63 protein-coding genes, 8 tRNA genes and 2 pseudogenes (1 of these 73 only partly in view) are annotated in these 56,478 nt (G+C 40.3%); 64 read left to right on the top strand and 9 right to left on the bottom strand.

Translation table 11 applies throughout. The annotated features are described in order from the left end of the window. The 4 genes from WD019_RS14680 to WD019_RS14665 all read left to right on the top strand — a co-directional run. Positions 1-596: the 3' portion of an ABC transporter permease gene (locus WD019_RS14680; RefSeq protein ID WP_026677464.1), read on the top strand. The gene continues 358 nt to the left of window position 1, outside the view; 596 of the gene's 954 nt are visible here — the last part of the coding sequence; the start codon falls outside the window, past its left edge; the stop codon is at positions 594-596. A 5-nt stretch (positions 597-601) separates the two neighbouring features. Beyond that, a complete protein-coding gene (locus tag WD019_RS14675) occupies positions 602-1,621 on the top strand; it encodes an ABC transporter ATP-binding protein (RefSeq protein WP_425711966.1) in 1,020 nt (339 codons plus the stop codon). Positions 1,622-1,644: 23 nt separating this feature from the next. Beyond that, positions 1,645-3,261, top strand: coding sequence for a peptide ABC transporter substrate-binding protein (locus tag WD019_RS14670; RefSeq protein ID WP_425711965.1), 1,617 nt, complete (start codon positions 1,645-1,647; stop codon positions 3,259-3,261). A 63-nt stretch (positions 3,262-3,324) separates the two neighbouring features. After that, entirely contained in the window at positions 3,325-4,242 is a 918-nt protein-coding gene (locus WD019_RS14665; RefSeq protein WP_425711964.1) for an NlpC/P60 family protein, read from the top strand. A gap of 347 nt (positions 4,243-4,589) precedes the next feature. Here WD019_RS14665 and WD019_RS14660 read toward each other — a convergent pair whose 3' ends face one another. After that, on the bottom strand, positions 4,590-4,904 hold the full coding sequence (locus tag WD019_RS14660) for a MerR family transcriptional regulator (protein WP_026677460.1): 315 nt from the start codon (positions 4,902-4,904) through the stop codon (positions 4,590-4,592). Positions 4,905-5,189: 285 nt separating this feature from the next. Here WD019_RS14660 and WD019_RS14655 point away from each other — a divergent pair, with 285 nt between their 5' ends. Then, on the top strand, positions 5,190-5,642 hold the full coding sequence (locus WD019_RS14655) for a MarR family winged helix-turn-helix transcriptional regulator (RefSeq protein ID WP_425711963.1): 453 nt from the start codon (positions 5,190-5,192) through the stop codon (positions 5,640-5,642). After that, positions 5,639-8,767 (top strand): MMPL family transporter, encoded by a 3,129-nt coding sequence (locus WD019_RS14650; protein ID WP_425711962.1) that lies wholly within the window; start codon positions 5,639-5,641, stop codon positions 8,765-8,767. The genes WD019_RS14655 and WD019_RS14650 overlap by 4 nt, the downstream gene beginning before the upstream one ends. A gap of 136 nt (positions 8,768-8,903) precedes the next feature. Here the strand turns inward: WD019_RS14650 and WD019_RS14645 are convergent, their stop codons facing one another. Further along, entirely contained in the window at positions 8,904-9,221 is a 318-nt protein-coding gene (locus tag WD019_RS14645) for a YjcZ family sporulation protein (RefSeq protein ID WP_051291414.1), read from the bottom strand. A gap of 302 nt (positions 9,222-9,523) precedes the next feature. Here WD019_RS14645 and WD019_RS14640 point away from each other — a divergent pair, with 302 nt between their 5' ends. Beyond that, on the top strand, positions 9,524-10,417 hold the full coding sequence (locus tag WD019_RS14640) for a GNAT family N-acetyltransferase (protein ID WP_425711961.1): 894 nt from the start codon (positions 9,524-9,526) through the stop codon (positions 10,415-10,417). Between the two features lie 78 nt (positions 10,418-10,495). Here WD019_RS14640 and WD019_RS14635 read toward each other — a convergent pair whose 3' ends face one another. Continuing rightward, positions 10,496-11,662 carry a YhgE/Pip domain-containing protein gene (locus tag WD019_RS14635; protein WP_425711971.1) on the bottom strand — a complete coding sequence of 389 codons (1,167 nt, stop codon included), beginning with the start codon at positions 11,660-11,662 and terminating at the stop codon, positions 10,496-10,498. A gap of 331 nt (positions 11,663-11,993) precedes the next feature. Between WD019_RS14635 and sigX the strand changes: the two genes are divergently transcribed. The 11 genes from sigX (at position 11,994) to WD019_RS14580 (ending at position 22,119) form a co-directional block, all read left to right on the top strand. Further along, the gene (gene sigX, locus WD019_RS14630; RefSeq protein WP_026677455.1) at positions 11,994-12,539 is read left to right on the top strand and encodes an RNA polymerase sigma factor SigX; all 546 of its coding nucleotides are present in this window, start codon (positions 11,994-11,996) and stop codon (positions 12,537-12,539) included. Continuing rightward, on the top strand, positions 12,526-13,731 hold the full coding sequence (locus WD019_RS14625) for a hypothetical protein (RefSeq protein WP_425711960.1): 1,206 nt from the start codon (positions 12,526-12,528) through the stop codon (positions 13,729-13,731). Before sigX ends, WD019_RS14625 begins: the two co-directional genes overlap by 14 nt. Positions 13,732-14,096: 365 nt before the next feature. Continuing rightward, positions 14,097-17,135, top strand: a complete 3,039-nt coding sequence (locus tag WD019_RS14620) for an efflux RND transporter permease subunit (protein ID WP_425711959.1) — start codon at positions 14,097-14,099, stop codon at positions 17,133-17,135. Between the two features lie 161 nt (positions 17,136-17,296). Beyond that, complete coding sequence (locus WD019_RS14615; protein WP_425711958.1) at positions 17,297-18,022, top strand: SDR family NAD(P)-dependent oxidoreductase; 726 nt, start codon at positions 17,297-17,299, stop codon at positions 18,020-18,022. Beyond that, positions 18,022-19,053 (top strand): S-adenosylmethionine:tRNA ribosyltransferase-isomerase, encoded by a 1,032-nt coding sequence (locus tag WD019_RS14610; RefSeq protein WP_425711957.1) that lies wholly within the window; start codon positions 18,022-18,024, stop codon positions 19,051-19,053. The genes WD019_RS14615 and WD019_RS14610 overlap by 1 nt, the downstream gene beginning before the upstream one ends. Before the next feature lie 12 nt (positions 19,054-19,065). Beyond that, positions 19,066-19,422 (top strand): VOC family protein, encoded by a 357-nt coding sequence (locus WD019_RS14605; protein WP_425711956.1) that lies wholly within the window; start codon positions 19,066-19,068, stop codon positions 19,420-19,422. A gap of 86 nt (positions 19,423-19,508) precedes the next feature. After that, entirely contained in the window at positions 19,509-20,033 is a 525-nt protein-coding gene (locus WD019_RS14600; protein WP_425711955.1) for a DUF6886 family protein, read from the top strand. 116 nt (positions 20,034-20,149) lie between these two features. After that, the gene (locus tag WD019_RS14595; protein WP_425711954.1) at positions 20,150-20,557 is read left to right on the top strand and encodes a VOC family protein; all 408 of its coding nucleotides are present in this window, start codon (positions 20,150-20,152) and stop codon (positions 20,555-20,557) included. A 20-nt stretch (positions 20,558-20,577) separates the two neighbouring features. Then, a complete protein-coding gene (gene lepB / locus WD019_RS14590; protein ID WP_026677447.1) occupies positions 20,578-21,123 on the top strand; it encodes a signal peptidase I in 546 nt (181 codons plus the stop codon). A 55-nt stretch (positions 21,124-21,178) separates the two neighbouring features. Continuing rightward, entirely contained in the window at positions 21,179-21,700 is a 522-nt protein-coding gene (locus WD019_RS14585) for a DNA-3-methyladenine glycosylase I (protein ID WP_425711953.1), read from the top strand. An 83-nt stretch (positions 21,701-21,783) separates the two neighbouring features. Beyond that, the gene (locus tag WD019_RS14580) at positions 21,784-22,119 is read left to right on the top strand and encodes a L,D-transpeptidase (protein ID WP_425711952.1); all 336 of its coding nucleotides are present in this window, start codon (positions 21,784-21,786) and stop codon (positions 22,117-22,119) included. A gap of 170 nt (positions 22,120-22,289) precedes the next feature. Here the strand turns inward: WD019_RS14580 and WD019_RS14575 are convergent, their stop codons facing one another. Beyond that, positions 22,290-23,537 (bottom strand): tetratricopeptide repeat protein, encoded by a 1,248-nt coding sequence (locus tag WD019_RS14575; protein WP_425711951.1) that lies wholly within the window; start codon positions 23,535-23,537, stop codon positions 22,290-22,292. A gap of 225 nt (positions 23,538-23,762) precedes the next feature. On the opposite strand from WD019_RS14575, the gene WD019_RS14570 reads away from it, so the two are divergent. The 15 genes and pseudogenes from WD019_RS14570 to WD019_RS14500 all read left to right on the top strand — a co-directional run bounded on the left by WD019_RS14570 (position 23,763) and on the right by WD019_RS14500 (position 33,761). Beyond that, positions 23,763-24,662 carry a hypothetical protein gene (locus WD019_RS14570; protein ID WP_425711950.1) on the top strand — a complete coding sequence of 300 codons (900 nt, stop codon included), beginning with the start codon at positions 23,763-23,765 and terminating at the stop codon, positions 24,660-24,662. A 224-nt stretch (positions 24,663-24,886) separates the two neighbouring features. Continuing rightward, positions 24,887-25,315, top strand: coding sequence for a YwqH-like family protein (locus tag WD019_RS14565; RefSeq protein WP_026677442.1), 429 nt, complete (start codon positions 24,887-24,889; stop codon positions 25,313-25,315). Continuing rightward, positions 25,315-25,578: a YwqI/YxiC family protein gene (locus WD019_RS14560; RefSeq protein WP_026677441.1), complete on the top strand. Its 264-nt coding sequence runs from the start codon at positions 25,315-25,317 to the stop codon at positions 25,576-25,578. Before WD019_RS14565 ends, WD019_RS14560 begins: the two co-directional genes overlap by 1 nt. A 23-nt stretch (positions 25,579-25,601) precedes the next feature. Next, a complete protein-coding gene (locus WD019_RS14555) occupies positions 25,602-27,458 on the top strand; it encodes a ribonuclease YeeF family protein (protein WP_425711949.1) in 1,857 nt (618 codons plus the stop codon). Then, entirely contained in the window at positions 27,455-28,054 is a 600-nt protein-coding gene (locus tag WD019_RS14550; RefSeq protein ID WP_425711948.1) for an immunity protein Imm33 domain-containing protein, read from the top strand. Before WD019_RS14555 ends, WD019_RS14550 begins: the two co-directional genes overlap by 4 nt. Before the next feature lie 33 nt (positions 28,055-28,087). Then, complete coding sequence (locus WD019_RS14545) at positions 28,088-28,624, top strand: Imm6 family immunity protein (RefSeq protein ID WP_425711947.1); 537 nt, start codon at positions 28,088-28,090, stop codon at positions 28,622-28,624. Between the two features lie 59 nt (positions 28,625-28,683). Continuing rightward, complete coding sequence (locus WD019_RS14540) at positions 28,684-29,160, top strand: immunity protein YezG family protein (RefSeq protein WP_425711946.1); 477 nt, start codon at positions 28,684-28,686, stop codon at positions 29,158-29,160. 235 nt (positions 29,161-29,395) lie between these two features. Further along, positions 29,396-30,094: an SMI1/KNR4 family protein gene (locus WD019_RS14535; RefSeq protein WP_425711945.1), complete on the top strand. Its 699-nt coding sequence runs from the start codon at positions 29,396-29,398 to the stop codon at positions 30,092-30,094. Between the two features lie 36 nt (positions 30,095-30,130). Continuing rightward, a complete protein-coding gene (locus tag WD019_RS14530) occupies positions 30,131-30,673 on the top strand; it encodes a T6SS immunity protein Tdi1 domain-containing protein (RefSeq protein ID WP_026677439.1) in 543 nt (180 codons plus the stop codon). Positions 30,674-30,810: 137 nt separating this feature from the next. Then, entirely contained in the window at positions 30,811-31,314 is a 504-nt protein-coding gene (locus tag WD019_RS14525) for an immunity protein YezG family protein (protein WP_425711944.1), read from the top strand. A gap of 10 nt (positions 31,315-31,324) precedes the next feature. Next, positions 31,325-31,857 (top strand): annotated as a pseudogene (locus WD019_RS14520) (antitoxin YezG family protein). Beyond that, positions 31,838-32,386, top strand: a complete 549-nt coding sequence (locus tag WD019_RS14515; protein WP_026677438.1) for a T6SS immunity protein Tdi1 domain-containing protein — start codon at positions 31,838-31,840, stop codon at positions 32,384-32,386. Before WD019_RS14520 ends, WD019_RS14515 begins: the two are co-directional and overlap by 20 nt. A gap of 62 nt (positions 32,387-32,448) precedes the next feature. Then, positions 32,449-32,841: a hypothetical protein gene (locus tag WD019_RS14510; RefSeq protein ID WP_026677437.1), complete on the top strand. Its 393-nt coding sequence runs from the start codon at positions 32,449-32,451 to the stop codon at positions 32,839-32,841. A 33-nt stretch (positions 32,842-32,874) separates the two neighbouring features. After that, positions 32,875-33,474: an immunity protein Imm33 domain-containing protein gene (locus WD019_RS14505; protein ID WP_425711943.1), complete on the top strand. Its 600-nt coding sequence runs from the start codon at positions 32,875-32,877 to the stop codon at positions 33,472-33,474. Between the two features lie 29 nt (positions 33,475-33,503). After that, positions 33,504-33,761: a hypothetical protein gene (locus WD019_RS14500; RefSeq protein ID WP_425711942.1), complete on the top strand. Its 258-nt coding sequence runs from the start codon at positions 33,504-33,506 to the stop codon at positions 33,759-33,761. A gap of 111 nt (positions 33,762-33,872) precedes the next feature. Here WD019_RS14500 and WD019_RS14495 read toward each other — a convergent pair whose 3' ends face one another. Next, complete coding sequence (locus tag WD019_RS14495; protein ID WP_425711941.1) at positions 33,873-34,790, bottom strand: class I SAM-dependent methyltransferase; 918 nt, start codon at positions 34,788-34,790, stop codon at positions 33,873-33,875. A 146-nt stretch (positions 34,791-34,936) separates the two neighbouring features. Beyond that, complete coding sequence (locus tag WD019_RS14490; RefSeq protein WP_154657942.1) at positions 34,937-35,089, bottom strand: hypothetical protein; 153 nt, start codon at positions 35,087-35,089, stop codon at positions 34,937-34,939. Positions 35,090-35,244: 155 nt separating this feature from the next. Here WD019_RS14490 and WD019_RS14485 point away from each other — a divergent pair. From WD019_RS14485 to WD019_RS14470, 4 genes and pseudogenes are all read left to right on the top strand, one after another. Continuing rightward, a pseudogene (locus WD019_RS14485) lies at positions 35,245-35,633 on the top strand (VOC family protein). A 166-nt stretch (positions 35,634-35,799) separates the two neighbouring features. Beyond that, on the top strand, positions 35,800-36,153 hold the full coding sequence (locus tag WD019_RS14480) for a GNAT family N-acetyltransferase (RefSeq protein ID WP_425711940.1): 354 nt from the start codon (positions 35,800-35,802) through the stop codon (positions 36,151-36,153). Positions 36,154-36,182: 29 nt separating this feature from the next. Then, positions 36,183-37,127 (top strand): magnesium transporter CorA family protein, encoded by a 945-nt coding sequence (locus WD019_RS14475; RefSeq protein WP_425711939.1) that lies wholly within the window; start codon positions 36,183-36,185, stop codon positions 37,125-37,127. A gap of 160 nt (positions 37,128-37,287) precedes the next feature. Beyond that, positions 37,288-37,713: a hypothetical protein gene (locus tag WD019_RS14470; RefSeq protein WP_425711938.1), complete on the top strand. Its 426-nt coding sequence runs from the start codon at positions 37,288-37,290 to the stop codon at positions 37,711-37,713. A gap of 68 nt (positions 37,714-37,781) precedes the next feature. Here WD019_RS14470 and WD019_RS14465 read toward each other — a convergent pair whose 3' ends face one another. After that, complete coding sequence (locus WD019_RS14465) at positions 37,782-38,663, bottom strand: LysR family transcriptional regulator (RefSeq protein ID WP_026677430.1); 882 nt, start codon at positions 38,661-38,663, stop codon at positions 37,782-37,784. 115 nt (positions 38,664-38,778) lie between these two features. On the opposite strand from WD019_RS14465, the gene WD019_RS14460 reads away from it, so the two are divergent. Further along, the gene (locus WD019_RS14460; protein ID WP_026677429.1) at positions 38,779-39,867 is read left to right on the top strand and encodes a citrate synthase/methylcitrate synthase; all 1,089 of its coding nucleotides are present in this window, start codon (positions 38,779-38,781) and stop codon (positions 39,865-39,867) included. A gap of 216 nt (positions 39,868-40,083) precedes the next feature. On the opposite strand, the gene WD019_RS14455 is transcribed toward WD019_RS14460, so the two are convergent. Continuing rightward, positions 40,084-40,650, bottom strand: coding sequence for a rhomboid family intramembrane serine protease (locus tag WD019_RS14455; RefSeq protein ID WP_425711937.1), 567 nt, complete (start codon positions 40,648-40,650; stop codon positions 40,084-40,086). Between the two features lie 145 nt (positions 40,651-40,795). Between WD019_RS14455 and WD019_RS14450 the strand changes: the two genes are divergently transcribed. The 17 genes from WD019_RS14450 to WD019_RS14370 all read left to right on the top strand — a co-directional run bounded on the left by WD019_RS14450 (position 40,796) and on the right by WD019_RS14370 (position 54,515). After that, positions 40,796-41,569, top strand: a complete 774-nt coding sequence (locus tag WD019_RS14450) for an ABC transporter ATP-binding protein (protein WP_425711936.1) — start codon at positions 40,796-40,798, stop codon at positions 41,567-41,569. Next, positions 41,559-42,584 carry an ABC transporter permease gene (locus tag WD019_RS14445; RefSeq protein ID WP_425711935.1) on the top strand — a complete coding sequence of 342 codons (1,026 nt, stop codon included), beginning with the start codon at positions 41,559-41,561 and terminating at the stop codon, positions 42,582-42,584. The genes WD019_RS14450 and WD019_RS14445 overlap by 11 nt, the downstream gene beginning before the upstream one ends. 30 nt (positions 42,585-42,614) lie before the next feature. Continuing rightward, complete coding sequence (locus WD019_RS14440) at positions 42,615-43,274, top strand: TetR/AcrR family transcriptional regulator (RefSeq protein WP_425711934.1); 660 nt, start codon at positions 42,615-42,617, stop codon at positions 43,272-43,274. A gap of 18 nt (positions 43,275-43,292) precedes the next feature. Further along, positions 43,293-43,655 carry a holo-ACP synthase gene (acpS, locus tag WD019_RS14435; protein ID WP_026677424.1) on the top strand — a complete coding sequence of 121 codons (363 nt, stop codon included), beginning with the start codon at positions 43,293-43,295 and terminating at the stop codon, positions 43,653-43,655. 228 nt (positions 43,656-43,883) lie between these two features. Beyond that, positions 43,884-44,894, top strand: coding sequence for a LolA family protein (locus tag WD019_RS14430; RefSeq protein ID WP_425711933.1), 1,011 nt, complete (start codon positions 43,884-43,886; stop codon positions 44,892-44,894). Positions 44,895-45,050: 156 nt separating this feature from the next. Further along, positions 45,051-46,184 carry an alanine racemase gene (gene alr / locus WD019_RS14425; protein ID WP_425711932.1) on the top strand — a complete coding sequence of 378 codons (1,134 nt, stop codon included), beginning with the start codon at positions 45,051-45,053 and terminating at the stop codon, positions 46,182-46,184. 205 nt (positions 46,185-46,389) lie between these two features. After that, entirely contained in the window at positions 46,390-46,659 is a 270-nt protein-coding gene (locus WD019_RS14420; RefSeq protein ID WP_211235563.1) for a CopG family ribbon-helix-helix protein, read from the top strand. 3 nt (positions 46,660-46,662) lie between these two features. Further along, the gene (gene ndoA, locus WD019_RS14415; RefSeq protein WP_026677421.1) at positions 46,663-47,013 is read left to right on the top strand and encodes a type II toxin-antitoxin system endoribonuclease NdoA; all 351 of its coding nucleotides are present in this window, start codon (positions 46,663-46,665) and stop codon (positions 47,011-47,013) included. Between the two features lie 234 nt (positions 47,014-47,247). Then, positions 47,248-48,066: an STAS domain-containing protein gene (locus tag WD019_RS14410; RefSeq protein WP_425711931.1), complete on the top strand. Its 819-nt coding sequence runs from the start codon at positions 47,248-47,250 to the stop codon at positions 48,064-48,066. 11 nt (positions 48,067-48,077) lie between these two features. Beyond that, positions 48,078-48,434 carry an STAS domain-containing protein gene (locus tag WD019_RS14405; protein WP_026677419.1) on the top strand — a complete coding sequence of 119 codons (357 nt, stop codon included), beginning with the start codon at positions 48,078-48,080 and terminating at the stop codon, positions 48,432-48,434. 2 nt (positions 48,435-48,436) lie between these two features. Further along, on the top strand, positions 48,437-48,838 hold the full coding sequence (locus WD019_RS14400; RefSeq protein ID WP_026677418.1) for an anti-sigma regulatory factor: 402 nt from the start codon (positions 48,437-48,439) through the stop codon (positions 48,836-48,838). Positions 48,839-48,849: 11 nt separating this feature from the next. Then, positions 48,850-49,872 carry a PP2C family protein-serine/threonine phosphatase gene (locus WD019_RS14395; RefSeq protein WP_425711930.1) on the top strand — a complete coding sequence of 341 codons (1,023 nt, stop codon included), beginning with the start codon at positions 48,850-48,852 and terminating at the stop codon, positions 49,870-49,872. Between the two features lie 64 nt (positions 49,873-49,936). Continuing rightward, positions 49,937-50,269: an STAS domain-containing protein gene (locus WD019_RS14390; protein WP_425711929.1), complete on the top strand. Its 333-nt coding sequence runs from the start codon at positions 49,937-49,939 to the stop codon at positions 50,267-50,269. Beyond that, complete coding sequence (gene rsbW / locus WD019_RS14385) at positions 50,266-50,748, top strand: anti-sigma B factor RsbW (protein ID WP_425711928.1); 483 nt, start codon at positions 50,266-50,268, stop codon at positions 50,746-50,748. Before WD019_RS14390 ends, rsbW begins: the two co-directional genes overlap by 4 nt. Next, on the top strand, positions 50,714-51,505 hold the full coding sequence (gene sigB / locus WD019_RS14380) for an RNA polymerase sigma factor SigB (protein ID WP_026677414.1): 792 nt from the start codon (positions 50,714-50,716) through the stop codon (positions 51,503-51,505). The genes rsbW and sigB overlap by 35 nt, the downstream gene beginning before the upstream one ends. Beyond that, on the top strand, positions 51,502-52,110 hold the full coding sequence (locus WD019_RS14375; RefSeq protein ID WP_425711927.1) for a protein phosphatase 2C domain-containing protein: 609 nt from the start codon (positions 51,502-51,504) through the stop codon (positions 52,108-52,110). The genes sigB and WD019_RS14375 overlap by 4 nt, the downstream gene beginning before the upstream one ends. Before the next feature lie 221 nt (positions 52,111-52,331). Then, positions 52,332-54,515 (top strand): Tex family protein, encoded by a 2,184-nt coding sequence (locus WD019_RS14370; RefSeq protein WP_425711926.1) that lies wholly within the window; start codon positions 52,332-52,334, stop codon positions 54,513-54,515. Between the two features lie 28 nt (positions 54,516-54,543). Here the strand turns inward: WD019_RS14370 and cmpA are convergent, their stop codons facing one another. Beyond that, the gene (gene cmpA / locus WD019_RS14365; protein WP_154657941.1) at positions 54,544-54,657 is read right to left on the bottom strand and encodes a cortex morphogenetic protein CmpA; all 114 of its coding nucleotides are present in this window, start codon (positions 54,655-54,657) and stop codon (positions 54,544-54,546) included. A 91-nt stretch (positions 54,658-54,748) separates the two neighbouring features. Between cmpA and WD019_RS14360 the strand changes: the two genes are divergently transcribed. The 9 genes from WD019_RS14360 to WD019_RS14320 all read left to right on the top strand — a co-directional run bounded on the left by WD019_RS14360 (position 54,749) and on the right by WD019_RS14320 (position 56,434). Further along, the gene (locus WD019_RS14360; protein WP_425711970.1) at positions 54,749-55,219 is read left to right on the top strand and encodes a SprT family protein; all 471 of its coding nucleotides are present in this window, start codon (positions 54,749-54,751) and stop codon (positions 55,217-55,219) included. Between the two features lie 283 nt (positions 55,220-55,502). Beyond that, positions 55,503-55,577 (top strand) — tRNA-Asn (locus WD019_RS14355). A gap of 7 nt (positions 55,578-55,584) precedes the next feature. Continuing rightward, positions 55,585-55,675, top strand: a tRNA-Ser gene (locus WD019_RS14350). A gap of 4 nt (positions 55,676-55,679) precedes the next feature. After that, positions 55,680-55,754, top strand: a tRNA-Glu gene (locus tag WD019_RS14345). Between the two features lie 30 nt (positions 55,755-55,784). Next, positions 55,785-55,860 (top strand) — tRNA-Asp (locus tag WD019_RS14340). Positions 55,861-55,866: 6 nt separating this feature from the next. Beyond that, a tRNA-Gln gene (locus WD019_RS14335) sits at positions 55,867-55,941 on the top strand. 174 nt (positions 55,942-56,115) lie between these two features. After that, positions 56,116-56,191, top strand: a tRNA-Lys gene (locus WD019_RS14330). Positions 56,192-56,246: 55 nt separating this feature from the next. Next, positions 56,247-56,330 (top strand) — tRNA-Leu (locus WD019_RS14325). Positions 56,331-56,348: 18 nt separating this feature from the next. Next, positions 56,349-56,434, top strand: a tRNA-Leu gene (locus WD019_RS14320). Positions 56,435-56,478 lie beyond the last annotated feature (44 nt).

Here is a 56,478-nt window from a genome sequence, read left to right as displayed (position 1 = left end):
TCGGGGTTATGGCGGCATTGGTCGACTTTGTGATCGGCGTCATTTACGGAGGGATCTCGGGATACAAAGGCGGCAGGACCGATCATTATATGATGCGGATCGTTGAAATTTTATACGGTCTCCCTTATTTATTAATGGTCATCCTTCTTATGGTCGTCATGGGCCCGGGGCTTTTGACAATCATTGTTGCACTCAGCATTACCGGTTGGACAGGAATGGCGCGAATTGTTCGTGGACAAGTGCTGCAATTAAAACATTACGAGTTCGTCCTCGCTTCAAAAACGTTTGGTGGTAAAACGAGACGGATTATTCGAAAACACCTGCTTCCAAACACGATGGGTCCGATCATTGTCCAAATGACGTTAACAGTTCCAACCGCGATATTCGCTGAAGCGTTTCTCAGCTTCATCGGGTTGGGCGTTCAGGCGCCGTATGCAAGTTGGGGTGTCATGGCGAGTGATGCATTGTCGACGATTTTAACCGGCCAGTGGTGGCGGCTTTTCTTCCCGGCTTTTTTTATTTCATTAACGATGTTTGCGTTCAACGTGTTAGGTGATGGATTGCAGGATGCACTCGATCCAAAATTACGGAGGTGATCCGCATGAATACGATCCTTGATGTGAAAGATTTACACGTTTCATTTAAAACTTACGGCGGGGAAGTCCAGGCCGTTCGGGGAGTCAGTTTTACCGTTAAAAAAGGGGAGACCGTTGCGATTGTTGGGGAATCCGGATGCGGCAAAAGTGTGACTGCCCAGAGCATCATGAAGCTCATTCCGAATCCTCCCGGGAAAATTACATCCGGCAGCATTCTCTTTAAAGGCAGCGACCTTACAAAGATTTCCGAAAAAGAGATGAGGAAAATCCGTGGTTCAGACATTTCAATGATTTTTCAGGATCCAATGACCTCGCTCAATCCAACGTTAACAATCGGCGACCAGATTACGGAGGCGATTTTGCAACATGAACCAGTCGTGACGAAAAAAGAAGCCCAATTTCGGGCATGTGAAATGCTCGGGGAAGTCGGCATCGCCAATCCGAAAGAACGATTAAAACAATTTCCCCACCAGTTCAGCGGCGGGATGAGGCAGCGCATCATGATCGCGATGGCGCTCGTCTGTAATCCGTCCATTTTAATCGCGGACGAACCGACGACAGCTTTAGATGTGACCATTCAAGCGCAAATTATCGACCTTTTTAAAAAAATCCAGCGAAATACGGGGGTCGCAATCATTATGATTACCCACGATTTAGGGGTCGTTGCAAAGCTCGCCGATCGGATCAACGTCATGTATGCCGGTAAGGTTGTCGAGTCAGGAACGACCAGCGAAATTTTTTATAACCCTCAGCACCCTTACACGAAAGGATTGCTAAATTGCGTGCCGCGATTGGATTTGGAGCGTGGCCAGCCTTTAATTCCGATTCCCGGGTCGCCGCCAGATTTATTCGCACCGCCTATCGGTTGCGCTTATAGCTCAAGATGTGAGTTTGCCATGGAAGTATGCGATGCCTATCAGCCCGGTAGAACTCTTGTGGCAGAAGGGCATGAAGTAAATTGCTGGCTACAGGACCAAAGGGCGAAACAGGTCAAGTTTCATTTGCGTGAAAAGACGTATAGCTAAAAATTTCAAGGAGGTACTTTCCGATGAAAAAATGGTCAGTCATGCTTGTCGCTTTTGTGATGATCGCAATGGTAGCAGGATGTACAACAGGGGCAAACCCGCCAGGCAAAGAGGGAGATAAAAGCGGGAAGGAGAAAATCGTATCGCTAAATAATGGAAATGAACCGACTTCACTTGATCCGCCTATCGGATTTGATGCCATTTCATATAACCCTTTAAACAACTTGATGGAAGGGTTGACCCGACTCGGGAAAAATAACGAGCCGGAAGCAGCCACAGCTGAAAAATGGGAAGTTTCAAGCGATGGGAAAACGTATACGTTTAAAATCCGCGAGGACGCCAAATGGTCGGACGGAAAACCGGTGACAGCGCAAGATTTTGAATATGCATGGAAGCGTGTCGCAGACCCGAAAACAGCTTCTCCTGCGGCTTTCTTATCCTACTTTATTCAAGGGGCTGAGGAATTTAACACCGGTAAAGGAAGCGCACAAGATATGAAAGTGAAAGCGAAAGATGATAAGACGCTCGAAGTGACGTTGAACAGTCCGCAAAAATATTTTCTAAGCGTCATTTCCAACCCGGTATTCTTTCCAGTGCCGAAAGAAACGGTGGAAAAAAACAAAGACTGGGCAAAAGAAGCCAATACATTTGTTGGAAACGGCCCATTCAAATTGGCGGAGTGGAAGCATAAAGACCAGATGAAAATGGTCAAGAACAATAACTATTGGGATGCAAAAAGCGTGAAATTAGATGGCGTCGTCTGGAAAATGATCGGTGACAGCAACACAGAATACCAAATGTTCCAAACAGGGGAACTGTCAACATCAGGAATTCCCGCTGACTTAAGCGAAAAGTTATTTAAGGAAGGGAAAGCGAAGGTTGAAGATCAATCCGGGACTTACTTCTTCCGGGTTAATGTAAAAATGAAGCCGTTCCAAAACAAAAATATCCGGAAAGCGTTCAGCCTTGCCGTTAATCAAGAAGACATCGTTAACTATGTAACGAAAAATAAGGAAAAGCCGGCCCATGGGTTTGTCGCCTACGGATTTAATGACCCGGCGGGAGGGGATTTCCGCGAGGTTGGCGGCGATTTGATCAAGCCGGATAAGGAAAAAGCAAAAGAGCTTCTACAAAAGGGGATGAAAGAAGAAGGGTATGATAAACTTCCGCCAGTCACTTTAACCTATAGCACGGGGGATGATACACATAAGAAAATCGCTGAAGCCCTTCAGGAAATGTTCAAGGAAAACCTTGGCGTCAATGTTAAGCTGGCAAGCCTTGAGGCCAATGTCTTTTCAACGGATCAAAAAGCGTTGAAACTGCAATTCTCCCGCTCTTCCTTTTTAGCGGACTATGCGGACCCGATCAACTTTTTAGAAAGCTTTGTGACTGACAGCCCGATGAACCGGACAGGATGGGGCAATAAAGAATATGACAAGCTTATTGCAAGTGCGAAAAAAGAAGGCGATGAGAAGAAGCGGTTTGAAGACATGCATAAAGCGGAAAAGATTTTAATCGATGAAGCGCCAATTTTCCCGCTCTACTTCTATAATCAAGTGTACTTGCAAAATGAAAATGTAACCGGCATCGTCAGACATCCGGTTGGCTATTTGGAATTAAAGTGGGCGGACGTAAAATAGACGATAGAATGGGTGTTCTAAAGGATGAACACCCATTTTAACAGAAAGATCGGAGGGCTTAGTTTGGAAAACGAATGGATCGTCAATGTATCCGTTGCGACGTTATGGACATCACCTGAATCTCCACGGGAGAAAGATCAGCTGCTGCTTTCTAATCCTGTACAAATAAAAAAGTGGATTTCATCGAACAGCTATGACGATAAGCTGGAGCTCCATGCCAAAAATATGATCCAGTCACAGCTACTCTATGGCCAAAAGGTGATTGTGACAGAAGAAAATGGAGAGTGGTTATCGGTTCTTGTTCCCGACCAGCCTTCTGGGAAAAACGAGTCCGGGTATCCGGGATGGATTCCGAAGCAGCAGCTCACCCCGGCTTCGTCATTTGAAGGCGGCTCCTATGATTCTTTTGCGGTTATCTCCTCTCCTACTGCTTTTTTATATCGTTTAGAAGAAAAGAAGGAAATAGAAATAAGTTTTAATACCCGGCTCGCCATTCAACAAATAGGGGAAGAATGGGTTGAGGTAGGGACGATAGATGGAACGAAAAAAGTAAGAAGAAATGATGTTGAAATCTACTCTGTCCACGACGGCATCCCTAAAGGAACCGGGCAAGATATTGTCAGGGCAGCGGAGAAATTCCTTAACCTGGAGTATTTATGGGGCGGTATGTCGGGGTTTGGTTACGACTGCTCCGGTTTTGCTTATACGATGCACCATTTTAATGGAATCACGATCCCAAGAGACGCGTCTGACCAACATAAACGCGGGAAAAAAGTGACGAGAGACGAATTAGAACCGGGAGACCTTGTTTTTTTTGCCTACGACGAAGGCAAAGGTTTCGTTCATCATGTCGGAATCTATTACGGGAATGATCAAATGATCCACTCGCCGAAAACAGGAAAAACAGTTGAAATCATAGCCTTAACAAATTCTCCTTATGAGATTGAATTTTGCGGAGGCAGGAGATTTGGCAAGGAATAGAATCATAGCGCACGAAACCCTTCTTTCTAACAGAAAAGAAGGGTTTTTTAATGAAAAAACAATGTCAGCTTTCCTTACATCATTGAAGCGAACAAAAGGCTTCCATGATACGCTTTTGCAATAAAGATAAGGTTCCGATATGTAAATCAACCATTTAAAGGAAGAGGGATGAAATGAAAAAGAAAAAATGGTGTTCGTAGGAAATGGTTAGACCCCATTTGCAAAATGCCGGGTTTTAAAGTTTGTGCGGTAAGGGTAAGGCCGGTCATCGATTTAACAGTAAATTAGCTAGAGCGCTCCCGGACATTTGCCTGAGGGAGCGTTTTCGCTTAAAGAATAAAAGTCGCTCATTCCCTTATTTTGAAATGGGCATTCAATTGCCCTCGAATCATTTTTTTAACTTCCTTTCGATCAAGCTGCTTTTCTCTCCGCATCATTTCTTTTCTAATTTCATAAGTTTGCACCCCGTCTTCAATTTGATTTGCGATTTCCATGAGCCGTTCAATATCTGAAAAAGAATATTTCCGATTGCCGTGCTTCGACCGTTCGGGAAAGATTAAATTCCGTTCTTCATAATAGCGAATTTGCCGGTGGGTCAAACCGGTTAATTCACTGACAATTCCGATGGTGATTACTTTTTTGTCTTTGTAAGACTGACTCATTTCATTCACCCCTCGTTTATAATCCGCTGTTGCTTGCACTTATGTTAATAAAAATAACAAAGATATGTCAATAATTATATGAAAATTATAAAATTTCCGCTATATTAGTGTAAGGATTTCTAACATTGATTTTAATCAAACGTTTGATTGATGGATCTGTTCTCTTATGGCTTCAAACCAGACTAATATTTTCATTGACAGAGAATATACTTTTTCATATAGTTATCAACATAAACAGTTCAACTTGTGAACAATATGATTCTACATAGAAAAAAGGTGAATACAATGGATTTGCAGGAGGTTATTAACCGTTATGAAATGGCTTCATTTACGGTAACAAAGCGAATTCAGTCGCTAATTAAAGAGCAGTTGCAAGACATTTTAACGATCGAGCAGCATTGCATCTTGCGGACGATTAAATTGCTCGGGCGTGCAACGACAACTGAACTTGCCGAGATGTTTTTAGTGAATAAAAGCGCCATTACGGCAATCATTGCAAGATTAACAGAAAAAGGCTATATCAAACGGTTCCGTGATCGAAAAGACCGGCGGATCGTGTATTTAATGTTGACGGAAGAAGGAAATAACGTGTTTGAATGGTCAAATAAAAAGGTGTTTGAAATTGTTTCAACGTATTTGAAACAATTTGACCAGAAAGAAATTGAAGCGTTTATCCATACATTTGAAACGTTTGCCCAATTGCTCCATGAAGAGAAGGAGGAGAAATTAGAAGAATGAGAGGGATCATTAAAGCAAGATGGCTAATCGTTGCCGTTTGGGTCCTGGTTGTTGCCCTGCTGGTGATGACTGCACCGAATATGGCCAACCTCGTTCGGGAAAAAGGCCAGATCGGTGTTCCAGACGGGTATCCTTCTACCGATGCGCAAAAGCTGCTCAATCAAATGGACGAACATAAGGCAAAAGGCGAATCGCAGGTTGCCCTCGTTTTTCACGATCATGAGAGGCTTACGAAAGCGGACCTCGCGGAAATCAAACGTGGGCTTGACCGGCTTGATCACGATAGGCAAAGGCTTGGTGTATCATCCATTCTTTCCCATTTTCATCAAAAAGAGTTAAAAGACCAGCTCGTCAGTAAAGATGGAAAAACGATTCTTGTCATGCTGACGGTTCAAAAAGGAAAGCGCGAGCCTGCCGAAATTTCAAAGGCGCTCTATCGGGAGTTGAACGACGTCAAAGTCGATCATTATTATACGAGCAGCTGGATGATTGATGAAGATGTCATGAAGAGCTCGCAGGATGGATTGAAAAAGACGGAATACATTACGGTTATTTTTATCCTGGCGGTTTTGCTCATTGTGTTCCGGTCATTGATTGCGCCGTTCATTCCGCTATTAACTGTCGGAATTAGCTATATTACTGCGCAATCGATTGTCGCATTTTTAGTGGACAAATGGGATTTTCCGCTCTCTAATTTTACGCAAATCTTTTTAGTGGCGGTCCTGTTCGGAATTGGAACGGACTATTGCATTTTGCTATTGAGCCGATTTAAAGAAGAGATTGGCTCCCATGAGCATTTACATGATGCCATACTTGCAACCTATAAAACGGCAGGGAAAACGGTGCTGTTCAGCGGCATTGCGGTAATGTTCGGATTTGCTGTCATCGGGTTATCGACATTTAAGCTGTATCAATCGGCTGTCGGTGTTGCGGTTGGTATTGCCATATTGCTTCTTGCCCTTGTCACGATTGTTCCATTCTTTATGGCGGTCTTAGGAAAGAAGCTGTTCTGGCCGGCGAAAAAGTCAATTGAGCATAAACCGAGCCGGTTTTGGGGAGCTGCCGGAACGTTTTCCTTTAAGCGTCCGCTTCTTACGTTATTGTTAGTGGCCGCCATTGTTACGCCATTTCTGCTGACGTATAACGGGCAATTGTCGTACAATTCCCTCGAGGAAATCGGCGACAGCTACAATTCGGTGAAAGCCTTTAACATCATTGCAGATAGCTTCGGCCCCGGCGAATCGCTGCCAACGAAAATTGTAGTAAAAAATGATGAGCCGATGGACCACGCGTCATATTTAGCGACAATGGAAAAAATTAGCCGTGAAGTTGAAAAAGTAAACGGCGTGGATACGGTCAGAAGCGCGACAAGGCCAGTCGGAGATGAGCTAAAAGAACTGCTTGTCGCCAATCAAGTAAAGTCGCTGCACAAAGGGCTAGGCAAAAGCAACGATGGAATAAAAAAAATCAGTGACGGTTTAGAAGATGCGAGATCTAAACTATCGGAAAATGAACCGAAATTAAAAGAAACAACAAAAGGCATCGGTGCTCTTGTTGACGGAACGGATGACCTGAAAACAGGCGTCGGGGCAATTTCGGGCGGCCTATCAAACATCGAAAAAGCGATACGTGAAGGTTCTTCCGGTGCCGGGGAAATGAAAAAGGCAGTCACCGAAGCGAAAACCGGTGCACAATCGCTTTATGAAAACAGCCAGAAATTGCTTCAAGGCTATCAGCAGGCAGGTGCCGGTTTATCACAACTTGCAACGCATTATGAAGATGCGCAGAAAGGAATAGCGAAGGTTTCTGGGGCACTGAAAAGCCTTACCCCCCATTTTGCCAATCTGGAAAAAAACCATAAAGAACTTGCGGCGGATCAGGATTATCAAATGATGAAAGGAACCATCATGCAACTTCAAAGCGAGGTTAACCGACTTTCAAACGGATTGGCCCAGCTTAATCAAAACTTGAGTAAAACGTCAGTAGGGATCAAAACCGCAAACAACGGCCTCACGGAAGTAGTCAATGGACAAAAAAAAGTAAGCAATGGACTTGGTCAACTTGTGAAAGGATTGGAGCAACTTGAGTCCGGGCTATCCAAAACGGCCGAAGGGCAAAGCCAGGTCATTTCAAAACTTCCTGAAGTGCAAAATGGGCTTACCAGGATTAATAATGGGCAAAAACAGCTTCAAGAAGGATTTGGCCAATTGGATGGACAAATGAGCCAATTAACGAATGGATTAAAGAATAGTGCCGACGGGTTGCATAAAGTATCAGGCGGACTTGAATCGGCCAACGATTATTTAAAAGGGCTGTCATCCGCATCAGATAAGGAGCTTGCCGGATGGTATATACCGGATGTCGTTTTAAGCAATAATGATTTTCAGCAAGTGTTTAATACGTACATGTCACCGGACCGGAAAATGGCGACGATGGATGTTATTTTTAAGCAAAATCCGTATTCAAGCGAGGCGCTCGATAAAGTAGATGATATTAAAGCAGCGATAAAACGTGCCGTAAAGGGAACAAATTTGGAAAATGCACAGGTCGGCATCAGCGGAGTGACAAGCATGTATTCCGATTTAAATGATATTTCAACGTCTGACTATACCAAGACGGTTGCCATGATGCTCATAGGCATTGGCGTCATTTTAGTTTTGTTGCTCAGATCCGTCATTATGCCGCTCTACATTCTCGCTTCGCTTATTTTAACCTATTATACGGCGATGTCGGTGTCTGAAACGATTTTCGTCAACATCTTAGGCTACTCGGGTATTAGCTGGGCTGTTCCGTTTTTCGGGTTTGTCATACTGCTTGCCCTTGGAGTCGACTACAGCATTTTCTTAATGGACCGGTTTAATGAATATAAAGGAATTTCCGTTAAAGAAGCGATGATCGAATCAATGAAGAAAATGGGAACAGTCATTATTTCTGCGGTCATTATACTCGGCGGGACGTTTGCTGCGATGTATCCGTCAGGCGTACTATCGATGATGCAAATCGCGACCATTTTCCTGACGGGAGTATTCCTCTATGCATTCGTCATTCTTCCATTCTTTATCCCGGTCATGGTCAAAACATTCGGCAAAGCGAATTGGTGGCCGTTTGCCAGAAAAGAAGAATAAGAGAAAACAAGGTTGCAAGAAAAGTCTTGCAGCCTTGTTTCGTCTAACTGATTTTTAATTATAGGTGTAAAAAAAGGAATCGGCTATTTGCCGATTCCAATCCTGCTTCTTGCCTCTAGCCAAAGCGGCTTTAGAACTAACAGCCGCATCCGTCACATGAACTGCCGCCAAATCCTTTAGCGAAGCCACCGAATCCGGCACAAGAACATCCAACGATGATTAACAGGATGAAGAGGACGACGATAATAGCGAATCCGCGGCCCCAACCGCCGCCGTATCCAAAACCGCCGTAGCCGCCATATCCATAGCCATAACCGCCGTACCCATAGCCTCCGTATGGATAACCACCCATAACAGGTACACCGTAACCGACTCCGCCAACTCCAAATCCCGGATATCCACCGAAGCCGTAACCACCGCCAAAGCCAAATTGACGTTTTCCAGGTCTTTGCATAATAACTCTCCTTTCGTAAAAAGGGATTTACAACTCCTTGCATAATAGAGTATGTACATAACAGCAAAATAGTTTGGGACAAACAGTTAGGGCATTCGTGGAATTTTAAATTTTTTTGTGTAAACCCTTTGATGGGGGAGCCGAAATAAGTAATGTTATAGATCCCAATAGGCTTTAGCTTTTTCATGTCTAAAACGGCGCTAAGCGATGTCGAATGCTTTTTGTTGAAAAGAATTGGAAATTCGTGCTACATTAAAATAAAATGACCAGTCATTTTTAATTTTGTCCCGGGAGGTTAAAATGTGATATCGATCAAACGATTCAGCGAATTAAGTTATAAGGAAGCGGTTGTGTTATGGAATGAGGGATTTAAATATTATTTTTCAAATATGACGATGACGGTCGATGCTTTTATTCGAAAGTTGGCAAATGAAGGTCTATCACCTGAACATTCAGTTGTGGCTTACGTGGATCATGTTGCTGTAGGGTTTGCCATAAATGGCTTTCGTGAGATGGATGGAAAAAAGATTGCATGGAATGGAGGAACCGGGATTAAACCTGAATTCCGCGGACAAGGAATCGGCAAAGTATTAATAGAGGCGTGTCTTGATGTGTATCGGGAACAAGGAGTGGATTTAGCCCTTTTGGAAGCGGTTGCACAAAATGAGCGGGCCATTGCTTTATATAAAAAAATGGGGTATGAAGTGTTTGAGGAACTTGTTTTTTTACAACAGAATGGAGCGATGACAATAGACGCTTTCCACACCAATTCCAATTTTGAAATAGTCCGGGGCATTCCTGAGGATATTCAGTCACTCGAATTCTTTCAACCGATAAAGGCATGGCAAGTGCAAGTTCCAAGCTGCAAAGGCGCAGAATCAATCATTGTTAAAAAAGGCAATGAGGTTCTGGCATATGCGGTTTACCAGCGGATGATGGATGAGAAACATAACATTCAAACGATTGCTCTCAATCAGTGTGAGATCAAAGAGTCAATTGATGATCAAAAGGTAGCTGATTTCATTCTCTATCATGTTTTCCAGCCGTATCATAAGATAAAAAGAATGGTGAGAAATCTCTCGAAAAATAACCAGCTTGTTTATAATACACTGCTCGCTGCTGGCTTTGAAACGTTCGTTGAGCAAGTGCATATGTCTAATCGGCTTGACCAATCTATTAAAGAGAGCATTCAATAAAAAACTGCACCTCCAATTGTTCGTTGTGTCTAACAATTGGGGTGCAGTTCATTTTTACTCCGGTTTTTCGTTCTTTTGTCATGCTGTAGCATTTGTTTGGGGGCTGTTCTCTTTCGCTAACAGGATCCGAATGGCTGAAAGAAGAAGACATGTTATCGATATGAGCAGCAAACAATAGATGTCCTTTGTTAAATTGCCATCTCCAAAAGCGGTTGTAAAGTAGCCATTTGCCGCATAGGTCGCTGGAAGCAACTTGCCGATCGTTTGAAAAAAGCTGCTTAACATCATACGCGGGATAATGACCCCTGACGTAACGAGTTGTGCAGAAAGAATGATAATATTTAATAACATTCCTGCATTGCCGAAAAGAATGATAAACAGTTGACTGAGGCAAAGGAATGAATATAAGACAAGGGACTGAAACAGCCAGATGACAAAAATTGATGTTTTAAAATGCACATCGGAAGCCAGCATGAGCAACACAGTAAGTATAGAGATAAACATAGGGATTCCGAGATTAATAAGCTGCCTCGATATAAAAAGGGACCATTTTGAATACAGGCGAGAAATCTTTTTTGCTGCAAAAGATAGTTGTAAGCTCATAATCATGGCGCCGACAAACGATGCCAATACTACCATCATAGGGACCATGGTAGCGGAAAAGCTTTTCACTTCATTTGTTTTAATAATGGTTGCATGTACGCCGTTTATTCTAAATCCATTGATTACATCCATTAAATTTGGCGTTTTTAGGATGTTATCTTTATTTTGAGACTCAGACTGCTTTTTTAATTCCTTTGTAATTGCTGCTTTTTTTTGAATAAATACTTCTTCATTGACCCGTGTTGTAATTTCCTTCGCTACGTTTTCCATTGCCTTTCGAGTAGATTTGGAGTTCGATTGATTGATGTAGAAATTAATATTGGCTGTTTTTCCTTTTAAAATGTTTGTCGAAAAATTTCCCGGGATATAAACAATCATGTCGTATTGAAGCTGATTCATGTTCTTTTTTGCCTGGTGCAGTGAATTCAGGTCGGAAATTTTATATGTAAGACGTTGATGGATAGCTTTTACGATTTCCTTTCCTTGCTCGGGATCATCGTTTACAACGGCCATCCGAAGGGGATTAACATGGCGGCTCTCGCCATGGTATCCGCTTAGCCAGACAAAGAAAAACGCCAGCTGAAAGGCAAGGGCTAAAGCAATTCCAATGTAAGTTTCCCGTTGCTTAAAAAAGCGCTTCATGGCTTTCACGCATTTCTCTCCTTATACTTTTTAAATAAATAGAAACGTCAACAACAAAAAGAAAGACCAGCAGAAGAATCTTCCGGCAATCTTTTCTTAAGTATCTAATAATTGTATATACTCCCTTGTCCCTCTGTCAAATGCCATACGTTTTATTTTTGATATGAAAATAAATGTGATGTGATTGTTTCCATATTGTAACCATAAGATAAATGGAATGTAGTAAATTAATAGAGACAGATTTTAATAGGACGGCACAAATTCAGATTAATAATGTAACTTTTTAATAAGATTAGCGACTAATAGTATAGAACGTTAGGGGGTCTATTTTGTGGAAGACTCATTTGACCGGTTATATGAGGAGTATCACCAATCTCTGTTTCAATATATTTTTTATATGGTAAGAAATCGGGAAGTTGCAGAAGATTTAGTTCAAGAAGTGTATATAAAAGTTTTAAAGTCATATAAAAGCTTTGAAGGAAAAAGCTCTGAAAAAACATGGCTCCATTCGATTGCAAGACATGTCACGATTGATTGGATTCGCAAGCAAAACCGCAGAAAAAAGAAACTTTTATTCTTTACGTTATCGGAAAAAGAAAACTTGATAAAAGATCATGAACCATTGCCGGACGAATGGGTAACACAAAAAGAATCGGTCAAGCAGTTATATAAAACATTGCATAAATGCACGCAAGACCAACAACAAGTACTCATTCTTCGTTTTATTCAATCACTCTCCATTACGGAAACTGCTGCAGTGCTCGGCTGGTCGGAAAGTAAAGTGAAAACGACGCAACATCGGGCAGTTAAGCGGCTAAGAGATCTTTTGGATCAGCGTTTGGGCTTAGAGGAGGAATTGAAAGATGGAATCGTTTAAGTGGAATGAAGAGCAAATCCAAAAACAATTGGAAAATATGCCTCCCATAAAGGATAGGCAATCGAAAGAGCGCGTCTTTCAACAAGTTAAATCAAAACTGGAAGAATCCGAACGAAAGAAAAGGTGGGTCAAAACAAGGGTTGTTCCGACGATCGCGACGGCATGTGTTGTTGTCATGATCTCAGTTCTCATCCCTGTAAATCACCAGAGTAATCAATCTTCCTCCTCCAAGAAAAGAGTAGAGGATATAAAAGGCTTCGAATCATCTGGAATGGATACACCGCATGATTTAACAAAGAACGGAAAACTATCACTTGTAAGCCTGGAAACTAAAGAGCAAAACTCAAACTCATTCATTAAAAACGGCGAGAGATACCACGCTCCGATTTTGAAAGGCCAAATCAAGCAACCAGATCAAGCGGTGGTGACGATTGCCTATTTAGAACGGGAAATGCCATGTATTGTTCCTGTTAGCTTTCTTGTGAAGGATAAAGGGTCTTACGTAAAAAATGTTAAGCAAGTATTGACCAAATTTAAACCGGAGACAGTTGGGTTGGACACGACCATCTTAAATAAGCTGTCGTTTAAAGAAGATGGAAATACGATAGTCGTTGATATTCCTTCAGGCGAAATCCGTGACAAGAAAGAGGCTGCCTTATTTGAAAAATTATTGGAATACACGTTCGCCTATAATCATCAATTTACAAAAGCAAAATTAATGACAAATGGGAAACCCGGGATAACAATTGGAGACGATCAAAGAAAACGCGAATTTAATCTTGATTTAGTCGGATCGCCAACGTTTGTCATGCAAACGGATACCGGTGACGAATTTTTAGTGAACAGTTACGGGGCGAATATAAAACATATTCCAAGGGATTTTAAAAATGCTTTAAATGAACTTAAATACGGAATAAAGGACGAGAGCCAATTATCGCCTGTCATTCCTAAACATATTAAGCTAGGTGCGTCAGGACAACAATCATCAGCCGTCGTTTCATTTCATCAAAAATCTCCATTAAAAAATAATATGGAGACAAGAAAAATGCTTGATGCCATTGTTGTAACGGCAAAAGCCTACGGACATAAACATGTGAAATTTAAAAATACCGGCGTTCAAAAAATTGGGCCATACCGTTTTAATCGCTCAATCGACGAAACAGTAGGAATAAATTATGTTGAAGCAAATTAAGAGTGCAGCTGCTTACCATCGTAGGCAGCTGCACTTTTTTTCCTTCTAGTACAACTACGCCCGAAGTCTTAGTAAAAGACACGACCCGAGAACGTTTTGGAAAAGAAAGGAACCCGCTAATCTATAATCTATGAGATGCAAAAGTAAGGGGGGAACAGATGTGGCCACTTTCTTTAACTTTTACATAAAAAAGGCGAGAGGGGCGGTTTATTTTTTATTATGATGAGTTTTGTCATAGGGAAAAGTGACAAATGTAATCATTTTATTAATTTGGAAAGAAATATGTTGTATTTCTAACTCTAGCATAATAAAATGTGGCTGTATTTCTTTTTATTGGAAGATGAAAATAAAAAAGGAGGCAGTATATGCTGCACTTAACAAAATTTTCTATGAAGAACCGAGCCGCGATCGTCATTATGGTTTTTATTATATCTATAATGGGAATTCTGTCGGGAAATAAACTTTCGATGGAATTTCTCCCAAGCCTCGATAATCCGGTGGTTACCATTACGACGTTAGCTGATGGAATGGACACCGGGTCGATGGCGAAATCGATCACAAGCCCGCTTGAAAAAGATTTAAGAAATGTAAAGCATTTAGAATCGATTGTATCGACTACCAATCAAGGAATCTCTAAAATTGACCTATCATTTGGCGTTAAAACGGATATGAAAGAAGCCAAGAGGGAAGTTGAAAGTATTGTGAACAGTTTTCCTCTTCCCGATGGAGTAAAAAAGCCATATGTCGTGCAATTAAATACATCGATGATTCCGATCGAACAGATTGCAATTAATAAGGAAGGGAAATTTACAACTGACGATCAAAAAGAAATCGAAGATGTTGCCATTTCCCAGCTTGAAAGCATTGACGGTGTAGGGGATGTAACGCTATATGGAAAGTCTGCCCGGGAGATATCCATTGAATTGAACGAAAAGGAAATGCTAGCTAAAAAAGTAACTATGCCGCAAATCATAGCCGCATTGAAAGGGAAGAATATTTCCCTCCCTGCCGGTGATATTACCTTGAATGGAAAAACGAACTCTTTGCGCGTCGTTGGAAAAATGAAAGACTTAAACGAATTAAAAGAATTGCCGGTTGCTCCTCATGTCGTGTTAAAAGACGTTGCCGATGTAACGAAACAACAAACGAACAGTTCCGTTACAAGGGTCGATGGAAAAGAAGCAATGTATATCGCAGTGACCAAAGAAGATAGCGGAAACGCCGTTCAAGTTGGAAAAGATGTTAAGGAAAAGTTGAAAGCGATTAATAAACAATTTGATGGCAAATATCATCTGGAAGACATTTATTCTACTTCTCAATCCCTTTACGATTCAGTTATGCGGATGGCAAAAGAAGTCGCTTTAGGAGCTTTGTTTGCTTCCGTCGTCATCTTGGTTTTCCTGCGAAACTTTAAGTCTACGATTATCGCAATTGTCAGTATCCCGCTTTCGATTTTTATTACACTTATTCTGTTAGAGAAATCAGGCATTACACTCAACATCCTTACACTTGGAGGACTTGCGGTTGCTGTCGGCCGTCTAGTCGATGACAGCATCGTCGTTATTGAAAATATATATCGGAGGCTGCAGACGGGTGAACGGTCAAAAGAACTGATCATTGATTCAGTAAAAGAAGTGGCTGTTGCGATTACATCCTCGACGATTACGACGATTGCCGTATTTTTGCCAATTGGACTCGTTGAAGGATTTATCGGCGTATTTTTCAAACCGTTTGCGTTAACAGTCGTATACTCGCTTTTAGCCTCTCTAATTGTTGCATTGACTGTTGTGCCATTAATGAGTTTCGTTTTGTTGAAAAAAGTGAAATCCCATTCCTTTAAAAAGCCTGAACGCTACTTATCTGCTTTAAAATGGTCACTAAACCATAAAATTATCGTTTGTGTTTTATGTTTAGCGATGTTCGTCGGTTCAATTGCCATGTATGTCATGTTGCCCACCGGGACGATCTCTTCAGCTGATGAAAGTATGGTCCAGGTGAAAATGGAATATCCGGAAGACATGAAGTTCGAGGATATAAAGAATGGGGCATTTCGCCTTGAAGATGAATTAAAGGGCCTAAAAGGAGTAGAGACGACGATCTCACAAGTCGGGACAGACGAAGATATGGCCCAATTTGGGGAGGCGCAAACGGATAACATTGCTACGCTTACCGTTAAAATGAAAAAAGGCGCAAATGCAGATGCGTTCATTAAGAAGGTTAAATCACTTGCAAATGACTATAAGCCCGCTCAAATTTCAACAAGCAAAGCAAGCATGATGGGCGGATCCGGATCCGATAAAGTGACGTTGAACGTTACAGCGGAAAATAAAAAGGATCTCGTGCCAACAGCCATCGAACTGAAAAAGAAAATGGAGGAAATGAAAGGCCTTGATAAAGTCGAGTCGAACTATGAAGACTTGAAAAACGAATGGCGGCTTAACGTCGACCAGAAAAAAGCGCAGGCGAAAGGGTTGTCCGCCGAAGACATAGGCAATCAAGTGCGCGCGCTTGTCGGAAAAACGCCTGTCGGCCAATTAACCATCGGCGGTGAAGACTTGCCGGTAAAAATAAGCTATGATCTATCAAAAACAAAAGATAGAGAGGATTTATTAAATACGGCAATCGTCTCTCAAACAGCCGGTCCCGTCAAAATAAAGGATGTCGCCTCCTTAAAATTCGAACCGGCTAAATCGAAAGAATTCCATAAAGACGGAAAAGAGTATTTGCAAGTATCAGCAGTCATCACCGGGAAAAATGTTAAGCAAGTCAATACAGACATTACGAAAATGTTAAACAAATTGAAGAAGCCATCCGGTGTAAAAGTAAGCGTTGCCGGGGCAACCGAGGAAATGAACAAACAATTTGCCGACCTGTTCCAGGCAATGGGAGTGGCGATCGCGATCGTTTACCTGGTCATGGTCATTACGTTTGGCCAGGCACGGGCACCGTTTGCGATCCTGTTCTCCCTTCCGCTGGCAGCGGTTGGGGCGATACTCGGTCTTGTCATTTCAAAAATACAAGTGGATCCGTCCGCGTTAATAGGCGCACTAATGCTCATTGGCATTGTCGTAACGAATGCAATTGTATTAATTGACCGTGTTCAGCAGCAAAAAGCGAAAGGATTATCTACACGGGAAGCCATTCTTGAAGCGGGTGCCATTCGCCTTCGCCCGATCATGATGACGGCTGTTGCTACCATTTGTGCGATGATTCCTCTTCTCTTCAGTGAAGATAATGGAAGCCTTGTCTCTAAGAGTTTAGGTGTAGTCGTCATCGGCGGTTTAACCGTATCAACTCTCCTGACGTTGATTGTCATACCTGTGATTTACGAGATCCTCGAAAAGTTAACAAACTTGTTTCAACGCAAGAGGAAAAAAGAAACTGTTTCAAAAGCGAGTGTATAAAAAAGCTGCCTTCTTTGGCAGCTTTTTTTAGTGCACCTCGTGTCGAAAAATTTTTACAGGAAAAGATTGACGTCTGAAAATTAGTACGATTATAATGTAAATAACTTATTAAATATAAAAGTATAAAAAGTATTTAAAATAACTTTAAGGAGGATCTTGAGATGGCAAAAGTAGTGATGATTACAGGGGCTTCTAAAGGATTAGGGAGAGCATTGACGCTATATTTTGCGCAAAAAGGGCATCAACTTGCGATCTGTGCGAGAGGGGAAGAAAAGCTAAGAGAAGTTCAACAGGAAGCGGAAAAACTCGGGGCAGAGGTGTTGGCGGTCGTTGCGGATGCATCAGTCGCACGCGATGTAGAACGGTTTGTCGCAATGGCTGAAGACCGTTTCGGGAAGATTGATGTTCTTATTAATAATGCCTCAATGCTCGGGCCAAGCCCGATGCCGTATTTGCTTGATTATCCTGAAGAAGATTTTGCCGATGTTTTGCGCGTGAATGCGATTGGCCCGTTCCTTGTTACAAGACGGGTGCTCCCGGCTATGCTGCAGCGCAATGAAGGAAGCATCATTAATGTGACATCGGAGGCTGGCAATGTTGGTTATGCAGGCTGGGGTGCCTATGGAATCTCGAAGTTTGCACTTGAAGGTTTGACCGAAACGTGGGCGGATGAAGTGAGTGAAACGGGAGTCCGTGTGAACATGGTTGACCCCGGTGAGATGGATACAGAAATGCATGCGCTCGCCGTACCAGATTGCGATTACGAGCTCGCCAATCCGAATGATGTTGTACATGTGTTCGGCTATCTTGCCTCTGATCGCGCAAAAGGAGTCAATGGTAAGCGGTTTAGCGCCCAGGAGTTTTCACTAGAAGGGAGCGGGAACTAATGGCGGTGTCTGCGATCAATTTCTCATTGCCGGAAGAATTAAATGCGAAAATGCCGCCGGAGAGAAGGGGGATTCGCCGCGATTATGTGCGGATGATGGTTCTTCATAAAGAAACAGGGGATCGAGAGCATGCACAATTTTATAAGCTTGATCGCTATTTAGAAAAAGGAGACCTTGTTGTACTGAATTCAAGCCGTACGGTCCCGGCCGTTTTAAAAGGAACATTGAAAAAAGAGGAGGGCCGGGAAGTAGAAATCCGGCTCGCCCATCGGAAAAGCGAGAAGGTCTGGGAGGCGCTGGCCGTCCGTGAAGAAATGAACATCGGAGAACAGATTTGTTTCTCCCCGGTATTATCCGCAACGGTTATCAAGACCCATCAAGATGCTCCTTTTGTCACACTGGAGTTCAACTTATGCTGCTCCGACCTGTACGATCAAATTTATGCAATCGGCCAGCCGATCCGCTATGAGTATATTGAGAAGCCGTGGGATCTTGATTATTATCAGACCGTCTATGGAACAGCACCTGGATCTGTTGAAATGCCGTCAGCAGGGCGCGCTTTCAGCTGGGAATTGTTATTTCGCTTGCAGAAAAAGGGGGTGCGGATCGCCTTCATCCAGCTTCATACCGGATTAAGCTATTTGCTTGATGATAAGTGGCATTTAGGCCCACGGGAAAACTACGAAGAATACCATCTACCGCAAGAGGCAGCTGAAGCGATTGCTGAAACAAAAGCAAATGGGGGAAGGATCATTGCTGTCGGGACAACGGTCGTCAGGTCCCTTGAAAGCGCGGCTGACGAAAAGGGAATCGTCCAGGCACAAAGCGGTTGGACCAATTTATACATTCACGAAAAAACAAAGCTGAAGGTCGTTGACGGATTAATTACCGGTCTACATGAACCGGAAGCGAGCCATTTAGATTTGTTATCTGCCTTTGTAAAAAAGAATCATTTGTACAGGGCCTATCAGGAAGCGATTCAAATGAAATATTTATGGCATGAATTTGGCGATATGAATTTAATTATTTAAAGAGGTGAAGTGATGCAAGTCCATCATTATGGAATTGATGTAAGCCATCTTGAAGCATCAGTTGAATTTTATCAAACGTTTCTCCATTTGAAAGTGATAGAGCGAATGTCTTTTATGGACGAAAAAATAGTGTTTTTAGCGGGGGATGGGTTATGCATCGAGCTAATTGAAGGACCGGATGGGCGTCCTCCCGCTTCAGCTCATCTTGCGTTTTTAGTGAACGATCTTGGGCAATTAATGAACGAACTTGGAAACCGCGGGTTCGTTCCAGCAGAAGGACCATACCGGATTAAGAAAGATTGGAAGTCCGCCTTTTATAAAGGTCCGGATGGCGAAATGATCGAGTTTATGGAAATGAAGGAAATTTAATAAAATAATGGAAAGGCGCAAGGGAAACCTGCGCTTTTTTTATAGGACTAAAGGAGGAATTCGGCGCATTTATAAGGAAATAATGTGTGAGGTGGATATATCTGCTTTTTCATTTTAGCGAGGATCCAACGATTCAAAGTTTTATGCCGAGGCAGCATCCCGCGTATCCTGATAAGCCACCAATGGTCTGGGCCATTGATGAAGAACGGGCGCCACTCTATTTTTTTCCGCGTGATTGTCCAAGGATCGGCTATTGGGCTATTGAAACAACAACAACCGAAGATCAGCTTACGTTTTTTTCACATACAACTGCAAAAAAGATCGTTGCAATTGAAGGAAAGTGGTTAGAAAAAATAATGACGACAAAGCTTTATGTGTATCATTTTCCGGAAAGTTCCTTTTATTGTCTCGACCGCGGTGCAGGATATTATGTTTCTCATGAAGAAGTTCAGCCAATTGATAGGAAGCCGGTCGGAAGCTTATTGCAACGTTTAGTAGAAGCAGATGTAGAATTGAGGATTACGCCGTCACTCGTCCCGCTAAAAAATGCATTAATTCATTCAAGTCTCCACTTTTCAATGGTCCGTATGCGCAATGCTCAGCTTTCATGATTAATTGATCTATTTTGGAATAGGTGTAGGACTTAAGTCTAAGAATCGTTACGAAAACTTTACAATAATTAGAACATGGAAATAAGATTCATTTAATAAACTAGTAGAGGGAATGTATGGCACAATCAAAAACAAGTATATTGCACCATATTGAAATCAATGTTACAAATCTTAAGGAATCCGCTGCTTTTTGGGGATGGATTTTAACGGAGCTAGGGTTTACCCGCTTTCAAACATGGCCCGACGGCATAAGTTGGAAGATGGGGGACACGTATCTCGTATTTGTGCAAACAAAAGACAAGTATAGGCATATCCCTTATCACCGGTGCGCAACGGGATTGAACCATCTTGCCTTTTGGGGCAAATCGCGTAATTTTGTTAATGAAATAGCGGGCAAGCTAAAGGAGAAAGGAATTCCCTTGCTGTATGAAGACCGTTATCCATATGCGGGCGGGCCATCACACTATGCTGTATTTTTCGAAGATCCGAATCGAATCAAAGTAGAAATTGTTGCACCCGATTAAAAAAGGAGTGATAAAAGCAAATGGAACGAAAAAAGAAGAAAAGTGAACTATTGACATGGGTGAAGTCCATTTTGCTGGCACTCATTTTCGTTTTTATTATTAAGACCTATTTATTTGCCCCGTATTTAGTAGAAGGGACATCAATGTCTCCAACGTTGCATAATCATGACAAACTGTATGTCAATAAAATTATTTACACGTTGTCTGAACCGAAAAAAGGCGATATCGTCATTATTAAAGGGCAAGACAAACGCTATGTAAAACGAGTTATCGGTTTGGACGGAGATGTTATTCAAATGAAGAATGATTCACTATACGTCAATGGTAAACGCGTAAACGAACCGTATTTACGTCCGAATAAAATAGAAGCAAGGAGCCTGGGGCTTTATTTAACAGAAGACTTTGGCCCAATAAAAGTACCTAAAGGGAAAGCGTTCGTAATGGGAGATAACCGTTTGAAAAGCATGGACTCTAGAAATGGACTCGGCTTAATTAATTTAAAACGTATCGAAGGACGTTCAGAGTTCGTCATTTATCCATTTTCCGATGTTCGAAAAACAAAATAAGCACAACCGAAAGATGGAATCGAGGGTTAAAAACGCAGAAAAAGAGGGGATGTCAATGAATGAGATCAAACGATGCAGATGGGGCGAAGAGGACGACTTATTAAGAAGCTACCATGATGAAGAATGGGGGAGAGGAGTAACGGATGATGACCAACTGTTTGAATTCCTGACGTTAGAGATTTTCCAGGCGGGATTAAGCTGGCGGACGATTTTGCATAAACGGGAAAATTTCAGGGAGGCCTTTTCGCAGTTTCATATTAAAACAGTCATGCAATATGGCAAGGAAAAGTTTGAGGAGTTGATGCAGAATGCAGGAATCATTCGAAATCGGAGGAAAATTGAAGCGACGATCGAGAACGCCCAAAGGTGCCATCAGCTCATTCGTGAATACGGAAGCCTGTTTTCATTTTTTCAGCAGCTGCCTGTAGGAAAAGAGGACAAGCAAAAAGCAATGAAGGCGACGTTTAAACACGTCGGTTTAACTACGGCAGAAAGTTTCCTTATGGCAACCGGATTAATTCCAGCAACCCATGAAGAAGGCTGTTTTTTGAACGGAAAACGCGAACATAACAGTTAAACAAACGTTTGTATAAAAAAATAGGACGAGATCAAGCGCCAAATACCTCCTTCGCACATAAAGTAATAGAGGAGGTGTTTTTTATGCCTTACGAAATTTTCGTCTCAACGACAAGACGCCAGCTTTCCTTGTTTAAAGATGGAAAATTGGTCAAGCAATATCCGGTTGGTATTGGGAAAATGTTGACCCCGACACCAGTTGGAACATTTACAATCATTAATAAATCACCGAATCCGGGTGGCCCATTTGGCGTGATGTGGATGGGACTGTCCAAGCCGCACTACGGAATTCATGGCACGAATAATCCATCATCCATCGGCAAATACGTCTCCCACGGCTGCATCCGCATGTACAACCACGACGTACTCCAGCTCGCCCATACCGTACCAATCGGAACACCGGTGCATATACATCCTTAAGAAATAATAAAGAGCTCTTTATTAGAGCTCTTTATTATAAAAGGTAAGAAGAATTAGGTTTTGGACGATCATCGAACGCACTATTTGAAGTAGTGGTAGCCAAAGAGACTAACCCTACTAGTAATAATGCAGTAATGACTAGTTTTTTCAAAAAACTTCCTCCTCTCTAGTTAATATATATTTTTTCTTGCATTATTAGCAATACGATAATATTTACTTGAACTCTTATATTGGGATAATTCATAATAATAATCCGCTAAAAGTTCAGAGTACATCGCAACATAATCCCAAATGTGTTGTTTCTCAAAAAACGGTATAGCTTCTTTTAAAAGTTGCTCAAATTTTTTCGTGAATTTATTTTGTAATTTGTATTTAAGAATAAGAAAATGATAATAGAATTCATTTTTGGGTGAATTTAATATACCGTTAATTTCCTCGTCCAGCAAATTTTTGGCTTCTTCGATTTTATTGATTTCTATATATTCTTTAGTTAACAGAAATTTCGTGCCCAATTTATTAATATCTGGTTGGTCTATTTTAAAAGCCAAGCTTTTTTTATAATAGTTAATAGCTTTTTCATGTTCTTTTTTACATGAAGCTACATAACCAAGATTGTTATAACAAACTCCACATAGAAAAGTGTCATTAAATGACTCGGAGTATTTCAATGCTTGATTCAAATGATATTCAGCGGCATCATAATTTGAAATACGTCTATTGCTAATTGCTAATAAAATGTGACAATCTGCACTACGACTATAACTATACTCTTTATCAAATATAATTAAAGCTTTGTTGGCGTAGTTATTTACTGGGCTAATTCTACTTAAATAACTGTAAGTTAGAGCCATCAAATAATAAAATACAGCTTTCTCAAGTTCATTTAGTCCCACTTCTTTATAAATGGCTTTTGCTTCATGAAGAGAGGCTAAAGATTTTTTATATTCTTTTTTAAAATTGTAGTAAAGACACATAAAGAAATTAAAGTAGAACTTTAATTTGTTATTGAAATCATCCTGAAATTTCTTTAGCTTTTCAATTAATTCTTCAGATTCATTAATTTGTTCATTCATTAAATAAAATCTTAAAAGGAATAAATCGTATAATGATAAAACTTCCGGGTCTATAACGCTATTAATTTTTCGCTGAATTTCACTATGAAACTTAGTTGCTTCATCCATTTTACGATTTACCATCATCATATTCCACTCATTCAGCATGTCGAGGATTTCTTTGTTGTCTGCTTCTTCCGGCGAGATGCCTAAACGTTCGCAAAGCTGGATAATCACTTCATCACTAGATTTGGCGCCGGCTTTTTCAATTTTACTTAAATAAGAGACGGAGCAAATTCCTTGAGACAATTCTTCAAGGGTTAGGCCTTTGACCTTTCTATAATATCTTATTCGTTGGCCGACCAAAAAATCACCCCTTTAGAGTTGGGAAAATTGTCATGGAAACCACCCGTTTATTGAGGGTATTTTCTACTACTTTTCCCAATACGAAGTCCTAAATTATCTGATAAAATAAATATAACAGAAAACAAGAAATTTTTGTTGGGATTGTACTATTTTTTTATAAAAAATTCCACTGAAAGCCGAGAACGTACGGCAAACCCGGCGGAACAAAACAAGGAGGAGAGCATAATGACCCAAATGTACATGCCATCATCACGTGTTGATCAGAAGAAAGGCTCGCTTTATGACTCAATTGATCCTGAACTAGCCGGAATGATTCCAACAGATGAAGAGTTGGAAAAAGTATTGCATTCGGAGCTTCTCGTGGATTGCCATAACAACTATTGGTACGCGAAGGAAGAGGAGAATAAGCAATTCACGATTTATGTTTTTGAACAGAAAAATGGAGTACTAAAGTCCTGGAGATCAAAAGGGCAACCTAATTTTTATGAATTTCCCGATTGTGTTGCCGTCGCCTGTGAAGGGGATGGTTCGAAAGGGTCGGTTCTTATTTTCTCAAAAGAGGAACCGGAGCTTTTGAAAGAATGGAAAGTAAATGGTTATTTATGGGATGTTGAAAAGCACGGGGAGACTATTTATATTTCCTGCTATATCGTTGGAGAAGATCAAGCCGTTTTATATCAGATTCAAAACGGCAAGAAAAAACGGATTAATTTAGGAAGAAGCTTTACCCCGACAGATATTCTTTGCATTGACGATAAAGTGTATATTTCCGCATCACCTATCTTAAACGGCGATCCGAAAAAAATTGTTGTGTTGAATGAAAAAGGAACGGTTATTCAAGAATATCCGCTTGAAATCTCTCCTAGGAGCTTGTATCACATTGGAGACGAAATCCTTATTTATGAGCTCGATCTTGCAAAAGGGAAAAGCGAACGAATTGTTTATCTCAATATAAAAACAGGGGAGCAAAAGCAGCATTATATTCCTCATTCCCAAATTGTAAAATGCACAAGCCGCTCACTCTCGCTTCTTCAACAAGACAGCCAAACATTGTTTATTTGGGACCATGCCAATCGGAAAATCGTCAAGAAGGAGAAAATTAGCGATCAACAAAAAATCCTTTAATCATACATCCTGCACATCTAGTGGCGTGCAGGTTTTTTTATTTGTAGTAAAAAAGTTTCATATTAAAAATGAAACAATTAAGTAGGAAGAATTTACTATGCGCTTGCCTCGTTATAGGAAGAAAGAATCATTTTATTTAGTAAGAGTCCATGCTGGAGGCGACTTTGCTATAATGGGAAAAAACGGAACTAGCAGTATACGATTCGCGTTTTGGAGGTATAGGAATGGGTTTATCAGATATGCTTGGGGACATTCATGCGTCCATTTCGAGAAAGTCGGCCGATGTGGATGAAAAAATCTCCAGGCTTGAAGAAGCGAAAAGAAAAATTGATCGAGAGCAAAATTCCAGCCTTGTGGAGATTAAACGGATTTTGAGACCAGATTTAGGCAACGGCTGGATGGGAAAACGAGCGGACAGTTTCCACGATTTCCGCAATGACGCCTATAAAGACATGGAAAAAGTTTGTCATGATGACTACGATGACTACAAAAGTAGCATTGAATGGAAAATTAAAGAACTGGAGGCTGAGCGAGGGCTCCTGAACATGGCGAAGAAAGCAGCGCATGAAGCGGACGTGTTGGCGGAAAAAGGAGAACACGCGCTTGAAGAACTCGGCAACAAAATCAATGACTTAAAAAGGTGGTTATTTTAATGGAAGTTAAATTAAAATACGATGTCGTCATGCAAAAACTCAACGGCGTGCAAAAAGCGCTTGACGCCCTCACTCTTCCAGAGCCGCCTTCTGATTTGCTCGGAATCAACGAACTCGGATTTACAACAAAGTGGAAGGAACGAGAAGGCCACCTTCATAAAAATGTGTCGGAGTATAAAAAGGTCGTTCTAAAAAATGTTGAGGATACGCGTGCCAATGTGGACTTACTGAAAAAGCAGGATGAGGCGGTCGTTCGAAACTAAAAGAGAAAGGGAATTAGAGACACATGGCGAATAGTAAAGTATATGAAGCGAAGACGCTCGTTGCGGCAATGGAAGAACGGGCAAAGCACTATAAAACTTTCCAAGAACAGTTGAACGATTTAAAAAAAGCGTTTCAAGCCGTAGTTGATTTAGGCGATGATTTTAAAGGAAAAGGCGCTGATGCGATCAAAGACTTTTATAGGGCGCAAATTGATGTCGTTGACGAATGGATTGACCTGACGAAACAACAGATAGCTTTTTTCAACGGAATTAAAGCTTCAACGGAGGACGTCAACCTTGCTGATGGAACGGTCGTCCACCTTCCTTTTTTGGAAAATGAGTTAAAGCGTGCCTATCAAACATCAAATGACCTTGTCTATCACCAGCAGGAAGAATTAAAGAAAATCTTCAATGACATTAGCGATATTATATCTTTGGACGTATTTTCAAGGGAGCCTTTTGCAGAGCATATAAACAAAGCAAATAAAGAACGGACAGACACAATTGAAAAGGTTAACCAGTTCGACCATGATTTAAAAGAGGAATACTCCCTTTCAGAGCCAACGGAAAATATGGTACTCGGGCTTTACAGCGCGTTAATCGAAGCGACAAAAAAGGACGGGGAAATTTCTCCTATCCACTTTAGCCTCAATGCTTACCATAACAGCAAAGTCTATCAATTAAAAGACGATGTACAAAAAAATACGAAAGCGTATCTTGACTTCAAAGAAGAACAGGCTGAGGTAAGAAGGCTGAAGAAGCTCGAGGAGGAACGGAAGAACCGCCCGTGGTATGAAAAAGCATGGGATACGGTTTGCACCTTTACAGGGGAGATTACCGGGTATTATGATGCGAAGAGAGCAGCGGAAGGCATCGACCCGGTCACCGGAAGAAAGCTGTCAGCGGCAGAACGGGTTGCAGCCGGAGCCATGGCCGCCGCCGGGTTCATTCCAGTCATCGGCTGGGCAGGCCGGGCGCTAAAAGGCGGAAGCGCCATTTACAAGACAGCAAGGGGAATCAATGCCGCAAGCCACGCGCTTGATGCATACAAGGCGACAAAGACGCTCGATGCTCTCAAGATGACGGAAAAAGGAATCTACGGATTTATCGCCGCCAACGGCATGACTGAAGCCGCCACAGGAAAAGACATGTTCGGCAACCAGCTCACAAAAGAGCAGCGCGAAAACAGCTTCCTGCAGGCGTTGACGATGGGTGCCCTCGGCGGAATGAGCCATTACGCGGATAAACTACATGCGAAAAATTTGCCATACAGCCATGCCTACACAAGCCAAAAAGTGGCCGAAGCCCAGCGAATCATGCAAGAATTAAGAAGAAAGATCGGCCAACTTAAAGTCCCGGTTGGGATCCGTTCCGAAGTCTTGGCGACACATATCGGAACCGTCCGCCACTTTAGCCTCGACCAACGAACCTTAAGCGAAGTGAAACAAAACTTTGCGAGAAGAGTTGAATCTAATAAAGGTATTTCATCAGAAAAATATAAAGAACTTAGAAAGAAAACACCAAGCAAAGAGATAAGGAAAAAGGTAAATCCTGAAGGACCAAAATTTGATCCAGTATACGGTTATGAAGTGAAAAAGTTTGAGGCTGATCATATTGTTTCTATGAAAGAAATAACTGAAATGGATGGTTTTGATCAGTTAACCAAAGAACAACAAATAGAAGTACTTAATTTAGAAGAAAATTTTGTAGGTTTAGGTAAGTCAACGAATGCTTCTAAAGGGGCTTATAGTTGGAGTGAATGGGCCGGGCACTCAAAGTTGGGAAAAGTTCCGGATGATGTTAGGAAAAAAATGTTGGAGCTAGAGGAACATGCAAGAAAGGCATTGAAAAAAGCTATTGAAGAGAGGTTAAATAAGTGAAAAAATTCGTCCAAACCATAGGCGACAAAAAAATGATAATTGAAGCGGAAGAACATTTAAATTTTCAAGTTGATAATTTATTTAAAACGCTCTCAAAAATTGATAGTAGTAAATTAAAAGATGGGTTTTCGATTCAAGTTGGATGGTCCGTGTTCTTTCTCTCTGAAAAGGAAGATGGTTTCCACTTAATTGCTCCAGATTATACAAAAAACCCATTCCAAGATACTACTGATGATTTAACCATTCCTCTGTGGGTTCAATTGGAACAAGTTCATTGCTTGCGAAAATTAAACATTCCAGGGGAGACAATAAAATTCAGTGACAAAATTGTTACGGCAAAGAATGTTCTGCAATTAGATGATATTTACTTGCAAAGAAGTAGCGATTGTGAAAAAGGCGACTCAGGATGGTATATTGGGCCAGTAAATGATGAAGATGAAACAGAGGAATTAGAAGCATTTTATGCCTATCAATTATTAAAAATAAGACCTTCAATAATCCAGGCTTTAGCTTTACCATATGAGTATATGGTAATTTTTGAAAAAGATGAGATTAAAGCGGTTTTAAATGATCAAGATATTGATATTTGGAACTAGATTTATATATTATGAATCTATTTTAGGGCTACTTTGAATTTTATTTATTTTAAGCTTATGATTGATTTAAAAGAAATAAACACAGATGCTCAAGTAGCATTTTTCTTAGTTCTTTCAGAAAAGGTATTGACGTTTATTAAAAGAGAAGAAGGTTATAAAAAAGCAAAAGAGGCATTAGAAAAATGTTGGGAATGGATTTATGATAAAAGCTTTCCAAAAGACGATTTATATGAGTTGTTAGAAAACGATGAAGAAACGGCGTTAATTTTTCAAATGCAGTTTGATGAAGATGAAGAAAACATGAATGTTGAGAATGCCTGGAACTGTATTATTTATGCGGTCGCATTCACAGCTTGGAAAGCATTTAAAATAGAGGGGGAAACATATTTACCTGCTCCACTTGAGATGATTGATTGTGATACTGCAGGAGAATTTATAAATCATTTACAAGCTATAGATGATTCATTTACTCATTCAGTCAACAAATTAACTCAATATTTATATCGGGAATATTCTAATTTTAATAAAGAAGATAAGGCAATAAATAAAACTGAGTTATGTCTGTCATAAGTGGTTAAGCGTATGCTACTGGTGAAATGAGCCTGTACAACAGATATTGAGGTCAGTAAATGGAATCAAAAGGAATGGAACAGTTATACCAAAAAATTGCAAATCAGTTGAACTTGATAATTCCTGAACTATGGGACAAAGTTCTATTATATTCGGAAGTTACAGAGTGGAGAGATAAAACATTCTTTTATTATTACCCACATGAGAAAAATACGCCGGTTTACAGTTTGGATATTGAAGATATGGATAACGTTGATGAAGATGAAATTAATAATCAATTACGTCAGCTAAATGAATATCTTCGCGAGTTATGGAATCAATTTAAAGACAATAATCAGGAGCCATGGACCAATCTTACTTTTGAATTAACATCGCAAGGTCAATTTAATATTGATTACGACTATAAAAATTTAGATGAAGAAGATGCATATGAACAACAAGTTATATGGGAGTATGAAAAACTTGGACTTGTACCAGATAAAAATAGGGAACGTGATGTTAAAATAATTGAGGAGTATAAAAGATCAAAAAATTAATATCCGCAAAAAAGCCATAGAATCTAAAACTACTTTCTATGGCTTTTTAGTCCCAGAGGTTAAAACAATGGAAACTAAACAAAGGGTATGGATAAAACAACAAAAATAGAAGGATTTAATACATTAACCGAGAACCAAAAAAGGAGTAATTAAATCATCGGGATATGTTGGTTTAAATGAAGTTTTTAAAGAGTTTCAAAGGTTAACAGAGACCAAATAATGTTAAAAAGGAAAAATGAGATTCGTGGATAAATTAACTTTTTTGAATCAATATCGCAAGAACGTTAAACTTATTCCTCAGGAAGAATTAGTCAATCTTGAAATAGACACTATCCCTACATATTGGATAGATGTTCTAAAGGAAAAGGACCAAACAAAAAAATTAAAACAAGTAGTGGAACTCTGGAAGAGTATAAGTGGGGATGAATTGCGGAATACCATTTCATATTTATCTGAAAATCTTCGTGATGTTGAATTAATTATTGATAATGGTAATTTTGCAATTTTATATAGTGTAAAGGTTGAAGATGGCATTGATTATTTTGAAGGCGGAATTCCTACCAAAAATATAAATCATCCGGACTTAAATAAAAATTGGGGTAAAATTCCGAGCTCCATAAGGAACTTTTACGAAAACTTGCATAATGGTTTTTATTATTTTCCAAGCCGCGCAATGGGGTTAGTTGCGTTAGAGAATGTTACGTACTTTGATAATGATGAATGGGGGATCATTGAGGATTTAGAAGAACCGCTCGGCATAAATTTATCAAGTACTTTTGGTTTCTTTAATAGTGGGATGGGCGGATATATCGCCATTGATTTCAACAACTGTGAAAATGACAATGCGACATTATGGTTCGTTGACGATCAACCGCAATATAATGTGAATTTTTGGGACATGGTAGACGAATGGACTGTCATTGGATTTGAATAATTATTAAATCGAAAAAAGGGATTTATATATAATGGATTGCAAATTTTTGATGACTTTAAATTTGAAGAAAAAGCTCCGCAAAGCCTTATCGAGAAGTATAGGGAGAAGGTTCCGGAAGAATTATTAGAAGTATGGGAAGAAAAAGGCTTTGGCAGTATTCTTGACGGTTATTTGAAGTTTATTAACCCGGAAAGCTTTCAAGATTTAATGTATGGCTCTTATTTCAGAGGTAATGTTTCTATCCCTATTTTTGCGACAGGGATGGGTGATCTTATAACTTGGGAAGAAAATAGATATTTGAGGCTCATTAACTATCGAAAAGGAAGATTCAAAGGAATTTCAGCGGGTTTTGAATTTTTCTTTTCTGATTTTGAAGATCGTTCTTTTTGTGAAAAGTATTTAGATTGGAATCCGTATACGGACGCTGTGGAGAAATACGGTAAACCCAAATTTGATGAATGCTTTGGTTATGTACTTCTTCTTGGATTAGGCGGGGTTGAAAAAGTGGAGAACTTAAAAAAGGTGAAGCTAATTGAGTATATTTATTTAATTATTCAATTTTTGGGACCAATTGAATAACTGAAGGATGTAAATGAAGATGTTATTAATTTAGTAACCTACTGTGGCCAGTAGGTTACTACTTCAGAACATTTACCTTGGAAGTATTATCTTTCAAGGCTATTTTCTTTACCGAAAAGACCGGGAGGCTATTAAGTATGGATACGGAACTGCATAAAATATATCAGGAAATAGCATTAACAGTGAATGAAATCATTCCGGAAAAGTGGGATAAGGTATATATTTATGCAGAAGTCCAAGAAGATGTTTCTAAAGTAGGATTCTTTTATTTCCCGGAAGGAAAAGATAAACCAATAAATGTTCTTGATATTGCTGATTTATTTGATATTGACGAAGAGTATGTAGATGATTTGAGGTATAAAATCGATGATTGCTTTGAAGATCTATGGAACCTGTTTGTAAAAAATGGACAGGATGTTTGGACGAATTTAACCTTTATCTTAGAATCTTCAGGGGAGTTTAAAATCGATTATGACTACGAGGATTTAACAGACGTTGATGATTTCGAAAGACAAATCATTTGGAAGTATAAATATTTGGGGATTGAACCATCAGTTGAAACAAAACGAGCAAGACAAATTTTTGAAAATTCCTCTCATATACAAAAGGTAAGGGCGGCTCGATTACAGAAAGAATGCTAGGGGAAAATAGATGAATGAAGCAAAAAATGATGGCATCAATAATGAAATAGCTAATTTGGTAGTTAAAACCATTCCTGAAGAATGGAATGAGGTTTTTCTTTACGGTGATGTCGTAGATGGAACTCAAATAGCTTATTTTTATTACTACCCGGAAGGTAAGAAGACGCCAGTTTATAGTCATATATTCCAGAACTATTTAATGTAAACAGTGAAGATTATCAAACATTATGGCACCAGTTGTTAGATAGCCTTCAAAAATTACAGAAAGAATTTGAAATAAATGATCAGGAACCATGGACGAATCTCACTTTATTTTTTGATAAATTTGGCAAATTCAAAGTGGATTTCAATTATGTAGATCTATCAAACGTAATTCCTCACGAACAAAAAACGATATGGAAGTATAAGTACTTAGGCCAAGAACCAAAGACGAATTCCGGAAAAAAATATCTTGAAAAGTACCTTAATAATAGAAATGAAAATTTTTTAGATAACTACCTTAAAAATTTGAAGGGGAGTGAATTTGAGCAACAAAATCTTTGATGATTTTACATTTAAAGAAAGGACCCCGGAAGAAGTTATTCAACGTTACAGTGGCAAGTTGCCGGAGGAGATATTGGGAATTTGGCATCAATATGGCTTTGGGAGCTTCTTAAATGGTTATTTAAAATTCATCAATCCTGCACAATATGTAGAGTTATTGAAAGAAGTTTATGTCAGGAGTGAACAGGCGGTCCCTGTTGCCGTAACATCAATGGGAGATATCATTGTCTGGGAGAAAAGCAGATATTTAAACTTATTAAATTTTAGAAAAATGCGAGTCGATGTAATCTGTGCGGGTTTTGCTTTCTTTTTAGAAGATTTAAATGATATAAGTTTTCTTGAAGAAGAGTTAAGCTGGGAACCTTACCCTGAGGCAGTTGAAATTTACGGTCAACCCGCATTTGACGAATGTTTTGGCTATGTACCTCTTTTAGGATTGGGTGGCACTGAAAAAGTAGAGAACTTGAAAAAGGTTAAAGTAATGGAACATATTTATTTAACTGCTCAATTTTTCGGCCCTCTTGAATAAATAAAAGAAGCCAACAGACTGGACGTTTAAAAGTCAGGCGAAGAAGTTATGGCGGTGGCAAAATGGTTTATAAATATCTGAAATTAGGCATTACAAATAATGATAGGGAAAGCGTAGTGAAGGATGTAGAAAGAATACTGCAAATATCCTTTGAAAGACGGGAAAGCAGTTATTGGGGAGAGTACTATATTGCTAAAATAGATCATTCCCAGGGCATTCAATTAACGTACAATTTTATAGATGAAGGCTGGCAGGAGGAAGAGTATCAGGATTGTCCTCTGTTATTGTCAATAGACGAATTGGCAGAGCCTGAAAGGGAAATGTGGATGATTTGTAACGAATTGCGATACATAAAACCACTGTATATGACTGAGGTTGAACCAAATGTTTTCTTCAAGAAGTATTTGTTTCAAGACGGCGTTTTTAAATTAGAAAGCGAATACCATATGAAATAAAAGGATGGCCAAAAAATTCGAAAGAGGTGCATAGTGAAAAAATTCATCCGAACAATAGAAAACAAGAACATCATCATCCAGGCGGAAGGACAATTAGATTTCCAAGTAAACCATTTATTTAATATCCTATCAAAAGTTGATAAAAGTAAGTTAATAGATGGATTTTCGTTGCAAATCGGTTGGTCCGTCTTTTTTCTTACTCAAAAAGAAGATGGGTATCATGTTGCCGCCCCGGATTTTGCGAAAAATCCCTTTCAGGATATGACGGAAGATTTGACCATACCTCTATGGATTCAGTTCAAGCAAGTTCATTTTTTGCAAAAGTTAAACCTTCACGGGGAAACAGTGAAGTTTAGCGACAAAATTATTGCCGCCAGAAAGGCACTCCAATACGATAATCTATTTTTGCAAAGAAGCAGCGGCTGCGAAAAAGGCGATTCAGGCTGGTATATAGGTCCCGTGGATTATGAAGTTGAAACAGAGGAATTGGAAGCATTTTATGCCTACCAACTGCTAAAATGGAGGCCAGCACTTATTCAAGTTTTGGCTTTGCCATTTGAATATATGGTTGTTTTTGAGAAAGATGAAATTAAAGCGGTCTTGGACGATCAAGATATCGATATTTGGAATTAAATTGTGCAAATACAGGGGTGAAGTGTTCAATGGATGGTTCCGGAAAGCTGGAATTTTTGAATAAATATACGCTGGATAAAAATCTTTGTGTTAACCTATTGCATGCAGATGAAGTCAGTCGTTTAAAAGAAGGCCTGGTTCCTGATGAATGGAAGGAAATTTTTATCACTGAAGACAAGTCGGGTAAAATAAAAAAGTTGCTTAATATATTGGTCTTCAAAAGAAGAGCCGGAATACAATCTCAAGTTCTGGGATGTGGTGGACGAATGGATGGTAATCGGTTTTGAATGGGACCTGATCATCCTACTCAAAAAGGGGCCCGCTCTATTAGAAAGCAAAGCCCCCTTCCGCTTATAGATCTCGAAATCTTTTTAGCACCCATGCGGTCTTTAAAGAATTTATTTTTTTACGGCATGAATGAAATGGATCGTTTCAAAGGCCGTGAGATAATCTGTTCGGTCGTTGAAAAAACGGTTATCAATCGTTGCCGGCGTTAAATGTTCATAAATGAGCAAGCCTGATCTTTCCAGCATTCTCTCCATCTCCTCATAGGAAAAGCACGCTTTCATTGGTTCCCTGCTTGCTTCGGCCATTTTTACCATGTTTTCGACCCTGTTGGAAATGCCTCTTTCTTCAAAAAGCTTCTCATCTGCGAAATCAAAAACGATGGAGCTCCCTGATGGAACTCTGGCAAATAAATGGTCGATTAGGCTTGAATTTTCTTCTTTCGTTAAATAGTAGGAAACCCCTAAAAGGCTAAAGAAAGTTTTCTTGTTCACATCAAAGCCTTCATTTATGAGCTGGCGATAGGAAAACGTTTTGCTGAAATCCATGGAAACAAAATGAAGGTTGTCCGGTATCTGTAATCCGACTTTGCCCAATCTTTCCTTTTTAGTTGCCTGTGTAGAAGGATAATCAACTTCAAATATATCCACGGTGTTTTCCAACTCTGGATGCCGGAAGCAAAACGTATCTAATCCGGCTCCAAGAATGACGTATTGTTCTACCCCTAACTTCACTTCATTAAGCAATACATTTTCACAATATGCGGAGCGGGCAAGGGGAGTCGGGGAAAGTTGAACCTGTGTAATCCATTTCAATAGTTCATCCGCATTGCCTTTGAATTTTTCCGCTATATCCTTGTTGAAGAATTGCACGCCTTGAACCATATTCCGTTTTATGTCATTAAATTCTTGTTGGGTAATTAACTCTTTGGCTAAATCGTCGTTGAAGATTTTAGGTGAATCGAATTGGCAATGATATGCTCTGCCAAACGCTGATACGAGTGAAGTTAAACTTGGCTTATTTTCCTCCATGCATCCACGCCCTTTCAGTTTTAAAACAAAAAATGGGATTTCCCCCGGCCAGGAGAATCCCATTATACAACTCAATATTTTATTTGTAAATTATAGCACGAATTAAATATTTTGTCAAGTTTTTGATTGCTGGTTTTCTTGAATTTTCATGACTCTTTTCCCTGATCTAAAATTCGCTCGCGAGTTTCAAGAGCTTCTTTAATCATTACAATTTCGTTTGGCGAAGTATGGTTATGGGTTAGTTCAAAAAGTATGGCTCTTGCGTCGTTATCCCTTAACTTAACGTTACCAAGTCTCATTTTTGTCACCACCAATGTATAGTATTAGCATTATTGGTTTAGCCAGGAAACCGAAGTTTAAAACGTCATTCATCTTTTAATCGATCCTACACAAAAAACAATGTGCAGGATTTTTTTGCGTCGCAACGAACTTACTCAATATGGGGGAATGAATCATGGAGAAAAAATGGATTCCTGGAATTAATCATATTGAATTTTGGGTGAGCGATAGGAAGCGGTCGATAGATTTTTACCGGTCGCTGTTCCAGTTGATTGGCTGGCGAGAGATTGTAAATGGGGCCTTTAGTTCCGGCCGTATTGAAATTTATTTTAAAGAAGTAAAAGTGGAAAAAGTCGATTCGATCGGACCGCGTCATATTTGCTTCCAGGCGATTGACAGGGAAACCGTTGACACGTCGCGCGTTTTTTAGTAGAAGCGAAGGCTTCTATCATTAGAGGCCCGGTTGAAAGGCCCGAATATTCACCGGGGTATTATACAATCGACTTTCGCGACCCGGATAGTTATGTGATCGAAGTAGCTTATACACCAAACATGGAATTATAGGAGGAGTAGTAATGGCACCGGGTTGGCAAGGATTAGCAGCCACTTGCATTAGCGAGAACAACGAATTTCTTTGTTCAATAAGTTAAAGGAAAGGGAATAGAATAAAGGGATGGCGTTTATCTCATTTCGCCCCAGGAGAAACTACTGGTAATGGAGGGGTGCGTATATGGACGAAACAATTCGAGAAGCGAGCCTTGGAGATTTTCCTGACATAGAAGGATTGTTAAAAGAGCAACACCTGCCGGAGAAATGGACGAAAGAGCATTGGGAGTCGTTGATTGACCGGGAAGATTACGGATTGTTTGTCGCTGAAATAGACAATGAAATCGTCGGATTCGCTGCGGCAAAAGTGACCGGGTTTCCGGAAACCCTTTCGACGGGAATGTTAAAAAAACCCCTGGCCTCCATTACTCATGTAGTCGTACAAAAAGGACATAAAGATGTCCATCCTGAGCTTATCCAGCGCTGTTTACTCTGGGCAAGGAAAATGGGTGCGGATGATTTTCGTTTTCCTTTTTAACAATTTGATAAAAAAGGGGAGAGGTCAGGTTGGAACATCGATTTAAGAAAAATTGGCGCTGGCATGAATTTAACTTTGATAATGTAGAAGAGATTCAACAGCTTATCGCCGATACCCCTGTTTATAACCATTGGTCGAAACATATAACAGAAAGAAAAACGAATTTCTTGCATGTCAACAAAAAGGATGAGACCGGCTCCGTTTTGTACGGTTCGCTCGTTTATTATCAAAATCCTTACAACCAGAACGATTACAAGTGGTTCCACTTTTTTGTGTCTACTTCTTATTTTGTAACGGTCGGTTTTGATCTTTCGCTATTAAATCGGACGAACCGCGAGACGATGTATAAAGAAATGGATCAATGCCATTCGGCGCAGGAAGGCTTTTTTGTTTTAGTTGGAGAACTTTTAAACAATTTTTTAGACGGGATTGACAAGTTTGAATATAAATTGACGAAGATGCGGCGGGACGTGCAAGAAAACAATCGGACGTACCTGCTCGATAAAATTTATGATCTCCGTCATGAGTTGCTCAATTGGAACGACCTGGCGATCCCTGTTGAAGAATTGAAGCTAGCCGCTGAAGAAGCGTTTCTGGATGACATTACTCAGGCGACAGAATACCGGAGAACGTGTGTCAGAATTGAGCGGACGTTTCGCTTGATCCAGCATTACCGCCAGGATATCGATACGTTGCTGAATTTGGAAGAGGTATTGTCCTCCCATCGCGGAAACGAGATTATGAAAACGTTGACCGTCTTTACGGTTATTTTTACACCGGCTATGGTGCTTGGTGCCATATGGGGAATGAATTTTAAATATATGCCGGAGCTCCATTTAAAATATGGCTATCTATATTCATTGCTTATCATCGGTTTTTCTACCGTCGCGGTTTATATTTGGCTCAGGATGAAAGGATGGACCGGTGATTTGCTTCAAAAACGAAAAAATATCGATCGCGGCAAGATTCGTTAATCTTTAGATTAATGGGTTTTGTCTTTTTTTGTTTCTAACTATTGGAAAAAAAGCCGATACATAAAGGGAAAAAGCAGTTCTGTCCTATTTCCGTATTTTACCGATTGAATTTTATCTAAATGTTTAGCTAAAGGCGAAATGTATGAATAGAAAATTTTAAATGGCTCTTTTCAATTACGGGTTTACTCATTTTAAACGTCATTTTATTCATAAAGGAACCGTTATCAAAGATGAAAAGGAAATACCTCATATTATAAAGGAAGATTTAGCGTATACGACTCTAATCGGAGAAAAGGTAAAACAGCAGGTTATACAGGCAGGTCATCTCGTTCTTAAAATTGCGAAGGGCAAAACATTGATTGATTGCCAGTTATTTAACCCAAACACGGAAAAGAATAAAGAGAAAGAGAAGCATACAACGAAGGTTCACAAGTTGAAAGCAATGGGTGCCGCGACAAACACAATGCTTATAGTTTCCTTTTTATTTCTTCTTTTCCTTTTTGCCCTGATCATCATTCGAGTGCGTACTGCACGAAAAAGGAGAGCTCGTCGTCTTCAAAAATCAGTAACGAGCCATAAACCTTGATCCTATTTCGGGAATAAGAAAAGTAGTTGCATACGGTATTAAAAAGGCGTGCCTACAAGGTGCGCCTTTCACTTTAAGTGGTAAAAGTCTTTTAAAAATGTTTCAAATAACTCCGCTTCCTGGATTTCGTATTTTTTTGCAACATATGTTGAAGCTTCTGGCATTTGCAGAAACGGAATATCCACTTCAAGCAATCTCCCTTCGAGAAATTCCCGTTGAACCGAAGAACGAGGCAAGAACGAAAAGCCCAATCCTTCCTCTATAAAGCGGACGGTTACGACACTCTGGGTAATGACCATCGTCCGAGCGGCTGGATAAAAGGAGCGAATTTCTGTTAACAGGTCATCCCAATAAACCGGGTGATTGTGGGTAAAAAGGGTAAATTGTTCAAATAAGTAATCAATGTCCGGAGGCGGGCTTTCCCAGTCGCCATCGGTATGGGGAGCGACAAGAATGACGGGGTCTTTATATAAACTATAGCTTGTTACATCCGACTGAATAGGCTTCATCCGCGACAATCCGAAATCCGCTTTACCTGTCGAGATCGCTTCACCGATTTCGTTCGACTCCATTACCATAATGACAACGTTAACGGAGGGGTAATTTTTCATAAATTGTTGCAAAATAAAAGGCAAAATTGACCCTGCAATTAATGGAGAAACAGCAAGAACCAATTTCTTTTCATACCCTTGCTGCCAGTTTTTCAATTCCGTCATACTATTTCTGTAACTGTCCAGCAATTGACGGGCATTAGGAAGAAATCGGTGACCTGCTCTTGTTAATTGTACATTTCTTCCTACTTTTTCAAAAAGCTTGATCCCCATTTCTTTTTCTAAATGCTGAATATGCATCGTAACGGTTGGTTGCGCAAGATAAAGCCGTTCAGCGGCAAGACGGTAATTTTCATATTTGGCGGCAATAACAAACGTTTTAATCCAACGAATGTCCATACATTCCTCCTGATCAATTATGAATGATGATTAATAATAAGAGAATTAACTATTAGATATGATGATAATTGAAGTGTATCATAAAACTATGACAATTTTGAAAGGGGAATGAAATATGGTTGTTGCCGGATTGGAAGGAATTGTAGCTGCTGAAACCAACATTAGTCTCGTCGATGGGGAAAAAGGCCATCTCGTTTATCGAGGGTATTGGGCAAAGGATTTAGCGCTACACTATAGTTTTGAAGAAGTCGCGTTTTTACTATGGAATGACAGGCTACCGGAAAAAGAAGAACTTCAGTTTCTCAAGGCAAAGTTTCAGCGCACGCGCACTCTCTCTCTCGACACCATTTCACTTATAAAAAATCTCCCTTCTTCAATGGACATGATGGCTGTATTAAGAACCGTTCTATCTTCTTTAGGTGATGATAAGTTTGGCTGGCCGTCTGACATCGATCAAGCAGTTGCATTAACAAGCATCGTACCAAGTATCATTGCCATACGTTATCGTAATCAAAATGGACAATCTATTGTAATGCCTGATCAAAACTTAAACCATGTGGAAAACTTCCTATATATGCTGACAGGGAAAATTCCATCGAAAGCACATGTTAAAGCGTTAACTGCTTATTTAGTGCTAACAATGGAACATGGAATGAATGCTTCAACTTTCACAGCAAGAGTCATTGCATCCACTCAATCGGATATGGTTTCAGCTATAACGGGCGCGATCGGAGCGATGAAAGGACCGCTGCATGGCGGGGCACCGTCAGAAGTCATGGACATGCTTGATGAAGTTGGTTCAAAAGAACACGCTGAAAAATGGATTCGGTCTGTACTTGAACGTGGAGAAAAATTAATGGGGTTTGGCCACCGTGTCTATAAAACAAGAGATCCACGCGCCGAAGCATTGCAGGAGATTACAGGAAACCTCGTAAAAGAAGATGAGTGGTTTGACCTTGCCAACTACGTGGAAAAGAAAGCGATTGAACTTTTAAATGAATACAAACCGGGAAGAAGGATCTATACGAATGTTGAGTTTTTTGCTGCCGCTATCTTGCGGGCGGTGCAAATCCCAAGAGAAATCTTTACTTCCGTATTCACCGCTAGCCGAATGGTCGGATGGACGGCACATGTTCTCGAGCAAAACATGAACAACCGTATTTTCAGACCACAATCAGAATATATTGGCCGTATGCCAGAGTAAAAACAAAAACGTTACGCTTTCAGAGTGTGGAAAAACACGATGTTTTCTTCCACACTCTTTTTATTTGTAGAAACAAAGTTCTAATTCGTATTAATTCAGCCGATTTCGATGATAATTCAGCCATAACACGACTTAATTCAGCCGATTTTAGAAATAATTCAGCCAAATTCAAGCATCATTCAGCCAAAGACTAATGAAGCGAATTTTAATTGATATTTAGCGCCGGCGTGGAACAAAAGCCATAAGGAGAGGAGCAAGAGCGGCTCCTCCGACAAGCCCGAAAAGGTGGCCAAGAACATTGATGCTTTCATTGCTAATGAATGTTGACCCTAAATTAATGATAAGGAAAATAAGCAAAATTTGTGAATCGGCACGGCTAAAATATTCTTTTCGGCTGTACATTAAATAAAGGTAAATCCCGAACAAGCCAAAAATGGCGCCCGAAGCTCCGATATGAACATAATCAAGCGGCAGCATAAGATAAGTTGCAATGTCTGCAATAATTCCTGCGCCTAAATAGCCGATCAAAAATTTTACCTTGCCTAAAATCCGCTCAAGTGCCGGGGCAAATAAAACAAGGGAAAACGAGTTAAACAGTAAATGCAAAAATCCTTGATGGGTGAAAATCGGTGTAACAAAGCGCCAATATTCCCCTTCACGTATGTAATAGTTCGAACCGGCCATCAGGTGAAACAGTGAATATTGGTATGGACCGAAATTTATAAGAAGAAAAACAATGAGTTGAATTGCGACAATCATTGAGACAATCGGATAAAGCCGCAAAAAGGTTCGAAAATCCTCATTTCGTAAAAAAATCGTAATCACCACCTTAATATAGGTAAATCTATTTTAACATAAATACAATCAAGGAATCATTTGGTAACCCCTTCTGATGATTCACTTTTCACACAACTTACCTTGTGTTATTATGAAAGTGAGTAATCACTCATTTTGGGAAAGGGGAGTAGATACCGTGGAGGGGATTATTGCTGTTCAAAATGTTTCAAAACATTTTGGTGATCATGTCGTTATAAATGACCTGTCATTAACAATGGGGAGGCCTGAAATCTTTGGTTTATTAGGTCCATCCGGTTCGGGAAAAACGACGCTCGTGAAAATGATTGCGGGGATTGATGCACCATCATCAGGAACGGTTTCAGTTTTTGGCGAGGGAATGCCGAATTTAAAGTTGATGGGCCAGATTGGTTATATGGCGCAGGCTGACGCGCTCTATGAAGAATTAACGGCGAAGGAAAATTTGGAATTTTTCGCATCGCTATATGGTTTAAATCAAACGAAACGGCAAAAACGGATTGTTGAAGTGATGGAAATGGTCAGTTTAAAATCGGACCTTAAAAAAATGGTAAAGGACTACTCTGGCGGGATGAAAAGAAGATTGTCACTTGCGATCGCTCTCCTGCACGAACCGAAACTATTGATTTTGGACGAACCGACCGTCGGGATTGACCCGGTATTGCGTAAAACCATTTGGGATAAATTTGAATCGTTGCGTGACAATGGGACGGCCATTTTGGTAACGACCCATGTCATGGACGAAGCTGAACGGTGTGATCGTCTTGGCCTTATTCGGGATGGGAAAATGATTGCTACCGGAGAGCCGGGCCAGCTGAAGCGTGAGACGAATTCATCGACAATCGAAGAAGCATTTTTGTTCTACGGAGGTGCGGGCCATGAGAATTAAGGCAATCGTTATCCGTATTTTACAACAATTTTTCCGCGATAAACGAACGCTCGCTTTAATGCTATTGGCACCCCTTTTAATTTTAACAATGCTCTGGCTCGTTTTTAATGGAAAAGATTATAAACCATCCATCGCAGCTATAGATTTGCCATCTTCTTTCATTTCAAAGTTGAACGAAAACGATGTTAAACTTAAAACACTGCCGTATAAGGACGCGATGGTAGAGTTGAAAGAAGGAAAATTAGATGCCGTCATCTCTCATTCCAATCGAGAACTTCAGATCAAATTAGAAGGAAGTGATCCAACGGTTAATAAGGAAACAATCAACAAGATTCAAGAAACGATGAAAGAACTAAGTCCAGAAAAAACGCAAGCAAAGCTAAGCATTTCGTATCTTTATGGATCAAAAGACATGAGTTCATTTGATAACTTTGGGCCTGTGTTGCTTGGGTTTTTTGCTTTTTTCTTCGTGTTTCTCATCGCAGGTGTTGCCTTCCTAAGAGAACGGACAAGAGGAACGCTTGAAAGGCTGATGGCTAGTCCTTTAAAACGGTGGGAAATCGTTATCGGATATGTCGTTGGCTTTGGCGTGTTTACAACTTTTCAATCAGCGATTATTGCTTCTTATGCGATTTATGTTCTCGATATGCTTATGAATGGCTCATTTATTTATGTGTTGATCATCACCTTGCTTTTATCTTTGACGGCATTGACACTTGGGACGCTATTGTCATCTTTTGCGAACAATGAATTGCAAATGATGCAATTTATTCCGCTTGTCGTCGTCCCGCAAATCTTTTTTTCCGGGTTGTTCAATCTGGAGACGATTTCCCCATGGGTTCGTTGGATTGGTCCATTAACCCCGCTATATTATGCTGCCGATGCCCTGCGCGATGTAATGATTCGAGGGAAAGGCTGGAGTGGAATTGCCACGGATATTTGCATGCTTATCGGATTCTCACTTTTGTTTATGTTATTAAACGTTGTGGCGCTTAAAAAGCATAGACGGATATAATAGGAAAGAATTTTTTTGAAGGAGATACTTATGAAAGATCAAGAATGGCTCGCTGAGATTTTGCAAGTAAAAGATGAGGAAAAGCTGACGGATAAGCAAAAAAAAATTATTGCCGCTGCCATTGAAATTTTTTCGGAAAAAGGATACTCCGCTTCGTCAACGAGTGAAATTGCAAAACGAGCGGGGGTAGCAGAAGGAACCATTTTCCGCCATTATAAAACAAAAAAGGAATTGCTCATCTCGATTGTCGGCCCGATGATGGCAAAATTGATTGCTCCGTTTATCATTCGAGATGTAGATAAAGTGTTAAAAAAGGATTTTGACCATTTTGAAGACTTTTTACGGGCAATGATTGAAAACCGCCGTGAATTTATTAAAAATAATTTGCCTGTGTTAAAGATTTTGTTGCAGGAAATCCCATTTCATCCTGAGTTAAAAGAACTTTTTATGGAACATATTGCAAAAAAATTGTATGAGCGCTTCAAGCGGGTTGTCGAACACTTCCAAAAAAAAGGCGAACTTATCGATATGCCGTCTAATTCCGTCATTCGATTAACGGTATCAAGCATTGTCGGCTATTTATTGGCGAAATATATTCTTCTGCCTGATGCCAGGTGGGATGATGAAAAAGAGATAGAGCGAACGATCGCTTTTATTATGCACGGATTAGGAGCGAAACAATCATTTTAAAAGAAAGAGGACATGTTGATGATCATTGGAACAGGAATTGATATTGTTGAGATTTCCCGCGTCAAAAAAACATATGAAAAACAGCCCCGCTTTGCGGATCGGATATTAACGGATCGGGAGCTGAAAGACTTCCACGGCTTATCCGGTCATCGGCAAGCGGAATTTCTCGCTGGCCGTTTTGCTGCCAAGGAAGCTTATTCAAAAGCATTAGGAACCGGCATCGGAAAGGATCTTAGCTTTCGTGATATTGAAATTGCAAAAGATGAGAACGGAAAACCGATCGTTAGCCGTCCTGAAAACGAGTACGTCGCGCATTTATCGATCTCTCATTCAAAGGACTTTGCGGTAGCGCAAGTAATTTTAGAAAGCCTGTCATGCTAGTCTGCATATTGTCCCATCTGGTCTCATATATTGTAATGCGGTCAGGAGGGGCTATGTATCGCGCTTAAAAATGACAGTTTCAAGTTTAGTGAGTCAACGTTAGGACTCAAACTGAAGAAATGTTCGAATCGAAAGAACAATATCTTCAAATGATGTGAGCTGTTCATCAAGGTTGCGAGAAATAGAAACCCTTCTTTGTCGAAAATATGGGACAAAGGGGATGGGAAAATGAAGAAGACACTGTCAATTGTGTTGATGGCGTTGCTATTCATATTCGCATTGGCGGGGTGCGGAGCGAAAAGTCAGGACGATGTCGTTCAATCATTAAGCAAAAAAATCGATAAGATGAGCGGGTATAAAGCGAATGCAACGATGACGCTCCAAACAGGAGAAAAGCCTGTCAAGTATTCACTCGAGATCTGGTATAAAAAGCCGAACTTTTATCGGGTCAATCTGAAGAACGCCAAAAAAGACCAGAGTCAAATGATTCTTAGAAACAAAGACGGTGTGTTTGTGCTGACGCCAGCTTTAAACAAAAGCTTTCGTTTTGACAGTGACTGGCCGGAAAATAACAGCCAAATTTATTTAGTAGAGTCGCTCGTATCTGACATTTTAAACGATTCCACGAGAAGTTTTAAAAAGAAAGAAGACTCGTATGTGTTCCATACGAAAACACATTATCAAAACAAAAACTTGTACCAACAGGAAATTACGATCTCCAAAGATTTAAGTCCAAAACAAGTTCGTGTCATGGATAAGGATGAACATGAAATTGTAAAGCTCGACTTTACAAATGTTCAATTCGATCCGAAGTTTGATAAAAACGCATTCGATATGCAAACAAATATGACGGGAGCACAATTGGAATTGCCAACGCTTGGAGAAGATTCAAAACCGATGGAGACCGTTTATCCAAATGATACGCTTGGACTTAAGGCTCAAAAGGAAAAAACGGTTAAAACCGAAGAAGGCTCTAAAGTCGTTCTATCCTATAGCGATGAAAATGAAAAGAAATCGTTTACCCTTATTGAGCAAAAAGTGGATGTTGTACCGACACAACAGCATGTATCCATTCCTGAAGGCGAACCGGTTGATCTCGGATTTACGATTGGGGCAATGGACACCAATTCGATTTCATGGACACATAACGGCATCGATTATTTTCTTGCATCGACAACATTAAAACAAGAAGAATTAATATCGATTGCCCGTTCCGTTTATGAACATGTTTCCAAGTAAGAAAAACGCGTTTGCGTTTTTCTTACTTATGTTTGAGAGAAAAAAAACAAATCCCTTCCACATTTCTTATTTCATAAGGTAAAATAAAATGAATGGAATAGTTCTTATCACTTTAAGATATATATGTAAGTGTTGAGATGTGAGGGAGAGATAAGAGTGAATGAGCAGAAGTTTTATAGGGATACATGGGCTGAAATTGACCTCACATGTATCGAACATAATATTCGTTCTATCAAAGCAATACTCACCCCAAAAGCACACGTTATGGCGGTTGTAAAAGCAAATGGATATGGCCATGGTGCCGTTGAAGTCGCTAAACGGGCGCTTGAAGCCGGGGCAAGCTTTCTCGGGGTTGCGCTTTTGGATGAAGCGATTAGTTTGCGGGAAGCCGGGATAAAAGCCCCGATACTTGTTCTCGGTAGAGTGCGGCCCCAGGACGTAGCGATTGCCAGCAACTATCAAATTTCCCTTACTGTTTTTCAATCGGAGTGGGTGAGAGAAGCGCTCGAACACCTTCCTTCAGATAATCGTATAAATGTTCATATTAAATTGGATACGGGCATGGGAAGAATTGGTCTACGTGAAAAAGAAGAAGTGAAACAATTAATTGATCTTCTTATGCCAAACGATAAGCTTATCATTGAAGGCATATTTACGCACTTTGCAACTGCGGATGAACTGGATTCTCCATTAGTTGAACAGCAATTGACGAAATTCAGGGAGATGGTTGGTTGGCTAAAAGAATGGGGAGTTGAACCGGCGTTTGTACATTGTGCGAACAGTGCAGCAACGCTTCGCTTCCCTGATGCTCCTTTTAACCTTTTCCGCGTTGGGATTGCGATGTACGGTTTGTCCCCTTCACCTGAGTTAAAGAAGGTGCTTCCGGTCTCCTTGAAAGAAGCCTTCAGCCTTCATTCCCGGCTTATACATGTAAAAAAAATTCAAGCTGGAGACACGGTTAGTTACGGTGCCACCTATACAGCTAAAGGTGAAGAATGGATTGGTACGATACCAATCGGTTATGCTGATGGATGGATGAGACGTTATGCCGAGGGCGGGCATGTTATTGCGGGCGGCGTGAAGGTGCCGATCGTCGGCCGAATTTGCATGGATCAATGCATGGTCCGCCTGCCTTATGAGATGAAGATCGGTGAACTCGTGACAATGATCGGACGGCAGGGGAAAGAGGAGATCACCATCGACTCACTTGCAAAACAAATAGGCACGATCAACTATGAAATTCCCTGTCTAATAACGGCAAGAGTTCCGCGCATATATAAAAAAATGTAAAAAAGACAGGTCGAATTTTAGAAAATATGAATGTAATTTAAAATTTTTAGCAGAATATTAGAAGGAGTATTAAAAAAGTTGAAGAATAATTAGTTTAGAAAATCACTTTGCATTGGCTCATACCTAATGGTAATATTATATGAGTTGAAAAATGAATCTGATCGTAGCAAGCTTTGCGCTGGAGGTGTAGGGTGTGTCCGAATTAATGAACACAAAAAGAATTGTTATTAATCTACCCCAACAAATTGTGAGTGAGGTAGACCGTATTATTAAAAGCGAAAATTTGGACCGCAGCGAGTTTATCCATCAAGCAACAAAAATGTATTTGCGTGAACGGAAGAAGCGTCATATTCGCGAATCTATGAGACAGGGTTATATGGAGATGGCGAAAATCAATCTAAACATCGCATCAGAAGCCTTTCTTTTAGAGGAGGAAGCTAATCATACGGTAGGCCGCTTAGTGAGCGGGGTGTAATAATTGATTGTTAAACGTGGTGACGTTTATTTTGCAGACCTATCCCCTGTGGTTGGCTCTGAGCAAGGAGGAATAAGGCCCGTCCTGGTAATCCAAAACGATATCGGAAATCGATTTAGTCCCACTGTTATTGTTGCGGCCATTACCGCTCAAATTCAAAAAGCGAAACTGCCGACACATGTTGAAATCGATGCAAAGAAATACGGTTTTGAACGTGATTCGGTTATATTGCTTGAACAAATCCGGACCATTGATAAGCAACGGTTAACGGATAAGATCACGCATCTTGATGAGGATATGATGCGCAGAGTAGACGAAGCGTTGCAAATCAGTCTTGGCCTTATTGACTTTTAAACGAACAACCGAAGCGGAAATGAATCTTTCCGCTTCGGTTTTATTTATTTTCAGAGAATCCGTTTTTCGCTGTTTCTGATTTGACGTCCTGGATAAAATTTGCGGTGCAATGATTGTACTGACGATTACGATTACATAACAAAAATCGTCAGTTGTATTCAAAAGATTGCAAGAAATTGGCGAACATGAAATAATAACATTAGGCTACTATTGTCTTATGGAGGTTGCAAATTCATGCGTAACATGATTAATGATATTAGTTCAAATAAGCGAGATGTGATTGCGCAAAAATGGAAAAATGAACTCAGTACTTTAAAAAATCTATGTATTTCCTCCAAAATAACCCCCGATATGTTCGAACAATTAAATGAAGAGTTTTTAGATATGATGATCCGGTATATCAATCAAAATGATATTGAAAAAGATCAAACACTCCACCGTTTTTTTGATAAAGTATTGCAGCTGAATATGCCGCTTAAATTTTTGACTCAAGGATTGCAAACGTTCCGGCGTGTCATTTTGGATGTTCTTTTACAAGAAGATGTGAAGAAAGAAAAAGCGATAGATATTTATCAGCATGTCGATCGTTTAATCGACCCTTTGCTCAATGAAGTGGTAGAGGAATCTTCGCTTTTCTGGGAAAAGACGGTTTCCGTACAGAAAACAGCGTTAATGGAATTATCCGCGCCAGTTATTCCCGTTCTTGAAAACATTACAGTTATGCCTTTAATCGGTACGATTGATACCGAGCGAGCAAAGTTAATTATGGAAAACTTGCTCGATGGAGTCATTAAAAACCGCTCTTTAGTCGTTCTTATCGATATTACCGGTGTTCCGGTTGTAGATACAATGGTCGCCCACCATATCATTCAAGCTGCAGATGCCGTTCGCCTTCTTGGAGCGACATGCATTCTTGTCGGGATTCGTCCGGAAATTGCCCAAACGATCATTAGCTTAGGAATTGATTTAAGCTATTTCCCAACCAAAAGTACGCTTTTAAAAGGAATCGAACATGCTTTAGAAATAACCAATCAACAGTTACTAAAGAAATAGGGGTGATATCAATGCGAATTCCTATTTTAAAAATGCATGAATACTTGCTAATTTCCATTCAAGTTGAACTTGATGATCAAACCGCATTGCAATTTCAGGAAGATTTGCTTAAGCGGATTCACGATACAGGAGCGAAAGGTGTTGTCATTGATTTAACATCGGTTGACATGATTGATTCTTTTATAGCTAAAGTACTTGGCGATGTCGTTCGGATGTCGAAGCTAATGGGTGCACAGGTTATGCTTACGGGGATTCAACCTGCTGTTGCGATTACTTTAATCGATTTAGGGATTTCAATGAGAGAGGTTCCCACTGCGCTTGACCTTGAACAAGGACTCGATAAATTGCGGCTGGAACTGGAGGAGTGATGATGAGCATCCAATCCTGTGTAGAAGTGCGCAATGAGTGGGATATTGTAAGCGCAAGACAGTTAGGGCGAAATATGGCTAAGGAATTAGGGTTCGGAACGGTTGATCAAGCACGAATTACAACCGCCATCTCCGAGCTTGCCAGGAATATTTATTTGTATGCAGGGCACGGCAAAGTTTGTATTGAAGCGGTTGAAGAAATGGGTAAAAAAGGGCTGAAAATCATTGCGACTGATAAAGGTCCGGGGATACGCGATATTCGAAAAGTGATGGAAGACGGCTATACGACTTCAGGAGGATTAGGAGCGGGCTTGCCGGGAGTGAAACGGTTAATGGACGAGTTTTCCATTGATTCAAGCGTCAATGTAGGAACTGAAATCATTGCAACGAAATGGATTCGTTAGGAGTGTTGCAAGTGAAGAACAACAGTAATCCAGGCAGTAATAATCGAACAAAAGAACGCTACAAAACAATATTAACAACCTATTTAAAAGAAAAAAGCGAAACGGCTTTATATCGAGGCCAGCAATTTAGCCGAAAATTAATTGAACAACAAATTCCCCCCGAAGATTTAGTGAGCCAACATGTTCAAGTCATGCAAGAGTTATTTCCTGACATGAGTGAAAAACTGAAAGATTCGTTTGATTTTCTTCTCGAAGTTATGGTTGGCTATGGGTTTGCTTACCGGGAACACCAGAGCTTAAAATCCCGCCAGCGCCAACTTGAATCAGAAATTGAAGTGGCAGCGACAATGCAACAAAATCTCATATTAGGTGACCCTCCGACGTTTGATGGCCTCGATATAGGGGTCATTAGCGTGCCGGCGAAAAAAATGAACGGTGATTATTATAATTTTATGAACGATGGCGCGAATCTCAGTGTGGCAATCGCCGACATTATCGGAAAAGGAATTCCTGCTGCGATGTCAATGTCGATGATTAAATACGCGATGGATAGTTTGTCCCAGCACTGCATAAAGCCGAATTTACTGCTTGAAAATTTAAACAGAGTCGTCGAGCAAAACGTTAACCCAAGCATGTTCATTACGATGTTTTATGGGGTATATGACCCTACTAAACATATGTTGTTTTATTCGAGCGCCGGTCATGAACCAGGCTTTTTTTATAGTAAAAAAGAAGATAAATTTCATGATCTGTTCGCTAAAGGCCTTGTTTTAGGCGTTTCAAAAACGGTGAGTTATAAAGAGTTTGAAAAAAAGGTTGAACCGGGCGATATGATTATTCTCCTTTCAGATGGCGTGACGGAATGCCGGACCGAAAAAGGCTTTATTGAAAGGCAGGAAATTATCGAGTTAATTCGGGAAAATATGCATTTGCCTGCACAGCAAATAGTTGACCGTGTATTTTATGAACTCGAGAAATTGCAAGAATTTGAACTTCGTGACGATTTTACATTGATTGTTTTAAAACGAGTTTAGAGAATGCGATATCAGGGTAATAAGCTTTTATACGGATTAAGAAACATATCCTGGAGGGAAATATATGAACTTAGACATTCAACATAAACAAACGAATGAAACACACGAGATTTCTTTAAATGGGGAAATCGATGCATATACAGCACCTAAATTAAGAGAAGTTTTATTTCCAATAACGGAAAAAAGAGAGCAGAAAATCATCATTGATTTGCAGCAAGTCAATTATATGGACAGTACTGGCCTCGGAATTTTTGTCGGCGCCATGAAAGCAACAAAGAAAAGCGGGAGCACGTTGAAACTTTCTGGGGCTACCAACCGCGTCCGCCGATTGTTTGAAATTACCGGCTTAACTGAAGTGATTGATTTAGACAACGGGGTAAAGGGGGAGGCAAGATGAAAAGAGCCTCTGATTTTATCGAGATGACGGTCCCGGCTAAACCGGAATATGTCGGAATCGTACGGTTAACCATTTCGGGTATTGCCAATCGAATGGGTTTTTCTTTTGATGAAATTGAAGACATTAAGATCGCCGTTTCTGAGGCATGTACGAATGCGGTCAGCCATGCTTATAGCAGTTCCGAGGAAGGACAGGTGAAAGTTGGCTGCGCGATGTTTGGGGACCGGCTGGAAATTATGGTCATGGATAATGGCAAAAGCTTTGATCTAGATACAATTACGAACTCGCTTGGACCGGTTCATGGAAAGTCCATTGAACAATTAAATGAAGGAGGGTTAGGCCTATTCCTAATTGAAACACTAATGGACAAAGTCGAAATTAGTGGTGAAGCTGGAGTGGTCGTCATGATGACGAAGTATCTTCACAGAGATGAGGTGTCCGAGCATGTCAACAGAACCTCGGAAGCACCAACACAATAAAGAAGAAATTTATAAATGGATTGAAGCACTTCAAAAAGACCCGGAAAATGATGTGGTCCAAACAAAGCTGGTTCATCAATATGAGGATCTTGTGCATTCATTAGCCCGGAAATTTTCAAAAGGAAAAGGGATCCATGAAGATCTAGTTCAAGTTGGAATGATTGGATTATTGGGCGCGCTTCGCCGGTATGATGCGAGTTTTGGGCGTTCGTTTGAGTCGTTTGCCATCCCGACGATTATTGGTGAGATTAAACGCTTTATTCGCGATAAAACGTGGAGCGTTCATGTTCCAAGACGAATTAAAGAGCTTGGCCCCCGGATTCGGAAGACGGTAGAAGAACTGACAAATAAACTTCAACGTTCTCCAAAAATACAAGAAATTGCTGATTATTTGGATGTAACGGAAGAAGAAGTGTTAGAAACAATGGAGATGGGGAAAAGTTATCAATCGTTATCTGTTGATAGTACGATTGAAGCAGATCAGGAAGGCAGTACGGTAACGATTCTTGATTTAGTCGGATCCCAGGAAGAAGGGTATAATCGGGTCGATAAACAAATGGTGTTGGAAAAGGCGTTTAAAGTATTATCAGAGCGCGAACAAGAAATTTTAAAATGCACTTATTTTGAAAACTTAAGCCAGAAAGAAACCGGCGAAAAATTGAATATTTCTCAAATGCACGTGTCACGCCTGCAACGAAGAGCGTTAGAGAAGCTCCGGGAAGCGATTCAAATTGAGCCGTCGGAGGCTTTGAAATGATTCAACAATACTCCTATGACAAACTCGATGTTGCGGTTTTCCAAACATCCAAAAAAGGAAACGAGCATTGCGGAGATAGTTTTTTTATAGAAGAAACAGATCGATACTTCATCTGTGCGCTCGCTGATGGTCTTGGAAGCGGATCGATGGCGAAAGAAGCTTCTGAAACTGCTATTCAAATCATCAAAGAAAACCATTTTCAAGATATTTATGACTTGATGGATCTCAGCAATCGGAAGTTAAAAAATACGAGAGGTGCCGTCCTTTCGATTTTTAAAATTGATTATGAGAGAAAAACTGTTTATTTTTCGGGTGTTGGGAATATACGTTTTTTCTTTACAGGGAAAAATGACAAAATACAATATCCAATGCCTACGCCGGGTTTTTTATCGGGAAGGCCATTTCCGTTTCGCCTTCAACAGTTCGATCTATCGAATGAACTTTCTTTTATTATTTATTCTGACGGGTTTGACATTCAATCGAAAAATAAATATCTTTTAAGAGATTTAGATTCGCCGGTGAAATCAATCCAGTCTATCGGAAATTTTGTTCAAGATTTTAGTGATGACGCAACATGCCTAATAGGCAAAATGAAATTCGGTTAAAAACGTTAAGGAAACACAATTTTGTTTCTTTAACGTTTTTTGTGTTTTGAAAGCCAGGTTTTTATACAGGCACTTGCATGATGTATAATGAGAACATATATTAATCAAAAGAATACATGACACCGTTTTTCTTTTGATTCAGAGGCCAGAGGTCAGAATGGTTTAAATTGGGTTGGTGCCAATTTGAACTTTCTTACCTTTGAACGAAAGGGGCTTTTTCATTGGAGAAAACGATCGAGAAAACGGATGAAACCTTTTCTAGTATTGCAAAAGAGCTAGGGGTAAAAGCAAAGCAAGTTCAAAATGTGATTGGATTGTTAGACGAAGGCAATACAGTGCCATTTATCGCCCGCTATCGAAAAGAACTGACAGGCGGACTGGATGAAGTTCAAATTAAAGAGATCATGGATAAATGGAATTATGCCCGGAATTTAAGTGAACGTAAGGAGGAGGTCATACGATTAATCGAAGAACAAGGCAAGCTGACGAATGAATTGAAAGCAGCGATCGAAAAAGCCGGAAAGCTTCAAGAAGTCGAAGACCTGTATCGGCCATACAAGCAGAAACGAAGGACAAGAGCGACAATTGCTAAAGAAAAAGGGCTCGGGGGGCTTGCGGACTGGTTGTTGGAACAAAAAAGCCAGATCGACGTAGAAAAAGAAGCGCAAAAGTACTTATCTGAAGAAAAAGAAGTTTTAACAATTGAAGATGCTCTTAAGGGAGCTCAAGATATTATTGCTGAATGGGTATCTGATGATGCGGAAACACGGAAATGGATACGCCATCTTACATATAATGAAGGAATTGTCAGGACAACGGTTAAAAATAAAGACGCAGACGAAAAGCGTGTCTATGAAATGTATTATGAATACTCGGAACCTGTCCAAAAAATCGTTCCTCATCGGATTCTGGCTGTAAACCGGGGTGAAAAGGAAGACATATTGAAGGTTGCGATTGAAGCGCCAGAAGAAAAAATAGTGGAGAGATTGTCCAAAAAAATTATTAAAAATACTCTATCCGAGGCAAAGCCTTTTGTAGAAGAGGCGCTGGCAGACGGATATAAACGATTGATTGCTCCTTCGATCGAACGAGAAATTCGAGCAGAGTTGACAGACAAAGGAGAAGAGCAAGCTATACACATTTTTTCAGAAAATCTGCGTAACCTCCTATTGCAACCACCGTTAAAAGGAAAGATCGTTCTCGGAGTGGACCCCGCGTATCGAACAGGATGTAAGCTTGGAGTCGTGGATGAAACAGGAAAAATGCTTCACATTGTAACCATCTATCCGACACCGCCGAAGTCCGAAGTGGAAAAATCAGAAAAAGTCGTTCTAGATATCATTCAAAAGTACAACATCGATGTCATTGCCATCGGAAATGGAACGGCATCAAGGGAAACAGAACAATTTATCGCGGATACGATTAAAAAAGCGGATCGGCCGGTTTCGTATATGATTGTCAATGAAGCTGGGGCAAGTGTTTATTCTGCTTCTTCTGTTGCAAGAGAAGAATTTCCGGATTTGCAAGTTGAAGAACGAAGCGCGATTTCCATAGCGAGAAGGCTTCAAGATCCTCTTGCAGAACTTGTGAAAATTGATCCAAAATCAGTAGGAGTTGGTCAATACCAGCACGATGTTTCACAAAAAAGGCTAAATGAATCGTTAACATTCGTTGTTGAAACCGCCGTTAACCAGGTAGGCGTAAATGTCAATACAGCTTCACCATCTCTTTTGCAATACGTTTCCGGGTTATCCAAATCTGTTGCGCAAAATATCGTAAAGCATCGTGAAGAAAAAGGTAAATTTACAACGAGAGCCGAGTTGAAACACATTCCGCGGCTTGGTGCTAAAACATACGAACAATGTATTGGCTTTTTACGCATCATAGATGGAGAACAGCCGCTTGATCAAACGGCAATCCATCCGGAAAGCTATAAAGAGGCTCTGCAGCTTTTAAAAGAGATGAATGCTGATATTAATGACATCGGCAGTCCGGAACTAAGCGAAAAGCTTAAAAAAGCGGACGTAAAGCTTCTTGCTGAGAAATTGCAGATTGGAGAGCCGACATTGTTGGATATCATTGACGGACTTTCTCGACCAGGACGGGATTTGCGTGAAGAGCTTTCGAAACCGTTGTTGAAAACCGATGTCTTAAAGCTTGAAGATTTAACAAAGGGGATGGAACTACAGGGAACTGTTCGTAATGTTGTTGATTTCGGAGCTTTTGTAGACATCGGCGTAAAGCAGGATGGGCTTGTTCATATTTCAAAATTAGCTCGTAAATTTGTTAAACATCCAATGGACGTTGTAGCAGTTGGACAAGTCGTTACGGTCTGGGTTGACGATGTTGATATTCAAAAAGGACGCGTCGCCCTGACAATGCTTGAACCGGAAACGAAAAAATAAAAACGGAAAGCACTACTTATAATTTTGGTTATGAGTAGTGCTTTTGGTTATAAAAAAACCAGCATTGATTAAGCAAGACGATTTGATACCGGTCTTTTCGATAATAGGCGCGGCGCAATTGTTTTTTGAACCATGTAGGCATATAACACACCTCCCAGGTTATGTGTTGTGCTTTAGTTTATGTACCTATGCTTGTTAACGTGAACGAAAACTTTAAATAAAGGAGTTTGATGATGCAACAACACGAATTACAAATGTTAGTGAAGAACATATCGAATGAATGTTTTCACAAGCCTTTTAGGCATGAAGCAAGGTTTAACAAGCGGCTCCGAACAACAGGCGGTCGATACCTTTTGTCATCACACGATATTGAAATCAATCCAAAGCAATATATAGAACATGGGATGGATGAGTTAATAGGGATAATTAAACATGAGCTTTGCCATTATCATCTTCATCTTGAAGGGAAAGGATATAAACATAAGGACCAGGATTTCAAACGGTTATTAAAGCAAGTGGGAGGATCCCGTTATTGTAAGGCACTCCCGTCGCAAAAGAAGAAAGAAACGTATAAATACCTTTATCTGTGTACCGTCTGCAATGAAAAGTATAGGAGAAAAAGAAGAATAAACCTTGCAAGGTATAGATGCGGACGGTGTAATGGCCCATTAAGGCAAGGATTACTTGCCAAAACTGAATCGTGAAAAACTTGTTCATCATTAAGCAGAACAAAGGGTGTTTTGCATATACGAATCGCTCATTATGATAATCGGATAAACGCCCTTCTTTACATTTCACCATTATTCATGTGCAATTTAAGAAAACCTCATCTTTTTTTAAAAAAGGTGTTGACGGACGGTTGATCAATATGTTAGATTATAAAAGTCGCTAACGGAGCAAGTCGTTAAGAGCGAAAATAAAAATCAAAAAGACAGTTGACAAACAAAACTGAAGTGAGTACAATATTAATTGTCTCGAAAAAAATATTCCACAGTAGCTCAGTGGTAGAGCTATCGGCTGTTAACCGATCGGTCGCAGGTTCGAGTCCTGCCTGTGGAGCCATTCACACAGAGAAGTACCCAAGTGGCTCAAGGGGCTCCCCTGCTAAGGGAGTAGGTCGCTAACGCGGCGCGAGGGTTCGAATCCCTTCTTCTCTGCCATAGTGGCCCGTTGGTCAAGTGGTTAAGACACCGCCCTTTCACGGCGGTAACACGGGTTCGAATCCCGTACGGGTCACCATTTCATTCTATTAGGACAAGCTTATATTTTGGATCCGTGGTGTAGTGGTTAACATGCCTGCCTGTCACGCAGGAGATCGCCGGTTCGATCCCGGTCGGGTCCGCCATGATGTTGGGCTATAGCCAAGCGGTAAGGCAACGGACTTTGACTCCGTCATGCGTTGGTTCGAATCCAGCTAGCCCAGCCATTTTTTATGAATGAATTGCTCAGTAATGAGCGATTTTTAATGAGTTACAAGATCGGTCGCGAGCAAAACTTCGCGAATTCGCTTCGAGTTGTCTCGGTGCATCCTGCGGCAAACATTGCCGGGAGAGGAAGAGGCAGGGAATCGAATAAGTGTCTTCATCGAATATTCATCTATGAGCCATTAGCTCAGTCGGTAGAGCATCTGACTTTTAATCAGAGGGTCGAAGGTTCGAGTCCTTCATGGCTCACCATTTATTTAAAATGAAATGAACCAAACTTTAAGCGTTTCAATTACATCCAAATATTGCGGGTGTGGCGGAATTGGCAGACGCGCTAGACTTAGGATCTAGTGTCTTTGACGTGGGGGTTCGAGTCCCTTCACCCGCACCACCTTTTAAATAATTATATGCGGTCGTGGCGGAATGGCAGACGCGCTAGCTTGAGGGGCTAGTGGGGGCAACCCCGTGGAGGTTCGAGTCCTCTCGACCGCACCAAAGATAATATAAAATCCAAATGGATAAAATCTCAAATCATATAT

Source organism: Fictibacillus sp. Mic-4 (assembly GCF_049843615.1).
Classification (GTDB): domain Bacteria; phylum Bacillota; class Bacilli; order Bacillales; family Fictibacillaceae; genus Fictibacillus_A; species Fictibacillus_A gelatini.
Note: the sequence above shows the minus strand (reverse complement) of the source record. Positions and strands in the feature narration are given on the sequence as shown.

Excerpts from the sequence above, each read along its gene's own strand:
- WD019_RS14675 (WP_425711966.1), top strand. The coding sequence starts at position 602 with ATGAATACGATCCTTGATGTGAAAGATTTACACGTTTCATTTAAAACT.
- WD019_RS14670 (WP_425711965.1), top strand. The coding sequence starts at position 1,645 with ATGAAAAAATGGTCAGTCATGCTTGTCGCTTTTGTGATGATCGCAATG.
- WD019_RS14660 (WP_026677460.1), bottom strand. The coding sequence starts at position 4,904 with ATGAGTCAGTCTTACAAAGACAAAAAAGTAATCACCATCGGAATTGTC.
- WD019_RS14655 (WP_425711963.1), top strand. The coding sequence starts at position 5,190 with ATGGATTTGCAGGAGGTTATTAACCGTTATGAAATGGCTTCATTTACG.
- WD019_RS14650 (WP_425711962.1), top strand. The coding sequence starts at position 5,639 with ATGAGAGGGATCATTAAAGCAAGATGGCTAATCGTTGCCGTTTGGGTC.
- WD019_RS14645 (WP_051291414.1), bottom strand. The coding sequence starts at position 9,221 with ATGCAAAGACCTGGAAAACGTCAATTTGGCTTTGGCGGTGGTTACGGC.
- WD019_RS14635 (WP_425711971.1), bottom strand. The coding sequence starts at position 11,662 with ATGAAGCGCTTTTTTAAGCAACGGGAAACTTACATTGGAATTGCTTTA.
- WD019_RS14625 (WP_425711960.1), top strand. The coding sequence starts at position 12,526 with ATGGAATCGTTTAAGTGGAATGAAGAGCAAATCCAAAAACAATTGGAA.
- WD019_RS14620 (WP_425711959.1), top strand. The coding sequence starts at position 14,097 with ATGCTGCACTTAACAAAATTTTCTATGAAGAACCGAGCCGCGATCGTC.
- WD019_RS14615 (WP_425711958.1), top strand. The coding sequence starts at position 17,297 with ATGGCAAAAGTAGTGATGATTACAGGGGCTTCTAAAGGATTAGGGAGA.
- WD019_RS14610 (WP_425711957.1), top strand. The coding sequence starts at position 18,022 with ATGGCGGTGTCTGCGATCAATTTCTCATTGCCGGAAGAATTAAATGCG.
- WD019_RS14605 (WP_425711956.1), top strand. The coding sequence starts at position 19,066 with ATGCAAGTCCATCATTATGGAATTGATGTAAGCCATCTTGAAGCATCA.
- WD019_RS14595 (WP_425711954.1), top strand. The coding sequence starts at position 20,150 with ATGGCACAATCAAAAACAAGTATATTGCACCATATTGAAATCAATGTT.
- lepB (WP_026677447.1), top strand. The coding sequence starts at position 20,578 with ATGGAACGAAAAAAGAAGAAAAGTGAACTATTGACATGGGTGAAGTCC.
- WD019_RS14585 (WP_425711953.1), top strand. The coding sequence starts at position 21,179 with ATGAATGAGATCAAACGATGCAGATGGGGCGAAGAGGACGACTTATTA.
- WD019_RS14580 (WP_425711952.1), top strand. The coding sequence starts at position 21,784 with ATGCCTTACGAAATTTTCGTCTCAACGACAAGACGCCAGCTTTCCTTG.
- WD019_RS14570 (WP_425711950.1), top strand. The coding sequence starts at position 23,763 with ATGACCCAAATGTACATGCCATCATCACGTGTTGATCAGAAGAAAGGC.
- WD019_RS14565 (WP_026677442.1), top strand. The coding sequence starts at position 24,887 with ATGGGTTTATCAGATATGCTTGGGGACATTCATGCGTCCATTTCGAGA.
- WD019_RS14560 (WP_026677441.1), top strand. The coding sequence starts at position 25,315 with ATGGAAGTTAAATTAAAATACGATGTCGTCATGCAAAAACTCAACGGC.
- WD019_RS14555 (WP_425711949.1), top strand. The coding sequence starts at position 25,602 with ATGGCGAATAGTAAAGTATATGAAGCGAAGACGCTCGTTGCGGCAATG.
- WD019_RS14540 (WP_425711946.1), top strand. The coding sequence starts at position 28,684 with ATGGAATCAAAAGGAATGGAACAGTTATACCAAAAAATTGCAAATCAG.
- WD019_RS14535 (WP_425711945.1), top strand. The coding sequence starts at position 29,396 with ATGAGATTCGTGGATAAATTAACTTTTTTGAATCAATATCGCAAGAAC.
- WD019_RS14525 (WP_425711944.1), top strand. The coding sequence starts at position 30,811 with ATGGATACGGAACTGCATAAAATATATCAGGAAATAGCATTAACAGTG.
- WD019_RS14510 (WP_026677437.1), top strand. The coding sequence starts at position 32,449 with ATGGTTTATAAATATCTGAAATTAGGCATTACAAATAATGATAGGGAA.
- WD019_RS14500 (WP_425711942.1), top strand. The coding sequence starts at position 33,504 with ATGGATGGTTCCGGAAAGCTGGAATTTTTGAATAAATATACGCTGGAT.
- WD019_RS14495 (WP_425711941.1), bottom strand. The coding sequence starts at position 34,790 with ATGGAGGAAAATAAGCCAAGTTTAACTTCACTCGTATCAGCGTTTGGC.
- WD019_RS14490 (WP_154657942.1), bottom strand. The coding sequence starts at position 35,089 with ATGAGACTTGGTAACGTTAAGTTAAGGGATAACGACGCAAGAGCCATA.
- WD019_RS14480 (WP_425711940.1), top strand. The coding sequence starts at position 35,800 with ATGGACGAAACAATTCGAGAAGCGAGCCTTGGAGATTTTCCTGACATA.
- WD019_RS14470 (WP_425711938.1), top strand. The coding sequence starts at position 37,288 with ATGGCTCTTTTCAATTACGGGTTTACTCATTTTAAACGTCATTTTATT.
- WD019_RS14465 (WP_026677430.1), bottom strand. The coding sequence starts at position 38,663 with ATGGACATTCGTTGGATTAAAACGTTTGTTATTGCCGCCAAATATGAA.
- WD019_RS14460 (WP_026677429.1), top strand. The coding sequence starts at position 38,779 with ATGGTTGTTGCCGGATTGGAAGGAATTGTAGCTGCTGAAACCAACATT.
- WD019_RS14450 (WP_425711936.1), top strand. The coding sequence starts at position 40,796 with ATGAAAGTGAGTAATCACTCATTTTGGGAAAGGGGAGTAGATACCGTG.
- WD019_RS14445 (WP_425711935.1), top strand. The coding sequence starts at position 41,559 with ATGAGAATTAAGGCAATCGTTATCCGTATTTTACAACAATTTTTCCGC.
- WD019_RS14440 (WP_425711934.1), top strand. The coding sequence starts at position 42,615 with ATGAAAGATCAAGAATGGCTCGCTGAGATTTTGCAAGTAAAAGATGAG.
- acpS (WP_026677424.1), top strand. The coding sequence starts at position 43,293 with ATGATCATTGGAACAGGAATTGATATTGTTGAGATTTCCCGCGTCAAA.
- WD019_RS14430 (WP_425711933.1), top strand. The coding sequence starts at position 43,884 with ATGAAGAAGACACTGTCAATTGTGTTGATGGCGTTGCTATTCATATTC.
- WD019_RS14420 (WP_211235563.1), top strand. The coding sequence starts at position 46,390 with ATGAACACAAAAAGAATTGTTATTAATCTACCCCAACAAATTGTGAGT.
- WD019_RS14410 (WP_425711931.1), top strand. The coding sequence starts at position 47,248 with ATGCGTAACATGATTAATGATATTAGTTCAAATAAGCGAGATGTGATT.
- WD019_RS14405 (WP_026677419.1), top strand. The coding sequence starts at position 48,078 with ATGCGAATTCCTATTTTAAAAATGCATGAATACTTGCTAATTTCCATT.
- WD019_RS14400 (WP_026677418.1), top strand. The coding sequence starts at position 48,437 with ATGAGCATCCAATCCTGTGTAGAAGTGCGCAATGAGTGGGATATTGTA.
- WD019_RS14390 (WP_425711929.1), top strand. The coding sequence starts at position 49,937 with ATGAACTTAGACATTCAACATAAACAAACGAATGAAACACACGAGATT.
- rsbW (WP_425711928.1), top strand. The coding sequence starts at position 50,266 with ATGAAAAGAGCCTCTGATTTTATCGAGATGACGGTCCCGGCTAAACCG.
- sigB (WP_026677414.1), top strand. The coding sequence starts at position 50,714 with ATGTCAACAGAACCTCGGAAGCACCAACACAATAAAGAAGAAATTTAT.
- WD019_RS14375 (WP_425711927.1), top strand. The coding sequence starts at position 51,502 with ATGATTCAACAATACTCCTATGACAAACTCGATGTTGCGGTTTTCCAA.
- cmpA (WP_154657941.1), bottom strand. The coding sequence starts at position 54,657 with ATGCCTACATGGTTCAAAAAACAATTGCGCCGCGCCTATTATCGAAAA.
- WD019_RS14360 (WP_425711970.1), top strand. The coding sequence starts at position 54,749 with ATGCAACAACACGAATTACAAATGTTAGTGAAGAACATATCGAATGAA.